Genomic DNA, 57,671 nt, shown 5'->3' with positions numbered 1-57,671 from the left:
GGTTTCCTCAGCCGTCTGAACAGCATATTTAGCGGTGGCGAGCTTGATGAATCATTCTATGAGGAACTTGAAGAGGCTCTGATTGCAGGCGATGTGGGGATTCAAACCACTATCATGCTTGTTGAAAACTTACGAGAAGAGGCTAAATCGCTTAAGATTAATGAACGGTCGAAAGTAAGAGAACTCCTTAAAACCATGCTGGTTAAACTGATGGATTTTGAAGTGATAAAGCCTGAGCAGTTGGCAACTCCCTATGTTATTTTACTGGTCGGGGTTAACGGGTCGGGTAAAACAACATCTGCTGCAAAACTAGCCGCACTATATAAGCGTTCTGATCAGAAAGTGTTACTGGTTGCCGGTGATACTTTCAGGGCAGCTGCTGTGGAACAACTTGAAATATGGGCTGAACTTGCCGGTGTTAATATCATCAAGCAGCAGTCGGGCTCTGATCCTTCAGCTCTTTTTTTTGATGCCATGAATGCAGCCCGGGCGAGAAATATTGATATTGTGATCGGTGACACGGCCGGTCGACTGCATAATAAGAGCAACCTGATGGAAGAATTAAATAAAATCTATCGTGTTATAAGCAGAAACTGTGAGGGAGCTCCGCACGAGATAATGCTGGTTATTGATGCAACAACCGGTAATAATGCACTGGCACAAGCCAGAAGTTTTAACGAAATACTGCCCCTTACAGGTTTAATTCTGACAAAACTGGATGGGACCGCCCGTGGCGGTATTGTAATCGGTATTCAACGCGAGTTAAAGATACCTGTTCGCTATATCGGCACCGGTGAGGCAATAGAGGATATTGTTCCCTTTGATCCCGGAGAATTTATTAATGCGCTTCTCTAGTTTGCATTTGTTATTTTTTTTTGTTATACTTTCCCTGTAAAGGAATATTGCTTTACAGAGGTGCAGATGCTTGAGAAGCTGAACAGAATTAACCTGCTTTATGACATTTATGCCCCCCTTTTAACGGAAAGGCAGAGGGAAATTATCCAGTTATATTTCAGTGAAAATTACTCATTAGCTGAAATAGCAGAAGAAGACGGCATCAGCCGTCAGGCTATTCATGATCTGATCCAGCGTGCGCTTAATACCATTGAAAAGCTTGAGTCGAAACTTGGTTTATATAAATTGTTTAATCACCAACAGGATCTGTTGGCGGAAGCAGAAAAACTTTTAGTGAAAAATGAATTATCTTCCCCGGAAATTCAACTGCTTCGTCAGATTATAAATAGATTGCGTAAGAGCACAGAACAATAGGAGTGAATTGATTGATGTTTGCCAGCCTTGCTGAAAAATTGCAGAGCACGCTTCGACAACTTCGCGGGAAGGGAAAACTCGGTGAAAAAGATGTCGATCTGGCAATGCGTGAAATCAGGCTTGCGCTGCTGGAGGCAGATGTTAATTTTAAAGTGGTTAAGGATTTTGTTGCCGCGGTTAGAGAAAGATCGTTGGGACAGGAAGTTATGAACAGTCTCACTCCAGGTCAGCAGGTAGTGAAAATAGTAAACGAAGAACTGACCAGGCTGATGGGAGAAAAACAAGAAGGGTTGTCTCCGGGCGGCAAGGCTCCGGCAAAAATTATGCTGGTAGGTCTGCAGGGCTCAGGGAAAACTACCACGGCAGTTAAGCTGGCAGCACACCTGAGGCGAAGCGGAAGGCGACCGCTGCTGGTTGCGGCAGACGTATATCGTCCAGGCGCAGTCAAACAGCTTGAAGTATTAACCAAGGCAGCAGGAGAAGGTTTTTTCAGCGTACCCGACAGTGATCCGGTAAAGATCTGCCGCGATGGCCTGAAGCTGGCAGAACGAGATGGTTATGACGCAGTTATTTTTGATACTGCGGGCCGCCTGCACATAGACGAAGAGATGATGGCCGAGATAGGGGCAATCAAAGATAGTGTCCACCCGGATGAAGTATTGCTGATAATTGATGCAATGACCGGGCAGGATGCTGTTAACGCTGCTGCTGCTTTTAACAACGCTGTTGGTCTGAGCGGTGTGATTTTGACCAAGCTTGATGGTGATACCCGTGGGGGCGCAGCGTTGTCTGTAAGGGCTGTAACCGGCTGTCCAATCAAGTTTATCGGAGTCGGTGAAAAAACTGAAGCGCTTGAGCCATTTCACCCAGACCGGATGGCTTCACGAATATTGGGCATGGGCGATGTTTTATCCCTCATTGAAAAGGCAGAATCGGTAATAGATCGGGAAAAAGCAAAAGAAATGGAGCAGAAATTACGTAAACAGCAGTTCACCCTGGATGACTTCAAGGAACAGCTGGGACAGCTGCGTAACATGGGTTCTCTGGAAGATATTCTCGGAATGCTTCCCGGAGCGGCAAATATTCCGAAGGAAGTCAAGCAGCTGTCTCTTAATGAAGACAATTTCAGAAAGGTCGAAGCGATTGTAGATTCGATGACAAAAAAAGAGAAACAGGATCCCTCGATAATTAACAGCAGCAGAAGGCGCAGAATAGCAACGGGCAGCGGAACCAGTGTCCAGGATGTGAACAAACTGCTCAACCAGTTTAGCCAGATGCAGAAGATGTTTAAAAAAATGGGTACGCTTGAGAAAAAAGCCCAATTCAAAAAGTTAAGAAAAGGAAAAGGCGGATTTCCTTTTTAAAAGACAAAAATTCGGGCTCAAGCCCGGTTAATATATAGAATTTATATTTTATTGGAGGTGACATACTTGGCAGTACGCATAAGACTAAAACGGATGGGTGCAAAGAAGAAGCCCTTTTACCGCATTGTGGTGGCTGATTCCCGTTATCCCCGGGATGGCCGCTTTATTGAAGAAATAGGCTACTACAACCCGACAACCACTCCGACAACCTTTAAGGTTGATGAAGAAAAAGTCAGGCAGTGGATCTCAAAAGGTGCAAAACCTTCTGATACGGTCAGGGCTCTGTTAGACAAAGCCGGTGTCAAGTAGTTTGGAGGTCAGTGATGATGAAAGAGCTTCTGGAACATATTGCAAAAGCATTAGTGGATAATCCTGAACAGGTAAGTGTTCACCTGGTTGAAAGCGATCGCCTGGTAGTTCTGGAACTACGAGTAGCTCCGGAAGATATGGGCAAAGTAATCGGAAAGCAGGGCCGCATTGCCAAAGCAATCCGTACGGTTGTTAATGCAGCCGCAATCAGGGAGAGCAAGCGGGTCGTAGTAGAAATCGTACAATGACCAGGGAGAAAGAAAACGCTGCAATCGGAAAAATACTTTCTCCGCACGGGACTGGCGGATTGTTGAAGGTTTACCCTTACAGCGATTTCCCGGAAAGACTGAAGCTTTTAACCGAAGTGACACTGGTGCTCGATGCCAGAACATATCATTTAGTTGTTGAAAAAGGAGCTCTGTACGGGCGATTCTGGTTAATTAAATTCAAAGGGATCGATACAAGGGAAGAGGCACAGACCCTGAACGGCAGTCTGATCATGATCCCCCTTGATCAAAGAATAGCCCTCCCGGAAGGTTCTTTTTACCATGATCAACTTGTTGGTTTGCGTGTATACAACATGGAGGAAGAACTGTTGGGAGTGATAACTGATATTATTGCCACCGGAGGGCACGATGTATACCTGGTCAGCAGAAAAAAACCCGGTAAAAAGGATTTGCTTATTCCGGGGGTCAAGAAAATTATCAGGCAGGTTGATCTGGAAAATCTGAAGATGATTGTTGAACTACCGGAAGGCCTGCTCGAAATCTGAAGGGGTAAGTTACAGCATGAAGGTAGATCTGATCACGATATTTCCTGCAATTTTAAACGGTCCTTTCAGTGAGAGCATGCTGAAAAGAGCCGTTGAACGTGGCTTGATCGAGATTAACCTTATTGACCTGCGGCAGTATACACATGATCGGCATCGTCAGGTAGATGACGCTCCATACGGCGGCGGACATGGAATGATCCTCAAACCTGAGCCGCTGTTTGAGGCGGTGGAGGATCTAAGAAATAAAGAAGGCTCCGTCTCTTCACGGGTGATCCTGATGACTCCGCAGGGCAGGACCTTTAACCAGAAAATTGCTGCTGAACTGGTTGCCGAAGATCATCTAATCTTGATATGCGGCCGCTACGAGGGTATAGATGAAAGGGTGAGGACAGCCCTGGTTGATGATGAAATTTCAATTGGTGATTATGTCCTTACCGGGGGAGAGCTTGCTGCCGCAGTTATTGTTGATGCAGTTGCCAGACTTATTCCCGGTTTTATCACGGATGAAGCCTCCGTGGAAGAATCATTCAGCGGGTTATTGCTGGAATATCCTCAGTATACCCGGCCATCAGAGTACAGGGGTTTGGAAGTGCCCTCGGTTCTCCTTTCCGGAAATCATAAAGATATTGAACTCTGGAGGAAACGTGAATCGATTAGAAGGACCTTTGAATTACGCCCGGACTTGCTTGAAAATGTCGAGCTTTCACCGGAAGATCAGGATTACCTTAACAGGTTAAAGAATAAAAATATTGATAATTAAATTATGTTATAATTATCCAGTGATTGAAGGAGGTTTAAGAATATGGACTTGATTAAAGAAGTTGAAAAGCGCAATTTGAAAGAAGATTTACCTCATTTTAATGCCGGAGACACGGTAAAAGTTCACGTCAGAGTTGTTGAAGGAGGACGGGAACGTATTCAGGTTTTCGAAGGAGTTGTTATCGGCCGCCAGGGTAGTGGGGCAAGAGAAACTTTTACCGTCCGCCGTGTTACATACGGGATCGGTGTAGAAAGAATTTTCCCCGTGCATTCACCGTCGATCAACAAAATTGAAGTTGTCAAGCATGGTAAAGTCCGCAGGGCAAAATTATATTATCTGAGGCAGAGAACAGGAAAAGCGGCAAGAATCAAAGAAAAAAGATAAACTTGGGGATGATCCGGTTGAACAGGTGGAAAGAGGTTTGGGATTGGCTCAAATCTATTTTAATTGCAATTGCTCTGGCAATGCTGATCAGACTTTTTCTTTTCGAAGTTTTTGTTGTTGAGGGTAGGTCGATGTACCCTACTCTCATTGAAACAGAACGCCTGATGGTTAACAAAATTGTATATCATTTTGATGAACCGGAAATCGGTGATATTGTCGTTTTCGAGTATGAGCCCGGTCGGGATTTTATAAAAAGGGTTATCGGCGTAGGCGGAGACCGCGTTGAAATAAAAAACGGCCGGGTTTACATTAACAGCGAGTTGCTTGAAGAACCATACCTGTTGGAAGATATGGATATGTATGACTTTGGGCCGGTGGAAGTACCTCCCGGTTATCTCTTTTTAATGGGAGACTACAGGCAGAACAGTATGGACAGCAGGGATCCGAGGGTTGGATTCGTATCCCTTTCTCACCTTAAAGGTCGGGCATTCTTCATTTTCTGGCCGCCATGGGAAGCACGGGTGATTGGTAACGAGGTGAATTAACCTTGATCGAAGGACAGTGGTATCCGGGGAATATGGCGAGAGCTGTAAACCGTTTGCGCCAGGATCTGAAAATTGTGGACCTGGTTGTTGAATTGATCGATGCCAGGATACCGGGAAGCAGCCGCAACCCGCTTTTCGGCCGTCTCCTGGAAGGTAAAAAACACCTCCTGCTTCTGCATAAGGCAGATCTGGCTGAAGAAACCATAACCAACCGCTGGGTTTCGTACTTCAACAATAGCGGTATTAAATCGCTTAGTTTCAGCGTAAATACCCGACGGTCGATCAATCATTTACTTAATTTCCTGAAACAGCAGGAAAAAAACATAATCTCATCACGTATAAAACGTCCCCTGCGGATGATGATAATCGGCATACCCAATGTCGGCAAGTCAACGCTGATCAACTATTTTGTAAAAAAATCTGTAGTCCGAACCGGTAATCAACCCGGAATAACCCGTGGAAGACAATGGATAAAAGTGATGCCCGGAGTTGAACTGCTGGATACTCCGGGTATTCTGTGGCCGAAACTAACAGACCGAAATACTTTCCCTCTGGCTGCTGTCGGCTCAATACCTGCCGGTAGGATCGATGTTCAGGATATAGCTCTCTGGTTGATCAGGCAGTACCTTGAAAACGACAAAGCCAGCCTTCTGTTGAAACGTTACCGCGAACTGCTACCCGACACTCCGGATAAAACACTGGAGCAGATCGGTCTATCCCAGGGCTGCCTGCGTGCGGAAGGATTGGTTGATTTTGAAAGGGCTTCAGCATTTCTCCTTCGTGATTTTCAGAATGGTTCACTGGGACGAATTTCTCTCGAAAAACCTCCAAGTCAGTGATAAGAGGTTATTAGGTGAGGGTATACTGAAATGTCAATTCATGAGATGACAATTGCCGAAATAAAAGAGATGCTTGCTGATTGCGAAGAACTTTCCTCTGAGGATGAAGCTCTCTTAAAGGCTGATGCACGCCGGGGCGTAGAAATTCTTTTGCATGCCCACTACCGTAAAATAAAGGCCAGGGAAAATGAAAAACTGCGCCTTAAAAAAATGCTTTCTTTCGAAAACAATTTGTATGCACAGGGATATAGAGCTATTGCCGGGGTTGACGAGGCCGGGCGAGGGCCGCTGGCCGGGCCGGTAGTCGCAGCGGCTGTCATATTAAAGAAAGATTCGATATTTCCCGGGTTAAATGATTCCAAGCAGCTTACAGCAGCTGTCAGGGAAAGATTGTTCGAACAGATTGTTGTCGAAGCGGAAGCATACTCTCTTGGCCGGGCAACCCGGGAGGAGATAGATAGGCTTAATATCCATGCTGCTTCAATGCTGGCCATGATCAGGGCGATAAACGGTTTGCGTAAGCAACCGGATTATCTGCTGGTCGACGGGTTCAGGATCCGAAACTGCCCTCTGCGTCAGGAAGCAATCAAAAGCGGCGATACTTTATCATTGTCTATTGCGGCGGCATCAGTTCTGGCTAAAGTTGCCCGGGATAAGATCATGCAGGATCTGCATGATCAATATCCCCAGTATGGTTTCAACCGGAACATGGGTTACGGAACAGAAGCTCACCGCTCTGCTTTATCCGAATATGGCCCCTGTCCCGAACACCGCTGCTCTTTCAAACTTATTTGATTTACGGGGTAAATAATGACCAGGCAACGTCAAATTGTGGGAATGGCCGGTGAAAAAGCTGCCCGGGAGTTCCTTGAAAAAGCAGGATATTCAATTATCGAAGCCAATTATCGCTGTTTCCTGGGTGAAATAGATATAATTGCTTTGAAAGCGGATACACTGATATTTGCTGAAGTGAGGACAAAAACCGGACTGACTTTCGGCAGGCCGGAAGAATCTGTGACTAAAGATAAAGTATATAGATTACGTCGGCTCGCTCATCATTATCTGCAGTCAAAGCACAGGGAAGAAAGGGCAAGCCGTATTGATTTGATTGCTGTAATGCTTGACCGTAGAGAAAATCAAGTTACAGAGATTAATCATATCAAGGGTATTGGCGGATTTTAATCCAAGATTGTGAGGTTACTGTATATGTACTATATTGCGGTTGTCGGTGGCTCGCAATGCTCTGTTGAAGAAGAATCTATCGCCTTTGAAGTGGGCAGGTCGATTGCTCAAAAAGGTGGCACGGTTATTTGTGGCGGCGGGCCGGGTGTTATGGAAGCGGCAGCCAGGGGCGCTGATTCTGCGGGTGGAGTGGCGATCGGTATTCTACCCGGTCCTGACCACCGTGAGGGAAACAGGTATCTTAAATATTCTATTGCTACCGGTCTCGGGGAAGCGCGCAATGCCATTATAACCCGGACAGCCGATGCTGTGATTGCTGTCGGCGGTGAATACGGCACACTTTCTGAAATAGCCCTGGCCATGAAAATGGGGAAGCCGGTAATAACCGTAAAAAGTTGGAGTATTTCTCCACCGGGCAAATTAAAAACTGCACAAATTTCAGTAAATAATGCCGATGATGCGGTTTCAATTGCTATCAATAAGATAAAACAAAATGAGTAATATAGTATATTTCCGGCTGTTGGAAGAAGGATAGATAGCTAAGGTGTCCCTATGCCGACTTGATTATCTTTATAATAGCCTTATATGCAGCACTATGGCCCATGCCGCTGGCCTGATTAATGGTTCCGGTAAAATATAAGTCAGTATCTGGATTATAGAAGGCAAAAGCCCCTGTTTGGCCCCAGAACCCTAAAACTTCTCCAATTGGTCTAAATGGTGAAAATATCCTTGGTGTCCATAACTTTTCTAAGCCCAGCCCAAAATAAAATTGTCCTGGAAAATATATCATGTTCCAGTTTATCTTTAGCTCCTTGAGGGTTTCCTGCGGGAAAAAGGAACCGTTAAAAAAGGCTTTCAGGAACTTCATTGTTTCCTTTGCAGTAGATACAATTCCTCCTTCGGCAGTAACGGATGCCATATACCTGGGTGCATGAATTTTCTTAGATTTATAATATATAGGCACAGGAGTGGTATCGTATATATCCTGATAAGCATAAGTATTTTTTAGATTTAGCGGCTGAAAAATAAATTCCTCAAAAACTTCCCCTATTCGCTTTCCAGTTACCTTTTCAATTATGCCACCCAGTAGTTGATAATTTGTATCGGAATAATGAACTTTACCCCTCTGGCCTGGTTTGAATTTCGGTTTTTTTGCTTTTGCACTCTTCAATGCTTGATCTAAAGGCCAGGGCTGATCGTTCCCCAGTATCAGATCATCGGCGGCTTCCCCCTTGGGCTTATCATAATAGAAGTAATCGGGTATCCCGGAAGTATTGCTTAAAAGGTGTGCAATTGTAATTTCTTTTGTATAATCAACACCTTCAAGAACATGTATCTTATCAATCAGTTCCTCAGAAAAGTATTCATAAATCTTATCTGAAAAAGCCAGACTACCTTGTGCTCTTAGCATCAACATAACAGCTGTTACATAAAGTTTGGTAACACTGGCAATAAAATACCTGCCTTCTGACTTAATATTTCCAACCCCTTTTAACCAGGAGATTGAATTATCTCCATTCTCAACACATAGAACTGCCCCAAAGACATTTTTGTTATTCAGCATCTGTTCGGTTACTTGTAAAAAAAATAAGTCATTCAGTTTTTCATTCATAAATTAAAAGTCACCTCGCAACTTCATTGTATCCTTTTAATAATGATACCTAATATATCATAATACAGGCATTATTAAAATAGCCTGCGGATTAATATAAGATCACCCCTGCCGATCCAAATTTCAGTACTATACAGTTTCGGCGAAACTGATTAAATCAACAGCCCCAGTTGTCGGGTTTCATGTTTAGGGCTCCAGCGTGAACAACCCTTCTTTTATTGCGTAATCAATGAGCTGATAACGACGCTTCAGATTTAATTTTTCCATAATGTGCTCTTTGTGTTTTTCCACAGTCTTGACACTGATTACCAGGATATCGGCAGCTTCCTGGCTGGTATAACCCAAACATATATATTTTAGAACCTCTATTTCGCGAGTTGTCAGGATTCCACCTGTTTTGCTATTGCTATTTTCGTACTCTGAATTTCCGTTAATTGCTTTATTGACAAGAACTTTCATCAAAGACGGGGCTACGGTGATTTCCCCATCCATTACTGCCCGAATAGCCGTGGCAAGTTCGGTTGTTGCCGCTTCTTTCAAAATGTATCCGGTTGCTCCTGCTTTCAGAGCCTCCATAAGATAAGGCTCATCTTTGTGCATAGTTAGTATGATTATTTTAATATTAGGATACTCTTTCTTGATTAATTTTGTTGCTTCCAGCCCGTCCATATCGATGAGGGTGATATCCATTAGAATCAAGTCTATAGCCTCGGTTTTAAGCAGTTCCAGCGCTTCGCTTGCGCTTGCAGCCTCGGCAACCACACTGACTGTATTATCTATTTGCAACAGCTTTTTTAATCCTGATCTGAAGAGTGTATGGTCATCTACAATCATTATTTGCACAAGGTTTGACATTTAACTTTCCTCCTAACCAAGTGATCTGTCTACCGGAGACCTCTGTTAGTTCTATACCGCTGCGGCATATTGGATGCTTTATGTTATTAACCTGTGAGACTCTATTAAACTACAGTCTATAAATATGCCAAGTGGCAGGATCCCGGTATTAGTACAACTATCCATGCCCGAGAGTATCATTTCCCAGTGATACCAGAGGAATAATAATGTAAATGGTGGTTCCCTTGCCGGGAGCGGATTCGATTTCCAGCTTTCCTCCCACCAATGAAATTCTTTCCTGCATAGAAATGAGACCCATACTGCTTTTTGAACCACGCTCTTCTGCCTGTTTTTTCAGATCAAAGCCTACACCGTTATCTTTGATCTGAACCATCAGCTTATTTTCATAGTATTTCATAAAGACACTTATATTATCAGCACAGGCATGACGTGAAATATTGGTTAAGGATTCCTGAATAGCCCTGTAAACAGAGGTCTCTATATCCGAAAGCAGCCGGCGATTTTCCATTCCTTCAATTTGTAAAATAATATCCCAATCAGAAGAATTCCTGTAATATTTAATCATTAATTCTACGGCTGATTTTAATCCCAGATCAATTAAAGGAGCGGGGGTTAACTTCCAGGCTAGCTGGCGGACTTGTTCAACTGAATGCTGCAATAACTGACGAAATTCTGCCGTTTTTTCTTTTAGCTCGTTCAAGTTATCAGCATTCTCCAGAAACTGCAGAGATATCATCAGGGTGCAGAACATCTGCCCCGTTTCGTCATGTAATTCCCGCGATATTCGGCGGCGTTCATCTTCCTGCGAGTGGATGATTTTTTTCATCAATCGGTCCCGTGTTTGTTTTGATTGTTCAAGTTGCCAGGTCATATCGTTAAAAGCTTTGGCCAGTATGCTCAGCTCGTCCCGTGATTTTGTTGTAACCTGTTGGGAATAATTACCTTTTGTCACAGCCTGAACCAGTTTCAAAAGGTTATTAAGCGGTTTGATTGTTGTGAAGGTAGTAATGAAATATATGCCGGAACTCACTAAGACAAAAGTAATGGCTGAAACAAGTAAAAGCCTGCGTATTGATATGGCCAGGGCTTCCTGCAAACTGTAATCTACCAGGCCAACGCGGACTGTTATATCGGGTTCAGGACCGGGGAAAACATAGGCAGCTGCATCTCTGAGGACCCCTTCTTCGGTTTGGAATTTTTTGATACTATTAATACCGTCCTCAGACTCGTGTTCTATAGTTAAAAGATCAGGCGGAAAGTAGTCTTGAAAGGTATGGGCCATAATACTACCATTATTATCCATATAAAATATGTATATTAAATCTTCGTTGCTATCCATGGTTTGATAAGCTAGTTGGTACAGCATATAAAGATTATTTGTAAGAATTGGTTCCATACTGCGGGCGGCAACATCACGAGCTATCGAAACGACTCTTTTATCCAGCTGATCGGCCAGGGTCGTAATTAAAAAGGTATGCATATAGAATATGGCAGATAAAGTTATCAGTATGGTTGCACCAAAAACGATAACAATTAACTTAAAACGAATTCCCGGGGATGACAGTTTATGGATTAATCGGAACGTATTTCTCATATAATTGACATCCGTTTCGGATCAGCAGCATATCTCTGATCAGTTTGTTGAATTCTGTTGCTGCTTGATGGCTAATTCTTCTAAGCTCTGCTGGATTTCGTTCATGATACTCCGGATAATATCATAATCTTCATCCTGTCCAGGCACAAAGGATTCAATTTTCATGTCAGCCAAAACATTTTGTCCCTCTGCATTTCTGTGCATGGAGAAAAACAGGTTTTTTATTTTCTGTTTTAGTTCAGGTTGGGCTTTTGCGCTGATAATCAAAGGAGGATTGCCAATTGGTGGCGAAGTCTCGATGATTCTGATTTTATTTTCTAATTCCGGATTGTCGTTCACCAGGTAATCATAAACCAGGCTGTCCACTGCTGCGCCTTCAACCCACTGTTCTGCTACTGCAATAATGGAACTGTCGTTGCTGTAACTATGAATATATTTGGAAAAGAAAGTGTCAGGGGTTTCTCCCATCTGGGCAAGAAGGTAACTGACGTAAAGTTTCCCTGGAAATGAAAGTGGATCTGTAAATATAAATTTTTGATTCTTCAGGTCTTCAAGTTTGTAATAATTACTGTTGGCCGAGACGATTACATAAGAATAATGGTATGTATTACCATTTACTTGTGGAACAGCCAGCAGTTCAATGTCATCGCTTTCATTTAGAATAACGTAAGACCAGCTTTCTACCAGGGCAGCATCAACAAGATTTTGAATGATCAGTTGGTTAATTTCCGAATTGGTAGATCGAAAAATAAGTTCAACGGGTTGTTCCAGTTTCTCCGGTATGTAAACGGAAAGTTTGCGATAGTTTTGCCGAATTACCGCTGGTGAAACTGTCGGAGCGATTGCAATGCGGACATAAGGTGTGTCCGAATTGAAAGAAACAGGAATATTCGGTCGGTAGTGTGGGGTGGGAACAGTGATCGCTTCGATATCTTCCGGTTGTTTTAGGTTAATTTGTGGATAAACAGGTTGACAGCCTGCTATTAAACCAGTCAGAAACAGCAGGAGGATAATCAGAAAAGGGTGACGTTTTACCTTACCGGTAAGCAAAAGGATCCCCCATGTCGTCTTTACTAAAATCTTATTTTATATACTATAATCTCTATAGATATTATAGTATATCATAATATTATTACAGAACGCAAATATTGTCAACATCCCCGGATAGTATTATTTCCCAATATAAACGAGGTGTAAGGGTGGGTAAACAACTAATATTACGGTATTTTACCTGTATAAAAAAAATCAATATATTCCCTGATAGATTTAATAGGCAGCAGGTTTTAGAATTTAAGTTAGAAAAAGGTGGGGTTACTAGTGGCGGAACTGCAACAGCAAGTAGTTAAAAAAACAAATTGGTTTAAAACAGGCCTGCGCTATGTATTAGTTTTGACTGTGTTAGGAGCGTTGAGTGGCTTAACTTTATCCATTACCAATCAATTAACAGAACCGATTATTGCTGCCAACGAACATGAGCGATTGATGGCGATGCTGGAGAAAATGATGCCGGAAGCAGATGAATACAAGCTGGTAACGATGGAAAATGGCGCAGATATCTATTTTGGAGTTAAAAACCGCGAAGTTCTTGCCGCAGTAGTCTTGAATGAGTCGAAAGGGTTTAACGGAGATGCTATCGAGATTTTAACTTTGGTCGATTTTGTGGGTGAGGTAAAAAATGTGGCTATTCTAAAGCATCAAGAAACACCTGGTATAGGTGATAAAATAGCAGGCGATCTGTTCCTCGGACAATTTCGGGGAATTTCAAATTTCATGCCCAGTGATGTCGAACAGGAACTTGAAGGTATCATCATGGCCGAGATCGATATTATAACCGGGGCAACTGTTTCTTCCGAGGCTGTTGTTAAAGGAGTAGTCCAGGCGATGGACTTTGTCGCAGCTTCTTCAATCTATTAAATATGTTTTCGTTAATATATTTTTTACACGTCCTTGTGAGCGTTATAACTTTCCTAAATGTTATTAAATTGTATAAATTCTGAAATAAACAAAAATGATTCCAGGCACGCAAAAAAGATGAAAGATGATAGTCAAAGATTGGTTGTATAAACAGTTATTAACTGCATCAATAAAAAAATGAAGGAGGTTCAAAGGTAGTGAAACGCAATCTGTTATTTTTCATAATTATCGTATTTGTGGCAGCCATTTCTTTATTAATCGTAGGATGCGGGATCCAGGATACGGCCGACCCCGGAGGTCAGGGTTCGTCACCAGCAGAAACAACGGGGCTTGTTTTACCGGCCGAAGAAAAAGGAATATATCCGGATGGCAGGTACCGGGGCACCTATCATGACAGAAAGGTCCAACAGGTTAGTATAGAATTTTACCTGCAAGACAATGTGATTGAAGAAATCTCGCTTAGAACCCTCTTCTTCGGAGGCAATGATTTCCTGGATCCCGAGAATCCTGAAAACGCATGGCCGCAGATGGATGTTGAAAATTTGTCCGGTCAGTACCAGCAATTAGTCGGATGGCTGGAAGGAAAAAACATCACAGAAATTGGTATTTTGGTTGATTCACCTGAAGTTGCTGCTTCTGATGTGGAAGCAAGCGGTGAAGTTGTTGCAGATGTTGATGTTTGGACCTCAGCCACGATGCGGGGAACCAAGATTACCAGTGCGATCAGAGACGGGCTTAACAGAGGCCGTTACTAAGAGTTCAAAATTGAAAAGGGTAAGAACCGATAGCCCGATCAATCAAAGTAACCGCCCAATTAGGCTAGATAGAAACGGTTCTTACCCTCCGACAGTAAATGCTACTTGCAACAAATGATAATAGTGTCAGCAATGCCTAATGCCTGGAAAAGTTTTAGTGACGAGGTGTGAAAGTGATAAAAAAAACATTCCACGGTGGCTATTATTTCAACTGTGAAGACAAACCCCGGGAGAAAGTGATTGAATCAGTTCTCCCACCCATGGTGGTTATACCGCTGAAACAGGGTTTTGGCCGTGAAGTTAAGCCTCTTGTTACGGTTGGGGATAAAGTTAAAGCAGGACAGATCATCGGCAGGGACGATCATGGTGTTTCCAGTCCGGTCCACGCAAGTATCAATGGAAATGTTGAAAGAATTACTAAGCTGAAATATTCAACAGGCCCGATCAATGCCGTGATTATCACGGCAGACTCTAATCCCGACTGGCAACCTTTAGCCGGAAATAACCGGAACTGGCAGTTGTTGTCCCTGGAAAAGATTGAAACACTGCTTTATTCCTCGGGAGCAACCTCTCTTGACAGTAAAGGCATACCAACCAGGTTCAAGACTTCTTCAAATGTCGGCCGTGATGTAAGCGATTTGATTATTCAGGGCATTGAAGACAGACCTTATAATCTCTCCCTGCCCGCTCTTTTAGCCGGGGAACGATGTACCCACTTTATTGAAGGAATAAAAATATTACAGAAAATAATGCCCCGGGCAAATATTCATTTAGCGATTAACCGTAACCGGCGCGAGATAAAACGGGAATTGATTCAGAAAACAGAAGATTTAAAATGGCTCACCTTCTATTCACTACCTCCCCGCTATCCGCAGGGAAATGATCGGGTGTTGGCTGCGACGATCCTTGGCAAACGTGACAGAAAAACTGTTGACGCTGAAGGTATCGCGGTTTTATCGGTAGGAACTGTTTTAAATGTCCATGATGCAGTGGTCGAAGGGAAGCCTGTGATTGAAACTATCATTGCCCTGTGCGGTCCGGGATGGAAAGAGAATATAAATATCAGAGTTCGGGTAGGGACGCCAATTGAAACAATAACCGGCATTTACCTGGATCAAACAAATTCAAATTGGATGATCATACCCAATAATCCGCTGACATCCGGAGCTCTCGCCGATTTCTCATTGCCTGTAGACAGGACTATAACCAGCCTGACAGCCGTATCGAAAAATATCAAAGTTCAGCGCCCTTGGTCATTACTTTCAGCGATCAGTCCTTTAAAAGGCAGGGGTTGCAGCCCCAATATTTATGATGAAGTAAAACCATGCATATTTTGCGGATATTGCGAAGAGATTTGCCCGGCGGGGATTATTCCTCATCTGATTGATAAATATGCTCGGAGAAACATAATCAGCAATGAGTTAATCAGGTATGGCATTTTTGAATGTGTTGAATGCAACCTCTGTTCCTATATCTGTCCCTCTAAAATTCCTGTGGCCAGGCATATAAAGCTGGGTCAGCAAAGACTTATTGAGTATGGATTTACAGAACCTGAAGCCGGGTTGAAAGAAGATACAGTTGAAAAATACTGCCTGGGGCAGGAAGGGTAATCTTGGCGATGAACAAACCGGAACAAAATCTTAATATAAAAATGCAAAAAGAAACACAGGTAGCATATAAACCTCTGTTGAAATCAATTGGTTCATTTTTTGTCAGCCCCGGAGATGGAACCCGGTTGGTTCCCGGTTTAGTTGATAATTTGAGTACCAAAAGATACATGTTTCTGGTAGTATTGGCCCTTCTACCTATTGCTCTGGCGGCTGTTTACTTTTATGGATGGAGAATCGTGGCGATGATTCTTGTTTCATATTTTTTTGGGGGAATGACCGAAATTTTATTTGCTGTCTTCAGGAAAAAAAGGTTTCAGGCAGATGGTCTATTGGTAACCTGCCTAATCTTTCCGCTGATCTTACCCCCCACATTGCCGCTTTGGATTGTTGCAATTGGCTCTGTATTTGCTGTTTTCTTTGGAAAAGAGGTATTTGGAGGTACGGGGCGCAATATTTTTAATCCTGCTGTTGTCGGACGTGTTTTTATCACAGTCTCATTTCCTTCTTATATGACATCAGTATGGCAGCATCCGATGCCGGGAGGGTTTGGTGGTTTTTTCAACTACGGGGCGGATCTTATCACATCGGCTACACCACTTATTTCATACCGGGCCGGGGAAATCATTACCTACACGTATTATGATCTTATATTTGGACTGGCTCCCGGTTCAATGGGAGAAACATTTCGAATTGGTATAATTTTAAGCGGGTTATTCTTAATAGTCACCGGAGTAAGTAATTGGCGAGTGCCGTTGGCTTACCTTGGCTCCGTGGTTTTGTTTTCCAGTATCGGCCACTACTACTTTCCAAACCAGGTAGCTCTTCCCATGTTTCAACTTCTTACGGGGGGACTGCTTTTTGGTGCGTTTTTTATGGCCACCGATCCGATTACATCTCCTTTTACCGGACCTGGAAAATGGGTTTTTGGCTTATTGCTCGGCATGCTAACGGTACTGTTCAGAAGTTTTTCCGGTTCTGTAGAAGGTGTGGTCTTCAGTATTTTACTGATGAATGCTTTTACTCCTTTAATTGACACTATTGTTTTAAAGATAAGGTTCAGACCACTGGGAAGGGAGGGCTTGTCACACAATGTACCATGACGCGACAGTAGTGAATGACAGGATGTTAAGGATTAAAAAAAATATTCTGGAAAAGATCGGTTGGTTGGTTTACATACTGATTCTCGGTACGCTCTCGTCTGGCCTGTTAATGGGTGTAAGCTACCTGATCCCATTGGAGAATGAAACGCTGGATCTGGAAACCAGGATGCTTATACTCAAGGCACTTGATCTGGAACATAGCCCGGAGCTTGCTGAGCAGGTATACATGGATAATATTACCACTGAAGAGATCGATGAGTTGACATTATATCGAAGCAGTGATGGAAGCATTGCCTTCATGTTTACCGGAAGGGGTCATCAGGGTCTTGTTTCCGGGATTTTAGCCCTGGGGCCGGATCTAAATAGCTTAAAAGGGCTTGTTATACTTAAACAGCAGGAAACGCCGGGATTGGGTGGGCGTATTACTGAAGAGGAATTTCTGGCTCAGTTCCGGGGATTATCTGTCGATCCGCAGCTGGTAATCTTACCGGCGGGAAGGACGGTTTCCGCAGATAATGAAATCGAAGGTATAACGGGAGCTACCATGACCAGTCAGGCTTTGGAGAATATGCTCAGGCGGAATATCAGGGAAATCAAGGAAAAATTGGGGGGGAACTGAGTTGGCTAGCCGTTGGTATCGATTAAGTTACACTAAGCCCTTTGTACTGCTCAAGGATGGCATATGGAGAAAAAACTCGATTACCTCTTCTACTTTAGGGATCTGCTCTGCTCTCGCAGTAACCAATAGGCTGGAAAATGGTATTGCCATGGGTTTGGCTGTTATTTTTGTAGTTATGGTCGCTTCGCTGGCAACTGCCGTGATTAGAGAATATATTCCCATGAGACTTAGAATGATTACCTACATGATAATAATATCAACCTTTGTTATTTCAGTAGATATGTTCTTTAAAGGTTTCTTTCCGGTTATCAGTAATGCCCTGGGCCCTTACGTTTCACTGATAATTACAAACTGCATAATAATGGGCAGGTGTGAGGCTTTTGCCCTGAAAAATCCGGTCGGGTTTTCCCTGACCGATGCCTTCGCGCACGGTTTGGGTTACACGTTTGTTCTTCTAATCCTTTCAGCTGTTAGAGAAGTGTTGGCCTTTGGCACATTATTGAATATTAGTGTGGTAGGGGAGGCATGGACCAACTGGTTGGTAATGGCTATGGCTCCGGGTGGGTTCTTCCTTCTCGCTATAATTGTTTGGGTGGTTCGCAGCTTACAGGGTGCTGTAGAAGAATCAGGTGCAACCCCTGCTGAGGAAACGGTTGTCGAGGTTGCTTAATCCAGATTAAGTTTAAATAAATATGAGGAGAAAATGCCATGAGCCAAACCTTATCTATATTTTTAGCAGCAATTCTAACCCATAATATTGTTCTGGTCTATATTTTGGGAATGTGTCCGACAATCGGGGTATCAAAAAGCATCAGAACAGCGACTGGTATGGGTGCGGCTGTAATTTTTGTTGTTACGATAACATCATTGATCAACTGGTTGATTTATAACCTGATTTTAATCCCTACCGGCAGTGAGATTATCTCTTTAATGGTCTTTATTATAACAATAGCTGCCACAGTACAGCTCCTCGAGATGCTGTTGGAGAAATACATGCGCTTTCTCTATACAGCTTTTGGGGTATTTCTGCCGCTTATAACGGTAAACTGTGCTGTACTTGGCGTTACTCTTTTCATGGTCTTACGTGAATATACTATTGGTCAGGCAATTTTCTTCGCGCTCGGTTCTTCTATCGGCTTTTTCATAGCTATTGTGCTGGTTGCAGGCATCAGGGAAAAGCTCAATTTGATTGGGGATCCCCCGAAGGGACTCCAGGGTCCCGGTCTGGTTATGATTATTCTAGGCATTTTGGCCCTTGGATTTATGGGCTTCGGAGGGATGGTGGAATTATAATGGACTTGCAGTCAGTATTAATCCTGGTTTCCCTGCTGGTAGGCATTACACTTGTCTTGATTATTGCCGATTTTTTGATCGGCAGTAACCAAAAAATACTGCTCAGGATCAATAAAGAAAAGGAGTTCACTATCTCATCCGGCGGCACTCTGCTTGATGCTTTATCGGAGAATAAAATATATATTCCTTCCGCCTGTGGCGGCAAGGGCACCTGTGGCCATTGCAAGGTTAAAGTTGATAGTGGTGGCGGTGAGATACTGCCCACGGAAGAAAACTTCCTCTCCCTCGGGGATAAAAAGGAAGGAGTAAGGCTTGCCTGCCAGGTTAAAATCAGGGAGGATATCATCGATGTCAGTATGTCGGAGGATTTACTGGATGCCCAGGAATATATTGCTGAAGTAGTGGTTTTGGAGGATCTAAATTATGATACTAAGTTTCTTAAGTTAAAATTGCTCTCACCAAATGTCATCGAATTTAAACCCGGCCAGTATGTTCAAATACTGGTGCCCGGTTACGAGGAGTTTCGCGCTTATTCTATCGCTTCACCACCCAGCCAGAAGGATATGCTCGACTTTGTAATCCGATACATACCGAAAGGGCTTTGCACCACCTATATCCATAAAGCTCTTCGAATTGGTGATGTAATCAAGATTACCGGCCCCTATGGCGACTTCTATCTTCAGGAGGATTCCGATAAAGATATTATTTGTCTTGCCAGAAGCACCGGGATTGCCCCAATCAGATCTATTGTTTTACATCTTAAAGAACGGGGCATGACACGCGATGCCCACGGTTATTACAGTGGTCGGACAAAAAAGGATATTCTCCTGGACGATGAGATGAAAGCCTTGGAAGAGAAACATCCTAATTTCAAATATTATATTGTTCTTTCCAGACCTGCTCCGGATGATAACTGGGAAGGCGAAACAGGATATATTACGGACGCTGTGCCAAGATATGAAGAATCACTTGAGAATAAAGAGTTTTACCTCTGCGGACCGCCGGAAATGATTGATGCTGCCATGGAAACATTGAAAAGAAACGGTGTATCGGAAGAACAGATCTTTTTTGATAAATTCTAGTCGCTCAATTGTAATGATACTTCAGAGATTGAAATAAGGAGAATAGTTATATGGAGTTGGGACTTAAGACGGATAACTTAAAAACACTGGCTCAACAATACCCTGTAATTGCAGTTAAAAAAATTGTTGAGAAACATATTAATAGTAAAGGAACAGCGATACCGATTTTGCAGGACCTTCAAAATGTTTTCGGTTATATCTCTCCGGATTTGCTTCGACGGGCAGCTGAATTTTCCGGGATTCCGGTTAACGAGCTATACAGTATAGTTACATTTTATGCTCAGTTCAGGTTGGAACCGATTGGAGAGCATTTGATCCAGATCTGTCACGGTACTGCCTGTCACCTGGCCGGTGCTGACAAAATCACCGAGTCAATTCAGTTCGAGATCAAAGCCAAAACGGGAAAAACCAGTGATGACAACTTATTTACCCTGGAAAAGGTGGCCTGTCTCGGTTGCTGCAGTCTGGCCCCGGTGATGACTGTAGATGAGGAGACTCATGGAAAACTATCCCCGGAAAATGTTCGCAAGATACTTAAAACTGTTCGCCGGAAAAACTCTGAGCAATCTGCTTCAAAGGGGGATTGCGAAGATGCAGGATGATAAATATCGAATAAAAGTTGGTCTTGCAACCTGCGGTATTGCCAGTGGGGCGGCCAAGGTATACCAGGTTATGCAGGAACGTCTAAAAGATAGCAAGTTGAAAGTGGAACGAACGGGCTGCCTGGGCATGTGTTACAATGAACCGCTGGTCGAGGTAATTGAAGCAGGCGGGCAGAGCTATTTATACGGTAACCTGGAACCGAAGGATGGCTTGCGGATCATTGACGAGCATATCGGGCACGGTAAACCGGTCGTTGAATTGCTTGTCCTGGGTCAGGAAGCCGAAACTGACGATCAGAACTTTCTGGAGAAACAGCACCGGATCTTACTAAAAAATTGCGGCCGGATCGATCCGGAAGAAATACAGAGTTATATCGATGCAGACGGATACAAAGGGCTTAAGAAAGCTCTCCAACAGATGACCCCGGAAGAGGTTATCGAAGAAATTAAAAGCTCAGGGTTGAGGGGCAGAGGTGGAGCAGGCTTCCCAACCCACCTTAAATGGAGTTTTACCCGTCAAGCCGGGGGAACACAGAAATATATTATATGCAATGCCGATGAAGGTGATCCGGGTGCTTTTATGGACCGCAGCGTTCTTGAAGGAGATACGCACAGTGTGCTGGAGGGAATGCTTATTGCCGGTTACGCTATTGGCGCATCGGTTGGTTATGTATATATCCGGGCTGAATACCCGCTGGCAATTCACCGCCTGAAGATTGCCATCAGGCAGGCTGAAGCAAGGGGTTTACTCGGCGAAAAAATTCTGGGTTCCGATTTTAATTTTGAAGTTATTATCCGGGAAGGAGCCGGTGCTTTCGTTTGTGGTGAAGAAACGGCTCTTATAATGTCTATTGAAGGGAAGAGGGGCATGCCCCGCTTCCGCCCGCCCTTTCCTGCTCAACAAGGCCTTTTTGATTGTCCGACTTCGATTAATAATGTTGAAACATTTGCCAATGTACCTCGTATTTTAAACCTGGGTGCATCAACCTACAATGTTCTCGGTACTGAGGAAAGTAAAGGAACAAAGGTGTTTGCCCTGGCCGGAAAGATAAAGCGGGGCGGATTGATCGAGATTCCCATGGGCACAACAATCAATGAAATTGTATTTGATATTGGCGGTGGAATCTCCACCGGCAAACCGTTCAAAGCAGTCCAGACCGGCGGGCCTTCAGGTGGATGCATACCGGCTGAACTGGGCGATACACCCATGGACTACGAATCGCTCAAAAAAATCGGAGCAATTATGGGTTCGGGTGGACTGCTCGTTATGGATGAAGATACCTGTATGGTAGACGTTGCCAGGTACTTCCTGTCATTTACCCGGAAAGAATCCTGCGGAAAATGCACATTCTGCCGGGTTGGGACCAACCAGATGCTCAAGATCCTGGAAAGAATTACTGAAGGTGAAGGGCGGGAAGAGGATGTTGATCTGTTGGTTGAACTGGCCGAAAAGGTGAAGGCTGGTTCACTTTGCGGTCTCGGGCAGACAGCGCCAAACCCGGTTTTGACGACAATTAGATATTTCCGAAGCGAGTATGATGCCCATGTTAAAGAAAAATATTGTCCGGCAAAAAAATGTAAGTCCTTGATCACCTATGAAATTGATACGACAGCATGCACAGGTTGCACCCTTTGTGCCAGGAATTGTCCGGTGGATGCCATTACCGGTAAGAAGAAAGAAGTTCACAAAATTGATCCCTTAACATGCATAAGCTGCGGTCTCTGCGTGAACAGCTGTAAATTTGCAGCAGTAACAGTTGATTCAAAACCAAGACAGCTTGTCTAGGAACTCTGTGAACTACCTTACACAATCACCGACTTGGAGGACCATTATAATATGCCGAAAGTAGAGATTAGCATCAACGGAAAAAAGATCAAAGCTGATAAAGGCAGCAATTTGCTGGAAACAGCTCTGCAAAATGGTATTGACATTCCCCACCTTTGTTATGATCCACGGATAAAGCCCTTTGGTTCCTGCCGGCTCTGTTTTGTTGATACCGGTGGGCCGCGGGGACCAGTTGCCGCTTGCGGCACCGTGGTGGAAGAAGGTATGAATGTAATTACAAACAATGAACAGTTAGATGAGATGCGCAGGACTGCCCTGGAGCTTTTACTGTCAGAACATTGTGGCGATTGTATTGCACCCTGTCAGCAGGCTTGTCCCGCCCATATTGATATTCAGGGATATATCGCTCTGCTTGACAGAAAAGAAAATAAAAAAGCGGCTGATTTGATAAAAGAAAAAATGCCCCTGCCTTCAATATGTGGTCGGGTTTGTCCGCGTTTCTGTGAAGCTGAGTGCAGGCGCAACCTGGTTGACGAACCGGTTAATATATGTGATCTAAAAAGGTTTGCAGGAGATTTCGACCTGGAAATGATCGACTCCTACAGACCAAGCGTTGCTGCTGACAGTGGTAAAAAAGTAGCGGTGGTCGGTGGTGGACCGGCCGGTTTGACCGCTGCCTACTACCTGGCTTTGAAAGGTCACCAGGTTACCCTGTTTGAGGGCAGCTCAAGGTTGGGTGGAATGATGCGTTTTGGCATACCCGAATACCGTTTGCCTAAAGCGTTGCTCGACAAAGAGATTAACCTGATCGCCGATCTCTGCCGTGAGGTTCGTCTGGGAGAAGTGCTTGGAAAAGATTTCACCATTGATGAATTGGTCCAACAGTACGATGCGATTTTTCTTGGTCTGGGATGCCAATCAGCACAGGGCATGAACCTGGAAGGTGAAGATAAGCCGGGTATCCTTAAAGGCATTGATTTTCTGCGCAGTGTGGCCGAGGGTAATCCCGCGGCCCTGGGTAAAAAAGTAGCGGTAGTTGGCGGTGGAAATACCGCAATGGATGCTGCCCGGACTGCTCTGCGTCTGGGAGCAGAAGAGGTCCATGTAATTTACCGACGCAGTCGTAATGAAATGCCTGCTGCCCTGGTTGAAATTGAAGAAGCAGAAGAGGAAGGAATTATCTTTGACTTTCTGACAAACCCGGTATCTGTTTTAGGTTCTGACGGTGTCCAGGGTGTGGAATGTGTGCAAATGGAGCTTGGTGAACCTGACGAAAGCGGTCGCTGCCGTCCACTGGTGATTGAAGGCTCTGAATTTACACTGGAGGCCGATAATGTGATTATGGCTATCGGCCAGACCCTGGACAGTGAAAATGCTTGCTTATGCAATCTTGAACTCAAAGGCAAAACCCTGGCAGCTTGCCCCGATACAGGTCAAACAGCAGTCGAAAAAGTATTTGCCGCCGGTGACGCAGTGACCGGTCCGGCAACCGTTGTTGAAGCAGTAGGTGCAGCCAGGAAGTCGGCAGTGGCAATAGATCGTTACCTTAACGGTATTGAAGTTAATTCCGGGCCGGAAAGCTTTAATTGCTCGAGGGGCCGGTTAGACCAACTTGATCCTGCTGATTTTTCCGAGTATCCAAAAGAAGCCCGTTTGCCGGTACACCATCTATCTCCGGAAAAGCGCAGGCAAAACTTTATAGAGTTTAACCAGGGGTTAACCGATGAAGATGTTGTTAAAGAAACAAAACGCTGCCTTTCCTGCGGCTGTCAGGATGTTTTCAAATGCTCCTTGCGTCGGCTGGCTACAGAGCTGGAGATCGATACCGTGCGGTTGGGAGTCGAAAATAAGCGCTACCCGATTAAGCGGGATCATCCTTACATAATCCAGGATCCCAACAAGTGCATACTTTGTGCCAGCTGTGTGCGTATCTGTAATGAAGTTCAGGGAGCCAACGCTCTTTGCCTGGTAAACCGCGGATATGATACCGTGGTCAGCCCGTCTTTGCAGCTGCCATTGAATGAAACAACCTGTGAATCCTGCGGGCAATGTGTATCCGCCTGCCCTACGGGAGCTCTTACGGCAAAAGGTTTATATAGTAAGCCCGGTCCCTGGCTCTCTGAACGGCTTGTTGAGAGCACCTGTACACTTTGCGGGATCGGCTGCAGCATTGAACTTGATGTAGTGGCGGATCAGGTCACGGAAATAAATTCACCTTTGCGTCAGGATATTAACGATGGCAATCTTTGCAGCAGGGGAAGATATGAAGCTCTATTTGCACAGGATTATAAAAGGATCACTAAACCGTTCGTCCGGAATAACGGCCAACTCGCTGAGGCGAGTTGGGCGGAAGCGTTTAAAACTGCAGCTTCCGGGTTGCTTCGGGTAAAAAATCAATACGGTGCAAACAGTCTGGCTGTTGTCTTATCTGCATCCCTATGCAACGAAGAGATGGTTCTTGCGCATAAGCTGGCCGAAGAAATACTGGGAACAGGGAATATTTATGCTACCGGGTTTCCTTCTGAAGTAGCAGAAAAAAATGGCAGACAATTATTCTATAAAGAGATTGCTGAAAGTGATTTCATCTTGGCTATAGATACCGATTTACCTGAAGATTATCCAATTATAGCTCAAAAGATACGTAAAGCGCTGGCGGATGAGGCGAAACTTGCTTTTATCGGCACTGCAGGAAATCGGCTTGTTAATAATTCTGCCTTTTCCGTGCTAGTCAGTCCCGGTAAATTAACTGTTATCTTGAGAGCGTTACTTTCCTACTGCGCCGGAATAGAAGATGAGCTTTCGATCAACAGTTCCGAAATAAATGAAGCGCTTGCGTCCTTACCACAGGCTATCAGTGATAACCCGGCAGTTCTGGTCGAAATAGCCGGGCTGCTGCGTTCTGCAAGAAAGCCGGTTCTGGTTGTTGATGGGGATTTTATCAGTAGTGAAGAATACGGGCTTTTAAACGAGATACTCAGCCTGAGCGGCAAAAAAGAGAGCTCCGGGATTGTTACCCTCTACAGGGGTGGTAATACCAGGGGTTTGATTAAACTTGGTTTTGCAAAGGGCCTTGCCAGTGGGAATACACAATTCGGATATAAAACCTGTGATCAGAAACTCGCTGCAGAGCAGTTGAAGCCTTACAAAGGGTTGCTTTTGATCGGAGACACTTCAGCAGCTGAGCTAAAGCTTGCTGATCCGGAACTTTTTACGGTATCTATTGCAGCGCATAATCATCCAAACTTACAGAATGCCAATGTAGTATTTCCGCTGGCTACGTACCTTGAAACTGCCGGAACAGTGCTTAACTGTGAAGGCAGGATTTGTGAATTAAAACCGGCCTATGCTCCGCTTTCCGGGAAAAACAATTCAGATACACTCATTGAACTTGCTGAAGCTTTGGGCTATCCAATTGATCCGGTGCTGTCTGCTCAGGTTGATTACTCCAGCCACGTGTAATTTGTCAACTGAAAAATACTATTTCCAGACGACCAAACCAGCAGTTCGCGTAAAAAATTGGCGGTGGAATTATGATGGTTCAAGGTAGAAAAGACCCAGAATTAGCGATCAAACGACTTTCGGTTTACTTGAGAGTGCTGGACAGTTTGATTGAAAAAGGCATTGAACTGGTTAATTCGGAAAGTTTAAGTAAAGAAACCGGTTTTACTGCCGAGCTGATCAGAAAAGATCTATCTCATTTTGGCGCATTCGGAACCCGGGGAAGGGGTTACTATACAGATTCGTTAAGACAATGTATCCTGAAAGTTAGCGGTTTGAATAATTTAACCACAGTTATTGTAGTAGGTGCCGGACACCTCGGCACCGCTCTGACCCGCTATACTGTAACAAAGAATCCTTATGTTAAGGTGGTTGCCGTATTTGATGTAGATCCGGCGATTATCGGGCAGCACATCACTGCTGTTGAAATTATGCATATCTCAAAAATGGAAGAAATCGTTGCTAAACATAAAGTTGATGTTGCCATTTTAACTGTTCCGTCGGGACAAGCTCAGTCAGCTTTTGATAGTATCGTGCAAAGTGGTGTTAAAATAATTTCAAACTTTGTGCCGGTAAAACTAACTGTACCCGAAGGTGTTTATGTCCACAATACAGATCTGAGTGTTGACTTACAAAGCCTGAAGTACCACGCATTAAAGTATATTGATATGCACCGCTAAAGGCTGGAATACATACCAAATCACTAATTGCCAGGACGGCCGACTTCATAATCGCCATTGGCGGTGAATACGGTACCCTTTCTGAAATCGCCCTGGCCTTGAAATTATTTTTGATTATTCTTCAAATATTCTTTCACTCTTTCACGATCTTCGTTTTCTTTATCTCCTTTAAAATATAGTTCAATAAATTCAATACGTTGTTTCTGCTCATGATAGGAATAAATAATACGTAAAAAGTCTCCTTTTAAATATCTACAAAACAGCCGAGCTTTTATGATACAAAGACTCTCATTTCGCATAATAATTTTAAAATGTTTGCTATTACCAAGCTGTGTTCTATTCTAAAAAATAATAAAAATCATCTAGATGCAATTAAGATTGTCGGTCCAGGTTGCGATACTGCACCGCTTCGGCAATATGCGGTGCTTCAATCACCTCTGAATCGTCTAAGTCGGCAATGGTCCGGGCTACTTTGATGATCCGATCGTGGGCACGCATAGAGAATTTTAGGTTTTGAAAAGACTGGCGCAGCAGCAGTCTGGCCTCATCAGTAAGCGGACAGTGCTTTTCAAAATGGCTGGAACTGAGTTGGGCATTACAATTTGCTTTAAGCCTTTTATATCTCGTTAACTGTTTCAGACGAGCTTTTTCAACCCTTTTCCGGATATCCGCGGAACTTTCACCGCTTTTCTCTTCCTGCAGCTGTTCATATTTCACCGACGGCACTTCAACCTGGATATCAATCCGGTCTATTAGCGGTCCCGATAACTTGGAGCGGTATTTAAATATCTGGGCCGGGCTGCAGCGGCATTCTTTTTCAGGTTCACCATAGTTGCCGCAGGGGCAGGGGTTCATTGAACCGATAAACATGAAATCTGCAGGGTAGCTGATTGTGGCTGTCGCCCTGGTGATGGTAACCATCCTGTCTTCCAGGGGCTGACGCAGCGCTTCCAGGACTTCTCGCCTGTATTCAGGCAGTTCATCAAAGAAAAGAACGCCCCTGTGAGCCAAACTGACTTCTCCCGGCCTTGGTGATTTGCCACCCCCGATAATTCCTGCTGTTGATGCGCTGTGGTGAGGGCTGCGAAAAGGACGTTTCAGAACTAATGAATTCTGTGCAGTTAGCTGACCGGCCACGCTGTGGATCCTGGTCATTTCAAGAACTTCCTCCCGGGTGGGAAGGGGTAGGATAGAGGGTATTCTTCTGGCCAGCATTGTTTTTCCACTTCCCGGGGGACCATAGAGCAGGACATTATGGGAGCCGGCTGCAGAAATTTCCAGGGCCCGTTTTGCCGATTCCTGACCCCGTACTTCAGAAAAATCCGGTTCTGCATAGTTTTCTTCAGTCGGAGTTACTTCAGGCATTCTGGTCGTCAGGGCATCGATATTTCCATTAAAAAAATCAACTAACTGTCTTAAGTTTCCGGCACCCCTGACATCAATTTCGCCAACAAGGGATGCTTCAGCAAGGTTCTCAAGCGGGAGAAACATACTAGTATCCCTGTAATTATCCAGCTCACTTACTGAGAGAGCCATGGCCAGGGTGCCGTTTATGCCCCGCAGTTTACCGTCAAGTGATAATTCACCGACGAAGAGAGCCCTGGAGAGTAAAGGGCTTATTTCAATCTGATCGGTTGCCGCCAGCAAACCGATGGCGATGGCCAGATCGAATGCCGACCCTTCTTTCTTGATATCAGCCGGTGCGAGATTGACAGTGATTCTGGAATAGGGAAATTTGAATCCGCTGTTGCGGATGGCGGACCTGACTCTTTCTTTTGCCTCTCGAACCGAGGCATCAGGAAGTCCGATCAGATCGAAAGCGGGCAGCCCGTCTGAAATATCAACTTCGATTTCAAGCGGAATGCCCGTTATACCGTTAATTGCACAGGAATGGACTTTGGCGATCATCATTGCTGTCTCCTTTGCGGTGAAGTGGCGGCATACAATTCTGCATAGCCTGGGATCCGGTGATTGTTCTATATCATTTTACTTCTCCGGTTCCATGGTATAATCCTGCAAAAATATTTTTCTATTCCCCGGTTTGAAGTTGGTATGTTATAATGCTGTAAATTATAATATTTCAAAGTCATAGTTAGACCTGAAGTTAATCAGAAAGGAGGGAAATTTTATGGATAAGTATGAATGCCAGGTATGTGGATATGTATACGATCCTGCGGAAGGGGATAGTGATGGAGGGATTGCCCCCGGCACCCCTTTTGAAGATCTTCCTGATGATTGGGTCTGCCCGGTGTGCGGTGTAGGCAAAGATGAGTTTGAGAAGCTATAGAATAAAAATATAAACAACAAGAGCAAACCGTAGGAGGATACAGGGTATCCTCCTACTTTTTTCTAACGTCTTTTTCATAATTTTTAAGTTCCCTAACCAGGTGAACAACCCCGACCACTTTTTTCAGTTCCAGGACGAAAGCAATTCCGGTACCAGGCTTTTCCAGTTTTCCAGCCTTGATTATTGCCTTCAGGACATCATCGGTTTTCTCTTCCTGAATGATCGTGAAGATTATATCCTTCTCTGGTTCAATGGGAATTCCAAGCAGCTTTTTCTGCTCGTGAATTCCGGTTCCCCGGGCCGGAATAATGGTTGCTCCCTCTGCTCCCGCTGTTTTGGTAGCAGTAATTATTTTCTCACAACAACCTTTTTTAACTATTGTTACAATCAGATCATGTTTCAGGTTCGAATCCATCTTCTGTAACCTCCTTGATATCATTGGAATACTTTTCGTTATCGGGATAATCCTTATCAGGTTCTTCATCCGGTTTTAATTCATCCATGCTGTTGTCATTGCCCTGATCGTCGTCCCGATCTTCTTCAGGATAGAGGAAACCAAGCAGCATAACCAGGATTATCGGGGCAAGTGCCACCAGGGCTATTAACCCGAATCCGTCAATCACAGCATCACGCCCTTCAATAACATCTGCAGCTCCGACGGCAAGGGCCATGATAAAGGTTACTGTCATGGGTCCTGTGGCGACACCTCCGGAATCAAAGGCAACAGCTGTAAATGATCGCTTCGAAAAAAACATTAAAATTATTGCCAGCAGATACCCGGGAATGATTATGTAGTAAAATGGTATGCCGTATACAATCCTGACCATGCCGAGAGCGATAAATAGCCCGACAGCGAAGCATAGAGTATAAGTGAGGACCGGTCTCCTGATATAACCGCTGGAGCTTTTCTCTACCTGGCTGCTTAAAATTCTCACCGCCGGTTCAGCCAGGGTAGCTACAAAGCCCAGGATAAAACCTAAAGGAATCAAGATCCAGCGGTAATCAAGCTCACCTAGAATCGATCCCATTTCCATGCCTACCGGCATGAAGCCTACCTTCACTCCCTGCAGGAAAAGGGCCAGGCCGGCGAAAGCAAAGACGACACCCTTGAAAAGAGTAAGCAGCATACGCCTGGGCATTTTAAAGACTAAGATAAAAAGCAAGAAAAGAACAAGAACTGGACTGAGAGCCATCAAAACTTCAATCAGAACATGACTGAAATCCTGAAAAATCAGGCTGAAAATCATCCAAAAAACACCCCCAGCAGCATGACCCCGATAACCGGACCGATCGAGGCAAGCCCGATAAGCCCGAAAGCATCAGACATACCCGATTTACCACCTAGAACTGAGGTTGCTCCAACACCCAGGGCAAGAATGAAAGGAACGGCCATGGGCCCCGTGGTTACCCCACCGGCATCAAACGAGATGGCTACAAAACCCGGCGGGGTAAAAAAAGATATAACCACGACCAGCACGTAGCCTAAACCGAGTAGATAGGCTATGGGAATGCCCAGAAGAATTCTCAGGATAGCCAGAGAAACAAAAAAACCAACCCCGATGGCGACTGCTATGATCATGAGTGTTGAATCGATTGCTCCACCGGATGCAATGCCAACCTGGTGGGCCAGAACCCGTACATCCGGTTCGGCTATGGTAATCACAAAACCGAAAATGAAGGCAGCGATTAACAATATTGACAGTGAACCGCGGGTTACGAGTTCGGAACCGATCATCTCGCCTATAGGCAGTAGACTGACCCGGACACCGATCAGAAATAGAAAGAGACCGGATGTGACTAAAAAAGCCCCGGCAATAAACTGCATCATCAACGCAACAGGGGTGTGAATAATAAATAGCTGGATCAATATGATCACAATGACTATCGGACCGACTGCCTGCAGAACCTCGATCATAATTTCTTTTACATCGTCTAACATAAATTGGCTACCCCCGGCATGAAAGATCTTAATAAAATAATATCTGATGAATCAGGGAGTGTCCAGTTTAAGTAAAGGTTTCCTTTCGTAAACAGGAGGTATCTGGCAGAAAAGGGCAAAGTATGGTATTATTCGCCTGATTATAAATATTATATGGAGGTATATATGCATAAAAAAATAGATAATTGGGATCAGTTTCTGCAGGCAGAACTTAATAGAGCACAGTATGAATTTGCAACAGCCGACGATGATGCGCTGCTTGGTCTGGCCGGACCGGGTTCCGGGAAAACAAGGGCGCTGGTTTACCGGGCTGCCCATCTGATCCAGACCGGTCTGAACCCGGGAAACCTTTTACTTCTAACCTTTACCAACAAGGCGGCCGGAGAAATGAAGGAACGCCTGGAACGTCTACTCGGATTTCTACCATATGAACTTTGGTCTGGTACTTTCCACAGCATCGGTGCAAGAATTCTCAGGAAACACGCTGCACTGATGGGCCGGACTCCCAATTTTTCTATTTTTGACGAAGATGACAGCAGGGCTCTGCTGAAACAGATCCTTGCTTTGCTGGAGGTCAATGAGCAGGACAGGAAATTAATCATGCAGAGAGGATTTCTCGGCCGGATAATCAGCCAGGCCCGTAATTCAGACTTTTCCATCCGCCATGTAATGGAAGAAGATTATCCGTACCGGCTGGAATACTATGCCCTGATCAATGAAGTGGCCGATATTTACAATCGGAAAAAAGAGGAGAGCAATGCCTTCGATTTTGACGATCTTTTACTCTGCTGGCTTGAACTGTTTGAAAATCAACCACAGGTTCGAGAACAGTACCTCCGGAGATTTAAACATGTCCTTGTTGATGAATTTCAAGATACTAATATCATCCAGGCCAGACTTATCGATCTTTTTGCCGGGAATGCTTCACTCTGCGTCGTTGGCGATGATGCCCAGTCGATCTATGCTTTCCGATATGCCAATATCGGTAATATACTTTCATTTCCCGAAAAATATCAAACCTGCCGGCTGGTTAGGATGGAACAGAATTACCGGAGTACACCTGAAATAGTTGAACTGGCTAACTGCTCGATCAGTTTTAACCGTGAACAGCTGCCCAAGAAACTTTATTCGGAAAATCCACCCGGTCCAAAACCGTTAATTGCAAAGGTATATGATGCCAGGCAGGAAGCTTCATTTGTCCTGCAAAATATCTGGGAACTGCAGAACAACGGGATACCTATGCAGGAGATAGCAGTGCTGTACCGGAGTTCATATCTTACCCCTGAACTTGAATTTACCCTTTCCGGGAGAGGGATCAGTTATAGAACGTTTGGCGGCGTTAAATTTTTTCAGAAAGCCCATATCAAAGATCTGCTTGCCTACCTGAAAGTGATCAATAATCCCCAGGATGAACAGGCCTGGCGCAGAATATCGCTGCTGCAGCAGGGCATCGGTCCTGCTGGTTTTGAAAAGCTCTGGTTGAACCTGAAGGATTACAGCAATCCTCTCGAAGCTGCGTTATCCGGAAAGGAATCGCCTTCCAGAGGTAAAAACGGATGGACCCAGCTCTGCGAAACATTGGCTAAAATTAATGAACATAAAGATGGAAAGGTTGCGGATCTGATCAATGGCATCTTGGAAGATAATTATGATCAGCTATTAAAACAGAATTATCCGGATCAGTACGAGGAACGGCTAAGTGGACTGGAACGCCTGGCCATTTATTCTGAACGTTTTGAAACAGTTGAAAAATTTCTTGAATCGCTGACACTCGAAGAGTCTGTGTTTGCCGATCCCGATGCATATAACGATACATATGGCGGTCAACTGACCCTTTCGACAATCCACAGCGCCAAGGGAAAAGAGTGGGATGCAGTATTTATTATCGGGCTTAACCAGGGGCATTTCCCGGGTAGGCATATTAACAACCATGATCTTGATGAAGAAAGACGGTTATTTTATGTGGCCGCAACGCGGGCTCGGCGTTATCTCTACATGACTACCTACTGGGAAGACTATCGCAGTTATGGCGCTACTTCTGAAGGGCCGTCGCTTTTTCTGAAAGAACTTGCTCCTGAATGCTATCAACTGGCAGATTATGCCAACGAGTATTAACAGGAGGAGATGCCGGTTATGAATGAACAGGATAAGCAAACTGATAAACGACAGTTTTCCTGGGTTGGAGGAACCTATTCGGGGCAGCATAAAAACGGTAAACCCCACGGGTGGGGCAAACTACTGCTGCCGGATGGAACAGTCTACGAAGGAAACTGGGTCAATGGTAAACCTCACGGCAAGGGTGTGGTCGGCTATTCAGGTGGCAGCCGGTATGAAGGCGAGTTTATCGATGGCAAACGACATGGTTATGGTCGCTACAGCGGAAGGGATGGAACTATTACTGCAGGAATATGGGATAATGGGCGGTTGGTTAAAGCAGCAAGGAATATGATCAGTATACACTCGCTTACCTTTCAGTACAGCAGCGGTAAAGGGATATTTGATATAAGTTTTGAGGTCGGCGAAGGAGAGGTGTTCGGATTTCTCGGGCCCAATGCTGCCGGTAAAACTACAACAATCAGAAACCTGTTGGGTTTTACAAAACCGGGACAGGGTCAGTGCAGCATAAATGGAATGGATTGCTGGCGTGATGCGGCGAAGATCCAGAATCAACTTGGTTATCTGCCGGGTGAAATGGCTTTTTTCGAAGAAATGACCGGTTTACAGTTTCTGAACTTGATCGGATCGATGAGAGGCCTGAGCCGTAATGGCCGACGGGAAAACTTGATTGATCGGTTTGAACTTGATCCGTCTGGGCGTATACGCAGGATGTCAAAAGGGATGAAACAGAAGCTGGGGATAGTAGCTGCTTTCATGCACGATCCGGCTGTATATGTTCTGGACGAACCGACCAGCGGCCTGGATCCGTTGATGCAAAATATTTTTGTGGAGCTCATCTTGGAGGAAAAAGAGAGAGGGAAGACAGTATTAATGTCATCCCACAACTTCGAAGAAATATACCGGACGAGTGACCGGGCAGGGATCATCCGGGAAGGCAGGATCGTTGCTGTGGAAGATGTTCATTCATTAAAATCGTCACAGCGGAAAACTTTTCTGGTTACCCTTGGTTCGGAAAAAGATCTGGAATTACTGCGCAGCACCGGCCTTGAGTTAGGCCGGATCAGCAAAAATACCGTGGAAGTGATCGTTTTCGGCAATTACGATCAGTTTATATCTGCTCTTGCCGGTTGCAGGGTTCTCGGGTTGGATGTGGTTACACAGAGTCTTGAACAGGTTTTTCTGAGATATTACGGCCGGGAGGTGCTCTCCTGATGAATTTTGCCCTCTTTAAATCTACTGTTAAATCAAACTGGATATTATTTGTTATTTTTTTAGCTGTTTTGTTCATGTACATGTCAATTATCATTTCCATGTATGATCCGGAAAATATTGAAGCAATGGCCCTTTACCTGGAAACGCTTCCCCAGGGGATGGTCGATGCTTTCGGTTACAATGCCACTGCAACAGACCTGGTCAGTTTTATCGGCTTGTATTTCTATGGTTTTATTGTTCTTCTCTTTCCTTTAATCTTCTGTATTGTGTTAACCAACCGCCTGGTGGCAGCCTTAGTGGACCGCGGCTCTATGGCTTACCTGCTGGCTACGCCGAATACAAGGATAAAGATTATCACTACTCAGGCGATTTTTGTCATAATCGCTGTTAGCCTGCTGTTGTTTTTAAATACGCTGGCCGGTATTGCTATGTGCGAGGGGCTTTTCCCCGGCGAACTGGATATTCCGGTATATTTGAAACTCAATTTTGCCACGTTGATGTTAACAACGGCTATCAGTTCAATTTCATTTTTCTTTTCCTGTATTTTTAACGAATCAAAATATGCGCTTGCTTTTGGCGCAGGCCTGCCGATTCTCTTTTTTGTAATCAATATGGTGAGAAATATTGGCAGTAATAGTGAATGGCTGAAATATTTGACTATTTATACCCTCTATGATCCCCAACAGATCCTGTCAGGAGAGCAATCTGTTCTGATGATTAGCCTTGTATTTGGTGTTATAACCCTGGTGCTTTACACAGGGGGGATAGTAATTTTCAGCAGGCGCAACCTCTACCTGTAATTAGAGCATCTTTCTTGCATTTGGAAAAGATGGTATAATACCAATTAAATTATTTTCAGGGTTTTGGGGGCGCACTTATGAATAAGATAGATATCTATGATACAACGCTTCGGGACGGCTCTCAGCGGGAGGGCGTATCCCTTTCGGTTGCCGATAAATTAAAAATAGCCGAGAAACTGGACGATTTCGGGATTAGCTATATTGAAGGCGGATGGCCCGGTTCCAATCCTAAGGATATAGAATTTTTCAAAAGGGCTTCAAAGAAGAAGTACAAGAATGCCAGGATCTGTGCATTTGGAAGCACACGCAGACCAGATATTTCTGCTGAAGAAGATTCAAATATAATAGCCCTGGTGGAAGCGGGAACGGATACGGTAACAATATTCGGTAAGAGTTGGGACTTTCATGTGCGCGATGCATTGAAAACCACCCTTGATGAAAACTTGTTGATGATCGAAGAAAGTGTTGCCTACCTTAAGTCGCTGGGCCGCCAGGTATTTTTTGATGCCGAGCATTTTTTCGACGGATACAAGACTAATTCTGATTATGCTATTGCAACAGTTGAGGCTGCCGCCCGGGGAAAGGCTGACGTTATAGTCTTATGTGATACGAATGGCGGTTTAATGCCCTGGGAACTGCCCGGGATACTGGCAGAGGTCAAAGACAGGGTCAAGATACCCCTGGGTATCCATACCCACGATGATGCAGGGATGGCAACGGCCAACTCACTGCTCGCCGTCCGTCACGGTATTACCCAGGTTCAAGGGACGATCAACGGTTATGGAGAGCGCTGTGGTAATGCAAACCTTTGTACAATAATGCCCAACCTGCAGTTAAAAATGGGTTTTCAGATTGTAACCTCCGAACAACTGCGCGGTTTGACAAAGCTGTCGCGGTTCATAGCTGAGCTGGCCAATATTGCTCCGGCAGAACAGCAGCCCTATGTCGGTTTTAATGCCTTTGCCCACAAGGGGGGCATCCATATAGACGCTGTGAGCAAACAGCCGGCTACTTATGAACATGCATCTCCGGAATCAGTCGGAAATCGGCGGCGCATTCTGGTTTCAGAGTTGGCCGGACGCAGTAGCATAACAATGAAAGCAACAGAAAATAACATCAACCTGGTGAAGGATGGCCCGGAGACGGCAAATGTTTTACAGCGAATTAAGGAGATGGAACATTACGGTTACCAGTTTGAAGGAGCCGAAGGTTCCTTTGAATTACTTGTCCTCAAAATGAAGAAGGCATATCAGCCACTTTTCAAACTGGAAGGGTTCAGGCTTATTATCGAGAAAAGAGAAAACGGTCAGCTCTATTCAGAGGCGACGATCAAGGTCAGGGTCGGCGATATTCAGGTTCATACTGCTGCTGAAGGAAACGGGCCGGTTAACGCACTCGACAATGCTTTGCGGAAAGCGCTGGAAGGAATTTATCCGGCGCTCAAGAAAATAAAGCTGACAGACTTCAAGGTCAGGGTAATTGATGGAGTTGATGGAACCGGAGCCCAGGTCAGGGTGCTTATCGAATCACGGGATGAGCAGAGCACCTGGGGGACTGTCGGGGTATCGCCGAACGTAATCGAAGCGAGCTGGATTGCCCTGGTAGACAGCCTGGAGTACGGTCTGCTCTGCCGGAAGCTGCCTGAGTTTAAGGAAGCGCGAAACGTTTTGAACAAATTGAAAAAAGGGGAAGAAGTAGGTTCCATGGGAGAATAATAACTCGCAATTAAGTTATTCCCTTTAATCTAATAGAATTTAAAGCGAGGAGACTGGCGAGAATTGGACAAAATAGCAATTACCGACATTCTTCTGGAATTACTGTCGGCATCCGGTGTTTCCGGTGATGAAACTGCAGCTGTTGAGATTGCAGAGCGATACCTGAAGCCTTATGCGCCGGAAATAAAAAGAGATCGTTTCGGTAACTTACTGGCATTCAGACCGGGAACGAGAACTTTGAAAAAGGATAAGATCACCCTTGCTATCGTTGCTCATATTGATGAAATTGGAGCGATGGTCACAAAAATTGAGGAGGGTGGTTTTTTACGTTTTACCGGAATCGGCGGATTTGATGCGAGAACACTGCCGGGCCAGACTGTTGAAGTATTTGGAAAAAGAAAGAGAAGAGGGGTAATCGGAGCTTCACCGCCGCATATACTTACTGAAAAAGAAAAGCGCAGCACCATCCCCATGAATAAACTATTTATCGATCTGGGGCTTGATGAGAAAACGGTTAAAAGAGAGATCAATGTAGGGGATCGGATCACCCTGGAACAGGAGCCGGTATTAATGTCAGACAGCCGAATGATAACCGGTAAAGCGCTTGATGATCGAGCCGGTGTGGCAACTCTCATAGCCTGTGCTTCGGAACTCTCCGGACTACAGCATTCTGCTGATATCTGTTTTATCGCTTCCATGCAGGAAGAAGTAGGTCTGAGGGGTGCGATTACTGCCGCTTACGGGCTTAATCCCGATCTGGCAGTTGCCGTCGATGTTACTCATGGCGATATGCCAAAACTGGAAGCAGGCAGTTTTTACAAATTAGGCGGCGGGCCTGCCCTGGCTGTGGGACCCAACCTGCATCCTCTGCTCAGCCGCCACCTGCAGGAACTGGCAGCTGCGCATTTCCTGCCCTACCAGATTGAAGCGATTCCGGGAAGAAGCGGTACGGATGCCTGGGCTTTCCAGGTATCACGGGAAGGGATCCCCACCGCTCTTTTAAGTTTACCCCTACGCTACATGCATACAGCAGTTGAGATGATTAACCTTGACGATCTGAAAGTAAGCGCCAGATTGCTGAGTTACTTTGCCCGCAGCGTTGACAGCTCTCTACTGGAGGAATTAAAGAAATGTTAGCTGAACTGAGTAATCTATACGGTGTTTCCGGTAATGAAACAGCGGTGAGAAAATACCTGGAAGAGAAAACCTCCGGGAAAGGGCTTGATTGTTATTCAGATACAATGGGTAATTTTTTTGTTCGGAAAGGTCAGGCCAACAGCACACGGAAGGTTATGCTTTCGGCTCATATTGATGAAATCGGTTTAATGGTCACAGCAGTTGAAAAGGGGGGGCTCTTGAAGTTTAAACCCGTGGGCGGCATTGACAGCAGGATTCTTGTTGCCAAGAGAGTCGTAATCGGCTCACAGACCCTGCCGGGAGTGATCGGAGCCAAACCGATCCACCTCCAGAAAGAGGGAGAACAGAAAAAGCCTTTTGAAGAAGATTCTTTATTTATTGATGCAGGCTTTAAAAGCAGGGATGAAGCCGAAAAATTTGTATCACCCGGTGATTTTGTGGCCTTCGACTCCCGTTTTACGGTGTTGGGGAAAGGCTATTGTCGGGGTAAAGCTTTTGATAATCGGGCCGGTTGTTCTATTCTTCTTGAACTGCTGCTCGAGGATAACGGCTTAGCTTTCGATGCTGCTTTTACCGTGCAGGAAGAGGTGGGCACAAGAGGCGCCTTCGTCGCTGCCTTCAGGTTGAAGCCGCAGGTAGCTCTGGTCATTGAAACCACTACTGCGGCCGATACTCCTGAAACTGAAATAGAGGCAACAGTGACTGCCCTTGGTTCTGGTCCGGCAATCAGTTTTATGGATCGGTCAATAATGGTCAGTAAGGGCTTGCGTGAACAGCTGGTGGAAGCGGCAAAAGCTGCTGGAGTTCCTTACCAGTTTCGCCGTTTTACCGGAGCGGCGACAGACGGGGGAGTTATCTCTCTAACGCGTGAGGGCGTTAAAACCGGCATTGTTGCAGTGCCATGCCGTTATATTCATTCGCCTCACTCTGTTTTAAGGGAATCTGATCTTGAAGCTACGAAGACACTGGTTCGATCCTGGCTTCGACTTCAAGGAAAGAAAGGAAAGGAATAAACTATGGAAGATACGCTGAGAAAGCTTACCGAAGTTTTCGGACCTTCGGGAGAAGAAGAGAGCATCCGGGATACGATCAGGAAAATGGTTGAGAAAAAAGTGGATCAGGTTTACGAAGACACCCTGGGTAATCTCTTTGTTATCAAAAAGGGTGGGCAGCCGAAAATTATGATCTCGGCTCACATGGATGAAATCGGCGTTATTGTTACTCATATTGATGAAAACGGATTTTTACGGATTGCACCGGTCGGAGGCATCTCACCAGGGATACTTATCGGGAAGCGACTGAGATTCGCCGGGGGGCACGTGGGTACGGTCAACCATGAAGAGATTAAAGATTGCCGGGATCTTGACTGGAGCAAAATATATCTCGACATGGGGCAGAAAGATTCGAAAGCAGCAGAAAAAATGGCCAGTATCGGTGATCTTGCCGTTCCTGATTTCAATTTTCAGAAGCTTTCAGGCGGACGCTATATATCGAAGGCGATGGATAACCGGGCCGGTTGTGCTGTCCTGGTGGAGGCGATTAAAAGACTGCCGGACAACCTGCCGCAGGAAGTTTGCTTTTTATTCTCTGTACAGGAAGAGGTCGGTTTAAGGGGTGCAAAAACTGCAGCTTACAGCTATGATCCCGATTATGCCCTTGCCGTTGATGTCACCGATATCGGTGATACACCAAAATCGCCTACGATGGCCGTATCACTGGGGAAAGGACCGGCTGTAAAAGTCAAGGACTCCTCAGTGCTATGCCACCCCTTGATCAGGAAGTTCATGATCGAGACCGCTATTAAAAATAAGATTCCTTATCAGCTTGAAGTTCTCGAACGGGGCGGAACCGATGCGGGAGCAATCCACATTTCCCGGGAAGGTGTGCCGTCAGGGGCGCTTTCCGTACCATGCCGTTATATTCACAGCCCCTCCGAGATGGTTGACGGTTCTGACCTGGATCAGTCAATCAACCTGTTAACTAAACTGTTGTCAGTATCCTGGCCTTTAACGGAGGATTTTAATGTACGTTGATTTGGATAAGGAACTAATATATCTTAATGCGTTGAATAATCTATCAGCGGTCGGGACGAGAAGGATCACAGCCCTGGTCGAATTCTTTGGCTCTGCCGAAACCGCCTGGAGAGCGCCAGAAAAAGAAATTGAAATGGTTAGCGGGATCGAGGGACTGGCCGAGAAAATATATAAAGAGAAGAAAAATATTGATCCGGAACAGAAGTGGCAAGAACTCTGTGTTAGCGGAATAAGCTGTATTTCAACTGCTTCCCCGGCTTATCCAACCCTTCTTAAACAGGTGGTAAATCCCCCTGCCATTCTCTATTACATAGGAAGCCTTAAGCAAATTACTCAACCGGCTGTTGCCATTGTGGGGAGCCGGCGCTGTACATTTTACGGTAAGGAAGTTGCCCACAAACTGGCTGCTGAGCTTGCTGCCAGCAATATTACAGTGGTAAGCGGAATGGCGCTGGGCATTGACACGGCAGCTCACAAAGGTGCCCTGGAAAACAGCGGTTATACAGCTGCAGTCCTCGGGTGCGGGCTGGACCAATGTTATCCCAGGAGCAACCAGGATCTAATGCAGGAGATTGCTACCCATGGAGTGGTTTTCAGTGAATTTCCCTATGGAGCTAAACCTTTACCGGGTAATTTCCCCCAACGAAACAGGATAATAAGCGGTCTTACCCTGGGTACAGTGGTAGTCGAGGCTACCGCTAAGAGTGGATCATTGATTACAGCTAATTTTGCGGTTGAACAAAATCGCGAGGTTTTCGCTGTACCGGGAAATGTGGGCAGCCCATATAGCCGAGGTTCGCACCATTTAATAAAAGAGGGGGCTAAACTGGTTGAAACGGTCGATGACATTTTAAGTGAACTCTATCTGAACAGGGAAGTAGATGAACAGTTGTCGATTGAACCAATTCGTCCTAAACTTGGCGATGTGGAAAAGAAACTGCTGGCAATAATACCTTATCAACCGATCCATATCGACGATCTGGTCAGGATCAGTTTAGCAAGCCCAGCCGAGGTCAGTACACTGCTTTTATCCCTGGAACTGAAAAAATATATCAGACAGACACCGGGCAAATATTTTTGCAGGATTTGACAGGTATGATAGAATACCTTCCGGAGGCTTTTTACACTCACCCAGGAGGATCAATAAATGAATCTCGTTATTGTTGAATCACCGGCCAAGGCTCGAACTATTAATAAATTTCTCAGCAATAAGTACAAAGTAATAGCATCGCAAGGGCATCTGATTGACCTCCCGCGCAGCAAGCTTGGTGTTGATGTTCAGAATAGTTTTGCTCCCACCTACATTACAATACGGGGGAAAGGAAAAATTCTAAAAGAGCTGCGTAGTGCTGCCAAAAAAGCAGATAAGGTCTTTCTGGCGGCCGACCCCGACCGTGAAGGTGAAGCCATCTGCTGGCATATCGGGCGGGCGTTGAATATAGAACTCGATCAGCCCTGCCGGGTTGAATTTAACGAGATTACCAAAACAGCTGTAAAAGAAGCTTTTAAATCTCCACGGATTATTGATCAAAACCGGGTTGATGCCCAACAGGCCAGACGTATATTGGACAGGCTGGTAGGTTATGAAATAAGCCCTCTGCTCTGGAGGAAAGTCCGCGGCGGTTTAAGCGCAGGACGGGTGCAGTCTGTAGCTGTTAGATTGATCTGCGAGCGAGAAGAAGAGATAAAGAATTTTGTAGAGGAAGAATACTGGAGTCTGGATGCACTGCTGGAAGATGATAAAACGAAGGATAAATTTAAATCGGCTCTTGACAGGCACAAGAATAGTAAAATCGGGTTGAAAACCGGTGAAGGAGCCCGGGATGTAATTGAAGCTGTTAAAAATGAGAGATTCATTGTTGATAAAATTGTCCGCAGTACCCGTAATAGAAAGCCCTGGGCGCCCTTTACCACGAGCACACTCCAGCAGGAAGCTTCATCAAAACTGGGATTTACAGCCCGTAAAACAATGAACATTGCCCAGCAGCTCTACGAAGGAATCAATGTCGGTTCCGGAGAAACGGTTGGTTTAATAACCTATATCCGTACTGACTCTACAAGGGTTTCTGCCCAGGCCCGGGAAGAAGCAAGAACTTTAATCAGCAGTAAATTTGGCGCTGATTTTCTTCCCGATAAACCACCTTTCTATAAATCACGCAAGGGTGCACAGGATGCCCATGAAGCAATCAGGCCGACTGCAGTCCATAGAGAGCCTTCAATAATAAAACAGTACCTGAGCAGAGATCAGAACCGCCTGTATAAACTTATCTGGGATCGCTATCTTGCCAGCGAAATGAATCCGGCTGTTTATGACCAGATCAGAGTTAAAATATCTGCCGGTGATTATACATTTAAAGCAACCGGATCGACACTGCGTTTCCCCGGCTTTCTATTGCTTTACCAGGTTGATGAACCGGAGAAAGAGACCAGGCTTCCTGCACTTGAAGAAGGGCAGGAACTAAATCTGCTCGATCTACTGCCTGAACAGCACTTTACCCAGCCTCCACCACGTTATAACGAAGCTTCGCTGATCAAAGTTTTGGAAGAGAAAGGGATTGGCCGACCGAGTACATACAGCCCGATCATTGAAACAATCCAAAGCCGCGGCTATGTTGTAAAAGAGAATAAGGCTTTTGTGCCTACCGAGCTTGGATTCGTTGTGGTCGAACTTATGATTACCTACTTCCCAGAGGTAATTGATGTCGATTTTACTGCCAGGCTGGAGTTACAACTTGATGAAATTGAAGAGGGCGAGCTTAACTGGTTAAATGTTTTAAATGACTTCTACGAAGGTTATTTTAAAAAGAGGCTGGCTAACGCCGAAAAGAAAATAGAAAAAGTGGAGATCGCTCCGGAAGTCAGTGATGAAAATTGTCCACAGTGTGGAAGACAGCTTGTTTACAAACATGGCCGTTTCGGGCGTTTTCTGGCTTGCCCCAGCTACCCGGAATGCAAGTTTACCAAAAAAATTGTTAAGGAGACCGGCGTAGAATGCCCCTTGGACGGAGGAATGATCGTTGAACGACGCTCCAAAAAGGGAAGGGTTTTTTATGGGTGCAGCAATTATCCAAAATGTAACTATTCTGTTTGGAATAAACCGCTGAATGAAAAATGTCCCCAGTGCAGCGCGATGATGACTGAGAATTGGAAAGGGAAGAAAAGAATTGCCCACTGTACTAATAAAGATTGTGGATATGAAAAGCAGATAATATCCCCAAAAGTTGCTGTGCAGAAACAATCCTGATAATCTTCTTCCCCGTCTATTGACGATAAAAGCATATACGCTTTGTTTACTGTTGACTCCGAATAGAGGGAATTTTTTAAAAAAATCTGCTATTTACTTGCATGTGAATTATAGTTATGTTAGGATAATATGGGTGTTGCGTGATGAACATAAATAACTGGGTTGATCGTTTTACGGCATATCTTGTTGCCGAAAAAAACGCATCACCTTTAACTCTCCAGGCATATAGAAACGACATATTGCAGTTGATATCCCTGGAGGGAAAAAGCGAAGTCGATCGGCTGGAAATAGACCATCTCACCCTTCGCCGCTTCTTGGCCTGGCTAAAAGAAAAAGGATATAGCCGGCGGACAATTGCGCGTAAACTGTCAGCAACGCGTTCTTTTTTATTTTATATGCAAAAAGAGGGAGAGATAAGCAGCGGTCGCTGGTCGGCTGTTGCTCGTCCGAAACAGGAGAAGCTTCTGCCAAATTTTTTATATTACCATGAAGTAATTGCCCTATTGGAAGCGCCGGACAGCAGTACTCCGCTGGGATTCAGAGACCGAACTATTCTTGAACTGATCTATTCATCGGGGTTAAGGGTAAGTGAACTGGTTGGCCTCAAGAGCAGTTCACTGCAGCTTGATGAAAGGTTAATAAAAGTTTTCGGTAAAGGTAGTAAAGAACGGATCATTCCCGTTGGCAGGGTTGCCGCTGAATTGCTAAAGGAGTATATTGAAAGGGTAAGACCATTTCTGGAATCTGCTAACAAGGAAGGGAAGATATTCGACCAGATATTTCTAAATAGGCAGGGAAGCCCGTTGAGCGACCGGGGAGTCCGCTATATTTTTCGCAAGTACATCCAAAAGGTCTCCAATAAGGTCGGGATCAGTCCTCACTCCCTAAGGCATTCATTTGCTACCCATTTACTTGAAGGTGGAGCGGATCTAAGAGTTGTTCAGGAACTGCTGGGTCATGTCAGCATCTCGACTACGCAAATTTATACTCACATAACCAAAGAGAGACTCAGCGAAGTATACAGACAGGCTTTTCCCAGAAAATAAGCAGAGAGGCGACAGATATGTTTGAAGGGACAACCATTCTTGCCGTAAAAATAGGAGATAAAGTAGCCGTTGCCGGTGACGGCCAGGTTACATTCGGCAATAATACAATTATCAAGCATGGAGCAAAAAAGGTTCGCAGGCTTTATGATGGAAAGGTTATAGCCGGTTTTGCCGGAGCTGTTGCCGATTCACTAACTCTTTGTGAAAAATTTGAAGGAAAGCTGGAGAGTTACCAGGGGAATCTACAGAGAGCGGCAGTGGAACTGGCCAAGGAATGGCGCACAGACAGAATTCTCCGCAGGCTGGAAGCGCTACTAATCGCTGCAAACAGCGAAGCCATATTAATGATTTCAGGAACCGGTGAAGTTATTGAACCTGACGATGGAATTGCTGCGGTAGGATCGGGTGCACCCTACGCTCTGGCGGCAGCAAAAGCCCTGAAGCGAAATACTGACCTTGAGCCCGGAAAGATCGTCAGTGAGGCATTGAAAATAGCCTCTGAAATATGTATCTATACCAATGAGTCAATAATTATCGAAGAACTATAGAAGGGTTGATTTATTTACCATGCCGACTGAAGAATATACGCCTCATGAGATTGTAGCAGAACTTGATCGCTATATTATCGGACAGGAAGATGCAAAACGCTCTGTGGCAGTTGCGCTGCGAAACCGATATCGTCGAAAACTACTTCCTGAAGACCTTCAGGAAGAGATTATACCGAAGAATATTATAATGATCGGTCCCACTGGTGTGGGAAAAACTGAAATTGCCCGGCGCCTTTCCCGGTTGGTAAATGCACCGTTTGTAAAGGTTGAAGCAACGAAGTTTACCGAAGTGGGATATGTTGGACGCGATGTTGAATCCATGGTCCGCGACCTGGTCGAAACAGCTATTAGGATCGTAAAGAATGAAAAGATGTCCGAAGTTCAGGAGAAAGCGGAGGTCAACGCAAGTGAGAACTTGATTGAGGCTTTAGCACCGCTACCGAAGAAGAGGAGAAGATCAACGAATCCACTGGGCTTTCTTTTCCAGGCTGCCCCTATTCAGGAGGAGAGTTCTGCAGATGACGCAGCCTTCTTCGATAGGCTGGAAAAAGCAAAGGAAGAGCAAAAAAGATTAAAAGAGCGTTTGCTAAACGGCGAATTAGAAGACTACCCTGTGGAGATAGAGGTTGAAGAAAGAAAACCTCCCATGGTTGAACTCTTTACCGGACAGGGTATGGAAGAAATGGGTATTAACCTGCAGGATCTGCTCGGTAATATTGTACCGCCTAAAAAGAAAAAAAGGAAAGTGCCTGTCTCTGAAGCAAGAAAAATACTGGAGCAGGAAGAGGCTCACCGACTGGTTGATATGGATGCCGTAACTATTGAAGCTTTGAAAAGAGCAGAACAGTTGGGAATTATATTTCTTGACGAAATTGACAAAATTGCGGGTAAAGATTATCATGGATCTGGTCCGGATATTTCAAGAGAAGGTGTCCAACGCGATATCCTGCCAATTGTGGAAGGTTCTACCGTTGTGACTAAATACGGTCCGGTAAAAACTGATCATATTCTGTTTATTGCAGCAGGAGCGTTTCATGCAACAAAACCCTCCGATTTAATCCCCGAGTTGCAGGGCAGATTTCCGATCAGGGTTGAACTGAACAGCCTGACCGAAGATGATTTTAAACGGATCCTTACAGAACCGAATAATGCTTTGATCAAGCAATACAAAGCACTTTTGGAGACGGAAGGGGTGAAGTTGAATTTTACTCAGGAGTCGATCGAAGAGATCGCTCGCACAGCTTGTTACCTGAACCAGGAAATGGAAAATATTGGAGCACGCAGGTTACATACAATTATGGAAAAATTACTTGAAGACCTGGCATTTGATCTTCCTGAATCAGGAGGAAATGAAGAGATAACAGTTAATCTGGAATACGTTCAGGGCAAGCTGCAAAAGGTTGTCAAGGATAAAGATTTAAGTAAATATATTTTATAAATGAAAAGTAATGAAATGAAAGGTGGGTGAATGACGTGATTTCTTCTCCTTTACTTGAGAAGACTCGTCGAATCAACAAGATACTTCAGAAATCAGCAGGGCGCCACGTAGATTTTAAGGAGGTAGCTGAAGTCCTTAAAAATGTTATCCATGCCAATGTCTACATCGCAGACAAGCACGGTGTTATTTTAGGATGGTCGTTGGTTGACGAGTTTGAATGTGAATTGATGGTAAACAATGTTTTAGAAGATGGTTATTTCCCGGAAAGCTATAATGATTTTCTGCTTCGTGAAGATGAATCCCGGGTTAATTTGCGTCAGAAAACAAATGACTGTGTCTTTTTGGATGCAGAAAGATGTCTTTTTGCAAATAAAATTACCACTATAATCCCAATCCTCGGTGGTGGCGACCGCATTGGAACCCTTCTGCTGGCCCGTTTTAACGAGCTTTTTGATGCAGAGGATCTGATCCTTGCCGAGACTGGAGCAACAGTTGTCGGTATGGAAATTCTCCGTGCCAAATCAGAAAAGATTGAAGAAGATGCCCGGAATAAAGCAGTGGTACAGCTTGCTGTAGCAACCCTGTCGTATTCTGAGCTTGAAGCAGTAGAACACATCTTTGAAGAGTTGGGTGGTTCCGAAGGTTTGCTTGTTGCCAGTAAAATTGCAGATCAACTGGGAATAACCCGTTCAGTTATCGTCAACGCCCTGCGCAAGTTTGAAAGCGCAGGAGTTATTGAATCCCGTTCTCTCGGCATGAAAGGAACCTATATCAAGGTTTTGAATCCCTTCCTGCTGGACTATCTGGCTAAAAAGAATAAGCCTTACTAAGACGGGGATTGAAAAACAAGCAGGCAGCCGGGGCGGCTCTTTTTAAAAGAGGCGCCCCGTTTAGTTAGCACCCTGTTTCTTTAATATTTTTGTTTCAAATAATTAACATGAACAGTGATTAAAGCAGGGTTTTCTCTTACAAATGGTAAATATATATTTTTTATGATTATATCCAATTAAAATGCAGTGCCCTGATCTAAATAAAAATAATAGTTAGGAAGTGCTGCCTTGAGCAATAACCCGGAAATTAAGGTTGTCCAAAACCGGTCTGACAGGAGGTGTTTCATCGAGCTTCCCTGGATGATCTACCAGAATGATCCTAACTGGATACCCCCACTGCTGTTTGATATGCACAATACCATGAACCCGGCTAAAAATGCTTTGCTTCGCCTGGGACCCAGCCGTTTTTTTCTCGCCCTGCAAGATGGGAAACCGGTTGGTCGGCTTGGAGTAGGCATTGATTGCCGGTTAAATGAAGCAAAGAAAGAAAATCTAAGCTACTTTACCCTATTTGAATCAATCGATTCTTACCCGGTTGCAGAGACGCTATTTGATGCAGGTGTCAGTTGGCTTCGGGAACAGGGCGCTGATTTGGTTACCGGGCCTCAGTCGCCAAGCAATGGCGACGATTACCGCGGTCTGCTTATCGAAGGTTTTGATAAGCCGCCGGTTTTATTGAACTCATATAATCCTCCATATTTTGTCCGGTTGATCGAAAAGTATGGATTTGCCAAGCAGTTTGACCGTTATGCTTACTACTATGATATTGACGGCGAACCCCAGGAGAGGTTAAAGCGGGGTGTCGAGATTGTTCAGAAGAGATATGGTTTTAAAGTCCGCAAACTTGATCTGAAAAACCTTGATCGCGAGATGGTAGTAATCAAGGATGTAATCGATCTATCCATGCCCGACTGGCCGGATATGATCCCGCCCAGTGATGAAGAAATTGAAGCTGAAGCAATTAAACTAAAACAGTTTGCCATTCCCGATCTGGTTCTTTTCATTGAAAACAGTGAAGGTGAATGCCTCGGATTTTCTGTAACCCTTCCTGATTATAACGAAGTGTTGGCCCGTTTGAATGGACGGCTTTTCCCTATAGGGTTTATAAAATACTTATGGTATAAACGGAAGATAAAAGGAGTTCGAATGTTTGTCCTTTTTGTCACTCCCCAAGGGCGCCGACGGGGTGTTTCAGCTGCTTTGTACTACCACACTATGCAGAATGCCCGCAAGCTTGGGTTCAGGTATGGTGAAGGGTCTACAATCCATGAATTTAACAAGAGGATGAATTTGGATGCATCAAAGGCCGGTGGAGAGCTATATAAAAAATACCGGATATATCAACTTAAATTATGAATATAGCAGGAGGTTAAAAATGCTGATAAATAATTCCGAATTAACAAACCATGAGCCGGTGATCATAAGCAGTTCAGACGAAGGATTGATTTTTGAACCACTTCTGGATAAAATCCGCAAAGTGGCCGGGGGAACTAATACCATAACATTTGTCGGTTCAGCTGCAGGTAATTCTGATAAAGAATCGGTAACGATAGGCTGGGGAGAACTGCACAGGAATGCCCTGGCAATGGCGGCAATTCTTCAAAATAAAGGAATACAGGCCGGCGATCACATTGCCCTTCTCGGTCCGACAACCAGGAACCTGGTTACCGCTATCCAGGCAGTATGGCTGGCCGGAGGCAGCGTCAGCATGCTGCCCATCCCGATGCGGTTTAGTTCAGTTGAAGAATTTGCCAACCAGACCAGGGCTTTAATGCTCCATGGAGATATAAGCCTTTTACTGCTTGATCCCGATCTTGCAGCATTTCATGAAGTTAAACCCGGCGATCCACCAGTTTTACTCTTGGATGAACTCCTGCCCGGTGAAGGGCGGCCAAATGCTGAAGATTACAGAGAAGTTCCTTGTGATCCGGAAAGATTAGCTGTATTGCAGTTTACATCAGGTTCTACTTCCAATCCCAAGGGAGTAATGCTGCCCTACAGGGTTCTCGAAGCCAATACAACAGGGATGATTGCATCTGCAGAAGTGGTTCCCGATGATATATTTGTATCATGGCTCCCCCTTTATCATGATATGGGTTTGATCGGCCTGCTAACAGTTCCCATGACGGTTGGATGTTCCCTGGTACTGGCCTCCCCCCAGGATTTTCTGAGCAGACCGGCTGACTGGATGCGCTGGATGCATAACTTTAAAGGAACGGTTACTTCAGGTCCGAATTTCTCCTGGGTTCTGGCAGCACGCGCTTTCAAACGGATGACAGATACGGGAGAAATGCTTGATCTTTCGGGTATCCGACTAGCCCTGAACGGTGCCGAGCCTGTCGATCCCGATGTGGTTGAGACTTTAATCGAAACGTCGGCACCGCATGGATTCCGGGCTGAAGCAGTTTTCTGTGCATTTGGAATGGCGGAGTTATCACTGGGTGGTACTTTTCCGCCACCCCTGAGGGGAATGGCTACCGATGCGGTTGATCGTAAAGCTCTGGAAGAGGAAAAAATAGCCAGGCCCGCTGATCCAAAAGATGAAAAAACCCGGCGATTTCCCTTATTGGGTAGTCCCATTCCCGGTCTGGAAATGCGCATATGCAGTCTCGAAACAGGCGAGCTGCGGGGGTTAAGAGAAGTTGGTGAACTTCAGATCAGGGGCACTTCGGTTATGACCGGTTACTACAATCAGCCTGATTTAAATGAAACCCTGTTCACAGATGGATGGCTGCGTACCGGTGATCTGGCATATTTTGTAGAAGGACCAGGTGGTGCTGAGCCGGAATTAGTCATCTGCGGCAGGATTAAAGATGTGATTATAATTTCTGGCAGGAATATTTTCCCTGAAGATATCGAGCGGGCTGTTGGTAGTGTGGAAGGTGTCAGGGCTGGTAATGTCATTGCCTTTGGTGTTGAGGGCAGTAAAAGAAAAGAGACAATTGTCGTTGTTGCTGAAATTAGAGCCGATGACCATGCAGCTGTCAGAAGGGCTATTCGAGAACAGGTCGTAGGGGTGGTCGGTTTTCCACCGCGTGATATCATGCTTGTTCAGCCTGGAACACTGCCGAAAACAAGCTCCGGAAAACTGCAGCGCAATCTTTGCCGCCAACAGTACCTGAACAAGGAATTAAAAACGGTTGAATAATTTTTGTCCATAAAGAGGAAAGTGGGATGCATATTCCCGCTTTCTTTTTTATTCAGTGAAAGCCGAATAGAAGCGTTATCAGAAAGCCGGTTAACATAACCACTGCCAGCAGTGGAAGGGTAAGTAAAACTATTTTCTTGATATCGCCCTTGCAATACTCCTTGGTTAATGAAAAACAGGGATGAGCAGGTGACACGATATGTCCCGAAGTTGAGCTGGCATATAGGTAGGCCAGGTATGCTGCATAGGCGGCTGCGCCGGTTGGAATGAGCGGCATAAACATGGGGAAGAGGATAGCCACGCTGGCCGAATTGTCTCCGGTCAGCATGCCAACCAGAAAAGGTATGAAGGTGAGCAATATTATAACCGGCACTCCTTTATCGAGAACCAGGTTTGTCAGATCGATAATAACTGCGGTACTTTCAAGCATTTCCTTGTAGACCATGATTCCAATGATCACAAAAGCCACCGGAATTTTTATGCCCGGTATGATCATGGTCTTAACCCGGGATAAGAATACATTAAAGCGTTTTTGGGATGGCAGATAATTTGCCAGAGCCAGAATTATACCGGCGGTTAAAGCCAGTGGAAAATATATATTAAAGAAAACTACCAGCACCATGACAAAAAGAAGAGGCATAATACTCCTGATAAGCTGCCACGTTTTTTCCCATGATATCGAGAGACCCCTGGTTCCGGTTGAATAATTCCTGAATAGAAAAAAGAAGCCAAAAACTACTCCAACGGTAGTTAAAGGAAGGTTATGCAGCACATATCGGCCTATGTTTATCTCTGAAAGCTGGGAGGCAAGGATTAAGCTGGGGAAAATGGGGAGTATGAAATAAAAGACATGTCTGAACCAGATATTGATCACTGCCTGTCGCTCTGCAGGCATCTTTAACTGGGTGCCCGCTTCGACGCATAATGGAGCAGACAGCACTGCCCCGCCGGGAACGGTGAGCATACCGATCAGGGCCGGCATGGCTACGGCAATTACCCTTATATCAGCAACGAGAGAATGCAAATTATTGATGATTTCTTCAAGCGTGCCGGTTTCTTTCAGGATATGTCCCAAGACACCCAGTAGCAGGATGCTGATTACCAGCATTATAGTGATATCATTCCACAAGCCGTTAATAAATACTCTAAAGAAATCCTCAGCAGTGAGAGAGGATAGCAGGCCAAGTGATACAGCCCCGATTAACATGGTTAACCCGATATTTAATTTCTTGTAGATTCCCAGAATAATTATAATGATTGAACCGGTTAGAGCAATATACCAGGGCATTTTTTCACCTGCCGTATTTAAATAATCATAAGTTATCAGAATCGAGATAATACAAGATACATTTTAACATAAAAAAGAAGCACATATTACGCAGTGCTTCTTTTTTATGGTGCCGAAGGTGGGAGTTGAACCCACATGCCCGGAGGGCGCACGATTTTGAGTCGTGTGCGTCTGCCAATTCCGCCACTTCGGCCTGATAGAGAAATATTAGCACATTAGCCCGGGTAAATCAAGATTTGCACTGCCATTATAGTATGAGCAGAATATTTCCTGAATTAATTAAGATTTACTGATAATTGAAGTAAGTTAATAAATTCACAAAGCAGGGATAGAAATTTGCCCATCGAAAATATTAACTGATAAAAGTATTTTTTATTTTGATTATTTTAAAAGGGGTGACAGGTAGATGAGCGAGTTAATTAAAGGCGGAGCGTTCTTACTGGGTCCGGTAGATGAAAACACTGTTTTTACACCCGAAGATTTTGATGATTTTCACATGATGATTAAAAAGACCAGCTATGATTTTATGAAGAACCAAGTTGAACCGAAAATTGATGAACTTGAAGTAATGGCCGAGGGTGTAATGCTTGGATTACTGCGCCAGGCAGGTGAATTAGGCTTGATTGGCAGTGATATACCGGAGGAATTTGGTGGTGAAGAAGCCGATAAAATAACCACGATGATAATAACCGAAAATGCTTCAATCTGCGGTGGTTCATTCGCAACAGCTTTTGGAGCCCATACCGGTATAGGAACCCTTCCGATCGTTTACTTTGGAAATGAAGAGCAGAAGAAAAAATACCTTCCCGGATTGGCTACCGGTGAAAAAATTGCAGCATACGCACTAACCGAGCCGGAAGCAGGTTCCGATGCTTTGAATATCAAGACCAAAGCTGTTTTGTCCGATGATGGTAAACACTATATATTAAATGGTGCAAAGCAGTATATAACAAATGCATCCTGGGCGGATGTAATAGTGACATATGCCAAGATTGACGGAGAAAGATTTACGGCTTTTATAGTTGATGCTGACACCGAAGGAGTCTCCATTGATCCAGAAGAGAAAAAAATGGGGATAAAGGGATCTTCAACATGCAGTGTTATTTTTGAAAATGCCAGGGTGCCGGTAGAAAATATGCTATGGGAAGAAGGAAAGGGGCACCAGGTAGCTTTCAATATCCTCAATATCGGTCGGTTTAAGCTGGGCGCCGGCTGTGTCGGCGGTGCAAAAAGGGTGATTGAGTTCGCAACAGAATATGCTCTGCAGAGAGTGCAGTTTAAACAGCCAATCGCCCAATTCAACATTATTAAAAATAAAATTGCCAATATGGCAATCCTGGAATATCTGATGGAGAGCCTGGTCTACCGTATAGGTGGTCTGATTGATGAAAAGCTTGAAGAAGTAAAGTCGGGTGGAGCGGCTATGTCCGATATAGTTCAGGCAATCCATGAATACGCAATCGAATGCTCAATATCAAAGGTCTTTTGCTCCGAAGGCATGGATTATATTGCTGATGAAGGTGTGCAGATTTTCGGAGGTTACGGATACGGACAGGAATACCCGGCAGAGCGCTCATATCGTGATAGCCGGATCAACCGTATATTTGAAGGGACCAACGAGATAAACCGGATGCTAATTCCAGGCACCTTGCTGCGTAAAGCTATGAAAGGTGAAGTACCCTTCATGGAAGCGGTAATGGGGTTGGGTGGTGAGCTTGCCAAACTGAAAGAAGCCCAAATACCCGAAAGCAGTCCGGAAAGAGAAGAGTTCTATCTGGATAATATGAAAAAGCTATTCCTGTTGGCTGCAGGTAACGCTGCCAGGGAATTTGGCGAGAACCTGACCAACGAACAGGAAATTCTCTGTCGGTTGGCCGATATGGCCATGGAAATTTTCGCAGCTGAAAGCGGTCTGCTCAGGGCGAAGAAGATGATGGCTAAAGGTGAGAGTGAAGAATCCAGGCTGGCAATGTCTATGACCCGCTGTTTTATCAATGACATGGTTCCAAAGATGGATACATGGGCTAAAGAAATAATTGCGGGGACCCTGACAGATGAGGCTGCCGGAAAGGCTTATTCCGGAGCCCGTCTGCTGACCAGATTTGAACCGATTAATACATATACCCTGAAGCGTGAAATTGCCGATGCAGTATATGATCATAAAAAATATTTCCTTGACCGGCTCTAAACCTAGATAGCGATTAGAAAAAAGAACAAGATAAAGGGAGTAGCTAGTTTATAGCTACTCCCTTGGTATCAGCAGACATAAAAAAATTAGATTGCTCTCTCGATTTTTCCGCCTTTTATGCAGCGGGTGCAGACGTTCACCCGTTTTGGAGAACCATTTAACATAATTTTAATTCTTTGCATGTTTGGACGCCATCTTCTTTTAGTTTTAATATTCGAGTGGCTGACCTTGTGTCCGGTTGTTTTGCTTTTATTGCAAACCACGCATATTTTCGCCATATTTTTTACCTCCCGTGCCTTAAGTGTCACGCGTTCTATTGTAGCACATCAATTAATATCAAACAAGAATTTTTTAATTATGCAGGTTATTATGATAAAGTAGCGAAAATAAACGAGGATTGTTTAATATTAAACCTGCCAAAGGGGGAAATATTTTGACCAGAGCAATTTATCCGGGAAGCTTCGATCCGGTAACAAAGGGGCATCTCGATATTATCATCAGAACCAGCAGAATTATGGACCATCTTACAGTAGCAGTCTTGGATAACCCGCGAAAAATAGCTACCTATGAGATTGAAAAGCGATTGGAAATGCTAAAAATGGTAACTTCACATTTACCTAATGTTGAAGTTGAATATTATAAAGGTTTGCTCATAGATTATGCCAAGCAGAAAAATATTAATATAATTATTAAAGGCCTGAGAGCAATATCTGATTTTGAATTTGAGTTTCAGATGGCTTTGGTTAATCAAAAACTGGATCCTTCAATTGAAACTCTTTTCATGATGACAAACAGTAAATACTCCTTTCTCAGTTCAAGTATTGTTAAGGAAATCGCCTTACTTGGCGGCGATATAAGCAACCTGGTTCCACCAGAGGTTCATGATATAGTTAAGTCGAAATTTAATTACACAGATTAAACTGAATCAGTGAGGATGTTGAAATCATGCGGTATTTTTCGGGTTTGTTGGCAGTTTTACCACCAACCGGTGGACTCATATTTTTTGGTATTTTTACAATTATTATTGGTTTAACATCAATTATTTATCCACGCCTTTTCTGGTATCTAAGAATCGGGCGCAAGATTGGTCAGGTGCCACCCCAGAATCTTTATCTTCTGGTTCTCAGGTTTGGCGGTTTACTGGTTGTAATACTGGGTATAGTGATGATCAGCTATGCCAGGCAGTTTGGAATGCAATAATTAATAAAGCAAAGGCTTAATCCAGATGAACCACTACTACAAAAATAAAATCAGACCTGTTTTGAAGAACAGCAGGCTTGTCCAATGCATACTGGCGATTATGGTCCTATTTGTTTTGGGATTATTTATCAGGATCGATTATTATATCATGAGGCCGAGCAGGGCAGTGGAACTTCGCCCCATAATCACCGTGGAGAATGCCGATCCCGATGACCATGGAATATTTTACCTGGTAACCGTTAACCAGCAGAGAGCAACTGTAACGACCGCTCTCTTTGCTTACTTCCATCCTTACATGGATTTAAGGCCGGCGGAAAGAGTAATCCCAACCGGGATGGATGAAGAAGAATACCGGGAACTGCTTGAAGAGTATATGATCGAGAGCCAGATGCTTGCCCAGGTTGTCGCCCTGCGCAGATCCGGCTACCAGGTTGAAATTGTCAGTGACGGTGTGGAAGTTGTCGGTTTTCTGGAAAATGCTCCTGCCGAAGATTATCTGATGATCGGAGATCGTATCCTTGAGGTTGACGGAGATGAGGTTTTCCTGGCCTCCGAAGTTTCACTGCTTGTCCAAAATAGAGAAGCGGGAGAAGAGGTTACCCTGGCGATCAGCCGTAACGGGACAGTCTTCAATATAACTGCGCCAACAGGAGCACGTCCTGATGATGAAACAATACCACAGTTGGGTATCTATATTCGTACTTTGCCATGGGAGCCAATTATCCCGCTGGATATTGATATGGAAACGGGCAATATTGGCGGCCCCTCAGCCGGCTTAATGTTTGTATTGGAGATTATCAACCAAATTGTACCTGAAGATATTTCTGCAGGAAAAATGATTGCCGGAACAGGATCTATAGATCTCCAGGAAAGGGTGGGGACGATAGGAGGGGTTGTTCAAAAAGTTGTCGCCGCGGAAAGAGCAGGCGCTGAATATTTCATATTACCCAGAGATAACTATGAAGAAGCTAAAACAGCGGCAAGAAATATTGCATTAATCCCGGTTGACAACCTGGACGAGGTATTGGAATTTTTGTCTTCCTTGTAAGTTGGTGAAGGTCTTTGACACCATATTTTGACGGTGTTATACTTTAAATGTAAGGTTTTCGGGGATCGAGTAAGTAAGGCAGTCGCGGAAAGAAGACCGCAAGGTGCTTTTCGAGGAAAGTCCGAGCTCCGCAGGGCAGGATGCTGGGTAACGCCCAGTGAGGGTGACCTTAAGGCCAGTGCCACAGAAAAAATACCGCCCGTCCTCTTAAAGAGAACGGGTAAGGGTGCAACGGTGCGGTAAGAGCGCACCAGAGATCGGGAGATCGATCTGCTAGGTAAACCCCATTCGGAGCAAGACCAAATAGGAGGAGGATGAAGTTGCCCGCTGACTTCTCGGGTTAGGTCGCTGGAGGTGCCAGGTAACTGGTATCCAAGATAGATGGCTGCTGCTTCCCTTACTCATCCGTTGAGCGGGAGGAACAGAACTCGGCTTATCAGCTTGCTCGGTCCCTTAATTATTGATTTACAGTCGCGAAAGCGATTCTTTTTTTTGGGACTTAAAGTAATCCCTGTTATTTATGATTGAATCAACCATGTAACGCCGCCCCCAATTGGATTGGGAAAAATAATAAAAAAGTATTTCCCTGCCAAAAACTTCATTCAATATATATCTTCTGGTTTTGCCCTGTTCATATAATCCGATAACCCGGTAGCAGATTTCGAGCCAAGAATGATATTTTCGGATGAGCCTTTCTGTGGCATTTTCAAGATATCCCTTCAGGCCGCAGAAAAGAATATCCGGTTTCAGGTTGATAGTTTTCAACAGGCTTTTAAGGTGGTCAACGATATCTTCGCCTTCCATAAACCCGGTCAGGTTTTCACCAAGATAGAGGTCACCGCAGAAAAGCCATCTATTATCGGGCTCAAAAAAGCAGGTATGATCAAGAGAGTGTCCCGGAGTATTGACAGTATTTAACAGGTATTTATCTGTTCTGAACTCTTTTTCCAGCGGTCGGGCTGTAGCGCGTGGAAGATTGCCCCACATAACCTTCCTGTAGATCTGAATAGGTGGAGGATCATTAAGCACCTTGATTGTTTCAGGATGAGCATATATCGGTACACCCAACTCTTGATGGAGTAAAGCACAATTACCGGTATGATCTTCATGCTGGTGAGTAATGATTACCTTGTTTAATTTAAGGTTTTTTAATGCTTTCAAGACTTCCCGGGCTACATGAGACGGTCCGGTATCGATCAGTATTCCGTCGATGTAATAAAAATAACTGAAATAAACTGGTTTGCCCATTATGGTTCTGGCAGCTTTGAATTCAACAATATCGCCGTATTCTTTAATAATCAGCATCAGTAGCTTCACCAATAGAAGTTATTTACTTACCGCTAATTCTATCACAGAGGTCGTGTGGCAGGAAAGTTAATACAGAATTGCGAATAACGATTAAATTAAATTTCGTGGAGAACGAAGATGAAATATAAGATAACCGCACCGGGCAGGGTTAACCTGATAGGCGAACATACAGATTACAACGGCGGATTTGTTTTGCCTATGGCGATTGATCTATCCCTGACCATGTTCGGATCGAAAAAAGAAGGTCGTTTAATTCATGTAACTGCCGATGATTGCGGAGAAAATGAAGTATTTTCACTGGACAGGATCGAGCGGAAAGGAGTAAACCCCTCATGGGTTGATTATATCAAGGGTGTATGCCGGGTTCTGGAACAGAATAATTATCGTTTGACAGGGGCCGAGTTAGCTTTTAGCGGCTCTATACCCATCGGGGCAGGGCTCAGTTCCTCAGCGGCGCTTGAACTTGCCACAGCATCTATTCTGTCCAGGTTAAGCGGATATAATATCTCCTTGGTTAAGCTCGCCATGATGTGCCAGGAAGCGGAGAATGATTTTGTCGGTGTTCAGTGTGGCATTATGGATCAGTTTTCTGTTGCCCTAAGCCGAAAGGGGCATGCCCTTTTTTTGGATTGTCAAACTCTGGATTATGAGTATGTTCCCCTCGAACTTGGAGAACATGTGATCATGATTATCGACAGTCGGGTTAAGCGAGCCCTGGCG

The 57,671-nt window shown here is 44.7% G+C and carries 58 protein-coding genes, 1 tRNA gene, 1 other RNA gene and 1 pseudogene (1 of these 61 cut by a window edge); 49 read left to right on the top strand and 12 right to left on the bottom strand.

Features of this window, described 5'->3' with window-relative positions; all coding sequences use genetic code 11:
- The 13 genes from ftsY to SCJ97_07535 all read left to right on the top strand — a co-directional run.
- Window positions 1-855, top strand: the 3' portion of a protein-coding gene (ftsY, locus tag SCJ97_07595; GenBank protein ID MDW7739902.1) for a signal recognition particle-docking protein FtsY. Its footprint begins 48 nt before the window's first position; only the last 855 of its 903 coding nucleotides appear in the window; its start codon lies beyond the left edge, outside the window; it ends in the stop codon at window positions 853-855.
- 66 nt (window positions 856-921) lie between these two features.
- The gene (locus SCJ97_07590; protein ID MDW7739901.1) at window positions 922-1,269 is read left to right on the top strand and encodes a YlxM family DNA-binding protein; all 348 of its coding nucleotides are present in this window, start codon (window positions 922-924) and stop codon (window positions 1,267-1,269) included.
- Between the two features lie 11 nt (window positions 1,270-1,280).
- Entirely contained in the window at window positions 1,281-2,633 is a 1,353-nt protein-coding gene (gene ffh, locus SCJ97_07585; protein MDW7739900.1) for a signal recognition particle protein, read from the top strand.
- A 66-nt stretch (window positions 2,634-2,699) separates the two neighbouring features.
- Window positions 2,700-2,942: a 30S ribosomal protein S16 gene (gene rpsP / locus SCJ97_07580; protein MDW7739899.1), complete on the top strand. Its 243-nt coding sequence runs from the start codon at window positions 2,700-2,702 to the stop codon at window positions 2,940-2,942.
- A gap of 17 nt (window positions 2,943-2,959) precedes the next feature.
- On the top strand, window positions 2,960-3,190 hold the full coding sequence (locus tag SCJ97_07575) for a KH domain-containing protein (GenBank protein ID MDW7739898.1): 231 nt from the start codon (window positions 2,960-2,962) through the stop codon (window positions 3,188-3,190).
- Window positions 3,187-3,714 (top strand): ribosome maturation factor RimM, encoded by a 528-nt coding sequence (gene rimM, locus SCJ97_07570; protein MDW7739897.1) that lies wholly within the window; start codon window positions 3,187-3,189, stop codon window positions 3,712-3,714. Before SCJ97_07575 ends, rimM begins: the two co-directional genes overlap by 4 nt.
- 16 nt (window positions 3,715-3,730) lie before the next feature.
- Window positions 3,731-4,474, top strand: a complete 744-nt coding sequence (trmD, locus tag SCJ97_07565; protein MDW7739896.1) for a tRNA (guanosine(37)-N1)-methyltransferase TrmD — start codon at window positions 3,731-3,733, stop codon at window positions 4,472-4,474.
- A gap of 42 nt (window positions 4,475-4,516) precedes the next feature.
- A complete protein-coding gene (gene rplS, locus SCJ97_07560; GenBank protein MDW7739895.1) occupies window positions 4,517-4,858 on the top strand; it encodes a 50S ribosomal protein L19 in 342 nt (113 codons plus the stop codon).
- An 8-nt stretch (window positions 4,859-4,866) separates the two neighbouring features.
- Complete coding sequence (gene lepB, locus SCJ97_07555; GenBank protein ID MDW7739894.1) at window positions 4,867-5,403, top strand: signal peptidase I; 537 nt, start codon at window positions 4,867-4,869, stop codon at window positions 5,401-5,403.
- A gap of 2 nt (window positions 5,404-5,405) precedes the next feature.
- A complete protein-coding gene (gene ylqF, locus SCJ97_07550; GenBank protein MDW7739893.1) occupies window positions 5,406-6,242 on the top strand; it encodes a ribosome biogenesis GTPase YlqF in 837 nt (278 codons plus the stop codon).
- A gap of 30 nt (window positions 6,243-6,272) precedes the next feature.
- The gene (locus tag SCJ97_07545) at window positions 6,273-7,037 is read left to right on the top strand and encodes a ribonuclease HII (protein MDW7739892.1); all 765 of its coding nucleotides are present in this window, start codon (window positions 6,273-6,275) and stop codon (window positions 7,035-7,037) included.
- 15 nt (window positions 7,038-7,052) lie between these two features.
- A complete protein-coding gene (locus SCJ97_07540; protein ID MDW7739891.1) occupies window positions 7,053-7,424 on the top strand; it encodes a YraN family protein in 372 nt (123 codons plus the stop codon).
- A gap of 24 nt (window positions 7,425-7,448) precedes the next feature.
- Window positions 7,449-7,925, top strand: a complete 477-nt coding sequence (locus tag SCJ97_07535) for a TIGR00725 family protein (protein MDW7739890.1) — start codon at window positions 7,449-7,451, stop codon at window positions 7,923-7,925.
- Window positions 7,926-7,974: 49 nt separating this feature from the next.
- Here the strand turns inward: SCJ97_07535 and SCJ97_07530 are convergent, their stop codons facing one another.
- From SCJ97_07530 to phnD, 4 genes are all read right to left on the bottom strand, one after another.
- Entirely contained in the window at window positions 7,975-9,036 is a 1,062-nt protein-coding gene (locus tag SCJ97_07530; protein MDW7739889.1) for a serine hydrolase, read from the bottom strand.
- Between the two features lie 186 nt (window positions 9,037-9,222).
- Window positions 9,223-9,891 carry a response regulator transcription factor gene (locus SCJ97_07525; GenBank protein ID MDW7739888.1) on the bottom strand — a complete coding sequence of 223 codons (669 nt, stop codon included), beginning with the start codon at window positions 9,889-9,891 and terminating at the stop codon, window positions 9,223-9,225.
- 157 nt (window positions 9,892-10,048) lie between these two features.
- Window positions 10,049-11,485: a histidine kinase gene (locus tag SCJ97_07520; GenBank protein ID MDW7739887.1), complete on the bottom strand. Its 1,437-nt coding sequence runs from the start codon at window positions 11,483-11,485 to the stop codon at window positions 10,049-10,051.
- A 39-nt stretch (window positions 11,486-11,524) separates the two neighbouring features.
- Window positions 11,525-12,535, bottom strand: a complete 1,011-nt coding sequence (phnD, locus tag SCJ97_07515) for a phosphate/phosphite/phosphonate ABC transporter substrate-binding protein (protein ID MDW7739886.1) — start codon at window positions 12,533-12,535, stop codon at window positions 11,525-11,527.
- Between the two features lie 267 nt (window positions 12,536-12,802).
- On the opposite strand from phnD, the gene SCJ97_07510 reads away from it, so the two are divergent.
- From SCJ97_07510 to SCJ97_07450, 13 genes are all read left to right on the top strand, one after another.
- Window positions 12,803-13,399 carry an FMN-binding protein gene (locus SCJ97_07510; protein ID MDW7739885.1) on the top strand — a complete coding sequence of 199 codons (597 nt, stop codon included), beginning with the start codon at window positions 12,803-12,805 and terminating at the stop codon, window positions 13,397-13,399.
- A gap of 197 nt (window positions 13,400-13,596) precedes the next feature.
- On the top strand, window positions 13,597-14,154 hold the full coding sequence (locus SCJ97_07505) for a hypothetical protein (protein ID MDW7739884.1): 558 nt from the start codon (window positions 13,597-13,599) through the stop codon (window positions 14,152-14,154).
- Between the two features lie 173 nt (window positions 14,155-14,327).
- Entirely contained in the window at window positions 14,328-15,764 is a 1,437-nt protein-coding gene (locus SCJ97_07500; protein MDW7739883.1) for a 4Fe-4S dicluster domain-containing protein, read from the top strand.
- An 8-nt stretch (window positions 15,765-15,772) separates the two neighbouring features.
- Window positions 15,773-16,864 carry an RnfABCDGE type electron transport complex subunit D gene (locus SCJ97_07495; GenBank protein MDW7739882.1) on the top strand — a complete coding sequence of 364 codons (1,092 nt, stop codon included), beginning with the start codon at window positions 15,773-15,775 and terminating at the stop codon, window positions 16,862-16,864.
- Complete coding sequence (locus SCJ97_07490; protein MDW7739881.1) at window positions 16,854-17,483, top strand: FMN-binding protein; 630 nt, start codon at window positions 16,854-16,856, stop codon at window positions 17,481-17,483. The genes SCJ97_07495 and SCJ97_07490 overlap by 11 nt, the downstream gene beginning before the upstream one ends.
- Window position 17,484: 1 nt before the next feature.
- Window positions 17,485-18,153 carry an Rnf-Nqr domain containing protein gene (locus tag SCJ97_07485; protein MDW7739880.1) on the top strand — a complete coding sequence of 223 codons (669 nt, stop codon included), beginning with the start codon at window positions 17,485-17,487 and terminating at the stop codon, window positions 18,151-18,153.
- A 38-nt stretch (window positions 18,154-18,191) separates the two neighbouring features.
- On the top strand, window positions 18,192-18,776 hold the full coding sequence (locus tag SCJ97_07480) for an Rnf-Nqr domain containing protein (GenBank protein ID MDW7739879.1): 585 nt from the start codon (window positions 18,192-18,194) through the stop codon (window positions 18,774-18,776).
- Window positions 18,776-19,858: a 2Fe-2S iron-sulfur cluster binding domain-containing protein gene (locus tag SCJ97_07475; GenBank protein ID MDW7739878.1), complete on the top strand. Its 1,083-nt coding sequence runs from the start codon at window positions 18,776-18,778 to the stop codon at window positions 19,856-19,858. The genes SCJ97_07480 and SCJ97_07475 overlap by 1 nt, the downstream gene beginning before the upstream one ends.
- A 50-nt stretch (window positions 19,859-19,908) precedes the next feature.
- Complete coding sequence (gene nuoE, locus SCJ97_07470) at window positions 19,909-20,460, top strand: NADH-quinone oxidoreductase subunit NuoE (protein MDW7739877.1); 552 nt, start codon at window positions 19,909-19,911, stop codon at window positions 20,458-20,460.
- Window positions 20,450-22,246, top strand: a complete 1,797-nt coding sequence (nuoF, locus tag SCJ97_07465) for an NADH-quinone oxidoreductase subunit NuoF (GenBank protein ID MDW7739876.1) — start codon at window positions 20,450-20,452, stop codon at window positions 22,244-22,246. The genes nuoE and nuoF overlap by 11 nt, the downstream gene beginning before the upstream one ends.
- Window positions 22,247-22,297: 51 nt before the next feature.
- Window positions 22,298-25,705: an FAD-dependent oxidoreductase gene (locus SCJ97_07460; GenBank protein ID MDW7739875.1), complete on the top strand. Its 3,408-nt coding sequence runs from the start codon at window positions 22,298-22,300 to the stop codon at window positions 25,703-25,705.
- A gap of 74 nt (window positions 25,706-25,779) precedes the next feature.
- Entirely contained in the window at window positions 25,780-26,424 is a 645-nt protein-coding gene (locus SCJ97_07455; GenBank protein ID MDW7739874.1) for a redox-sensing transcriptional repressor Rex, read from the top strand.
- Window positions 26,425-26,432: 8 nt separating this feature from the next.
- Window positions 26,433-26,603: a hypothetical protein gene (locus tag SCJ97_07450; protein ID MDW7739873.1), complete on the top strand. Its 171-nt coding sequence runs from the start codon at window positions 26,433-26,435 to the stop codon at window positions 26,601-26,603.
- Window positions 26,604-26,796: 193 nt separating this feature from the next.
- Here SCJ97_07450 and SCJ97_07445 read toward each other — a convergent pair whose 3' ends face one another.
- Window positions 26,797-28,332 carry a YifB family Mg chelatase-like AAA ATPase gene (locus tag SCJ97_07445; GenBank protein MDW7739872.1) on the bottom strand — a complete coding sequence of 512 codons (1,536 nt, stop codon included), beginning with the start codon at window positions 28,330-28,332 and terminating at the stop codon, window positions 26,797-26,799.
- 220 nt (window positions 28,333-28,552) lie between these two features.
- Here SCJ97_07445 and SCJ97_07440 point away from each other — a divergent pair, with 220 nt between their 5' ends.
- A complete protein-coding gene (locus SCJ97_07440; protein ID MDW7739871.1) occupies window positions 28,553-28,711 on the top strand; it encodes a rubredoxin in 159 nt (52 codons plus the stop codon).
- Window positions 28,712-28,763: 52 nt separating this feature from the next.
- Here SCJ97_07440 and SCJ97_07435 read toward each other — a convergent pair whose 3' ends face one another.
- From SCJ97_07435 to SCJ97_07425, 3 genes are read right to left on the bottom strand one after another with little or no spacing between them, the layout of a single operon-like run.
- Window positions 28,764-29,126 carry a P-II family nitrogen regulator gene (locus SCJ97_07435; GenBank protein MDW7739870.1) on the bottom strand — a complete coding sequence of 121 codons (363 nt, stop codon included), beginning with the start codon at window positions 29,124-29,126 and terminating at the stop codon, window positions 28,764-28,766.
- Entirely contained in the window at window positions 29,104-29,958 is an 855-nt protein-coding gene (locus SCJ97_07430; protein ID MDW7739869.1) for a DUF1538 domain-containing protein, read from the bottom strand. The genes SCJ97_07435 and SCJ97_07430 overlap by 23 nt, the downstream gene beginning before the upstream one ends.
- The gene (locus tag SCJ97_07425; GenBank protein MDW7739868.1) at window positions 29,955-30,650 is read right to left on the bottom strand and encodes a DUF1538 domain-containing protein; all 696 of its coding nucleotides are present in this window, start codon (window positions 30,648-30,650) and stop codon (window positions 29,955-29,957) included. The genes SCJ97_07430 and SCJ97_07425 overlap by 4 nt, the downstream gene beginning before the upstream one ends.
- Before the next feature lie 165 nt (window positions 30,651-30,815).
- On the opposite strand from SCJ97_07425, the gene SCJ97_07420 reads away from it, so the two are divergent.
- The 16 genes and pseudogenes from SCJ97_07420 (at window position 30,816) to SCJ97_07345 (ending at window position 49,919) form a co-directional block, all read left to right on the top strand.
- The gene (locus tag SCJ97_07420; GenBank protein MDW7739867.1) at window positions 30,816-32,765 is read left to right on the top strand and encodes an ATP-dependent helicase; all 1,950 of its coding nucleotides are present in this window, start codon (window positions 30,816-30,818) and stop codon (window positions 32,763-32,765) included.
- Between the two features lie 9 nt (window positions 32,766-32,774).
- Window positions 32,775-33,038 (top strand): annotated as a pseudogene (locus SCJ97_07415) (hypothetical protein).
- 57 nt (window positions 33,039-33,095) lie between these two features.
- Window positions 33,096-33,980 carry an ABC transporter ATP-binding protein gene (locus SCJ97_07410; protein ID MDW7739866.1) on the top strand — a complete coding sequence of 295 codons (885 nt, stop codon included), beginning with the start codon at window positions 33,096-33,098 and terminating at the stop codon, window positions 33,978-33,980.
- Window positions 33,980-34,780, top strand: a complete 801-nt coding sequence (locus SCJ97_07405; protein MDW7739865.1) for an ABC transporter permease subunit — start codon at window positions 33,980-33,982, stop codon at window positions 34,778-34,780. The genes SCJ97_07410 and SCJ97_07405 overlap by 1 nt, the downstream gene beginning before the upstream one ends.
- Before the next feature lie 77 nt (window positions 34,781-34,857).
- Entirely contained in the window at window positions 34,858-36,495 is a 1,638-nt protein-coding gene (gene cimA, locus SCJ97_07400) for a citramalate synthase (GenBank protein ID MDW7739864.1), read from the top strand.
- Window positions 36,496-36,558: 63 nt separating this feature from the next.
- Window positions 36,559-37,632: a M42 family metallopeptidase gene (locus tag SCJ97_07395; protein ID MDW7739863.1), complete on the top strand. Its 1,074-nt coding sequence runs from the start codon at window positions 36,559-36,561 to the stop codon at window positions 37,630-37,632.
- Window positions 37,626-38,645 carry a M42 family metallopeptidase gene (locus SCJ97_07390; protein ID MDW7739862.1) on the top strand — a complete coding sequence of 340 codons (1,020 nt, stop codon included), beginning with the start codon at window positions 37,626-37,628 and terminating at the stop codon, window positions 38,643-38,645. Before SCJ97_07395 ends, SCJ97_07390 begins: the two co-directional genes overlap by 7 nt.
- 3 nt (window positions 38,646-38,648) lie before the next feature.
- Complete coding sequence (locus SCJ97_07385; GenBank protein ID MDW7739861.1) at window positions 38,649-39,665, top strand: M42 family metallopeptidase; 1,017 nt, start codon at window positions 38,649-38,651, stop codon at window positions 39,663-39,665.
- Window positions 39,655-40,755: a DNA-processing protein DprA gene (gene dprA, locus SCJ97_07380; protein MDW7739860.1), complete on the top strand. Its 1,101-nt coding sequence runs from the start codon at window positions 39,655-39,657 to the stop codon at window positions 40,753-40,755. Before SCJ97_07385 ends, dprA begins: the two co-directional genes overlap by 11 nt.
- A 57-nt stretch (window positions 40,756-40,812) precedes the next feature.
- Window positions 40,813-42,909, top strand: a complete 2,097-nt coding sequence (gene topA, locus SCJ97_07375) for a type I DNA topoisomerase (protein MDW7739859.1) — start codon at window positions 40,813-40,815, stop codon at window positions 42,907-42,909.
- 143 nt (window positions 42,910-43,052) lie between these two features.
- Window positions 43,053-43,955, top strand: coding sequence for a tyrosine recombinase (locus SCJ97_07370; GenBank protein ID MDW7739858.1), 903 nt, complete (start codon window positions 43,053-43,055; stop codon window positions 43,953-43,955).
- A 17-nt stretch (window positions 43,956-43,972) separates the two neighbouring features.
- Window positions 43,973-44,503 (top strand): ATP-dependent protease subunit HslV, encoded by a 531-nt coding sequence (gene hslV, locus SCJ97_07365; protein ID MDW7739857.1) that lies wholly within the window; start codon window positions 43,973-43,975, stop codon window positions 44,501-44,503.
- Between the two features lie 19 nt (window positions 44,504-44,522).
- Window positions 44,523-45,941, top strand: coding sequence for an ATP-dependent protease ATPase subunit HslU (gene hslU, locus SCJ97_07360; protein ID MDW7739856.1), 1,419 nt, complete (start codon window positions 44,523-44,525; stop codon window positions 45,939-45,941).
- A gap of 35 nt (window positions 45,942-45,976) precedes the next feature.
- Complete coding sequence (gene codY, locus SCJ97_07355; protein MDW7739855.1) at window positions 45,977-46,771, top strand: GTP-sensing pleiotropic transcriptional regulator CodY; 795 nt, start codon at window positions 45,977-45,979, stop codon at window positions 46,769-46,771.
- Window positions 46,772-46,999: 228 nt separating this feature from the next.
- Entirely contained in the window at window positions 47,000-48,127 is a 1,128-nt protein-coding gene (locus tag SCJ97_07350; protein MDW7739854.1) for a GNAT family N-acetyltransferase, read from the top strand.
- Between the two features lie 19 nt (window positions 48,128-48,146).
- A complete protein-coding gene (locus SCJ97_07345) occupies window positions 48,147-49,919 on the top strand; it encodes an AMP-binding protein (GenBank protein MDW7739853.1) in 1,773 nt (590 codons plus the stop codon).
- A 52-nt stretch (window positions 49,920-49,971) separates the two neighbouring features.
- On the opposite strand, the gene SCJ97_07340 is transcribed toward SCJ97_07345, so the two are convergent.
- Both SCJ97_07340 and SCJ97_07335 read right to left on the bottom strand, forming a co-directional pair.
- Window positions 49,972-51,207: a DUF401 family protein gene (locus SCJ97_07340; protein MDW7739852.1), complete on the bottom strand. Its 1,236-nt coding sequence runs from the start codon at window positions 51,205-51,207 to the stop codon at window positions 49,972-49,974.
- Window positions 51,208-51,314: 107 nt separating this feature from the next.
- Window positions 51,315-51,400, bottom strand: a tRNA-Leu gene (locus SCJ97_07335).
- 213 nt (window positions 51,401-51,613) lie between these two features.
- On the opposite strand from SCJ97_07335, the gene SCJ97_07330 reads away from it, so the two are divergent.
- The gene (locus SCJ97_07330) at window positions 51,614-53,395 is read left to right on the top strand and encodes an acyl-CoA dehydrogenase family protein (protein ID MDW7739851.1); all 1,782 of its coding nucleotides are present in this window, start codon (window positions 51,614-51,616) and stop codon (window positions 53,393-53,395) included.
- Between the two features lie 86 nt (window positions 53,396-53,481).
- On the opposite strand, the gene rpmB is transcribed toward SCJ97_07330, so the two are convergent.
- Complete coding sequence (gene rpmB, locus SCJ97_07325) at window positions 53,482-53,673, bottom strand: 50S ribosomal protein L28 (GenBank protein MDW7739850.1); 192 nt, start codon at window positions 53,671-53,673, stop codon at window positions 53,482-53,484.
- A gap of 155 nt (window positions 53,674-53,828) precedes the next feature.
- On the opposite strand from rpmB, the gene coaD reads away from it, so the two are divergent.
- The 4 genes from coaD (at window position 53,829) to rnpB (ending at window position 56,095) form a co-directional block, all read left to right on the top strand.
- The gene (coaD, locus tag SCJ97_07320; GenBank protein MDW7739849.1) at window positions 53,829-54,314 is read left to right on the top strand and encodes a pantetheine-phosphate adenylyltransferase; all 486 of its coding nucleotides are present in this window, start codon (window positions 53,829-53,831) and stop codon (window positions 54,312-54,314) included.
- Window positions 54,315-54,340: 26 nt separating this feature from the next.
- A complete protein-coding gene (locus SCJ97_07315; GenBank protein ID MDW7739848.1) occupies window positions 54,341-54,595 on the top strand; it encodes a hypothetical protein in 255 nt (84 codons plus the stop codon).
- 25 nt (window positions 54,596-54,620) lie between these two features.
- Entirely contained in the window at window positions 54,621-55,643 is a 1,023-nt protein-coding gene (locus tag SCJ97_07310; protein MDW7739847.1) for a S16 family serine protease, read from the top strand.
- Between the two features lie 66 nt (window positions 55,644-55,709).
- Window positions 55,710-56,095, top strand: an RNA gene (rnpB, locus tag SCJ97_07305) — RNase P RNA component class A.
- Window positions 56,096-56,108: 13 nt separating this feature from the next.
- Here the strand turns inward: rnpB and SCJ97_07300 are convergent.
- Window positions 56,109-56,960 carry an MBL fold metallo-hydrolase gene (locus SCJ97_07300; GenBank protein ID MDW7739846.1) on the bottom strand — a complete coding sequence of 284 codons (852 nt, stop codon included), beginning with the start codon at window positions 56,958-56,960 and terminating at the stop codon, window positions 56,109-56,111.
- 108 nt (window positions 56,961-57,068) lie between these two features.
- Between SCJ97_07300 and SCJ97_07295 the strand changes: the two genes are divergently transcribed.
- Window positions 57,069-57,671, top strand: a 603-nt coding sequence (locus tag SCJ97_07295; protein MDW7739845.1) for a galactokinase family protein, incomplete at its 3' end; no start/stop codon positions are given.

It is taken from the genome of Bacillota bacterium (assembly GCA_033549065.1).
In the GTDB taxonomy this organism is placed as follows: Bacteria; Bacillota; Dethiobacteria; order DTU022; family DTU022; genus JAWSUE01.
The sequence above is the reverse complement of the archived record's forward strand: the minus strand, read 5'-3'. Positions and strand labels throughout refer to the sequence as shown.

Bases quoted from the DNA above. Each gene is read 5' to 3' on its own strand.
- SCJ97_07590 (MDW7739901.1), top strand. From the start codon at position 922: ATGCTTGAGAAGCTGAACAGAATTAACCTGCTTTATGACATTTATGCC.
- SCJ97_07575 (MDW7739898.1), top strand. From the start codon at position 2,960: ATGAAAGAGCTTCTGGAACATATTGCAAAAGCATTAGTGGATAATCCT.
- rimM (MDW7739897.1), top strand. From the start codon at position 3,187: ATGACCAGGGAGAAAGAAAACGCTGCAATCGGAAAAATACTTTCTCCG.
- trmD (MDW7739896.1), top strand. From the start codon at position 3,731: ATGAAGGTAGATCTGATCACGATATTTCCTGCAATTTTAAACGGTCCT.
- rplS (MDW7739895.1), top strand. From the start codon at position 4,517: ATGGACTTGATTAAAGAAGTTGAAAAGCGCAATTTGAAAGAAGATTTA.
- lepB (MDW7739894.1), top strand. From the start codon at position 4,867: ATGATCCGGTTGAACAGGTGGAAAGAGGTTTGGGATTGGCTCAAATCT.
- SCJ97_07545 (MDW7739892.1), top strand. From the start codon at position 6,273: ATGTCAATTCATGAGATGACAATTGCCGAAATAAAAGAGATGCTTGCT.
- SCJ97_07540 (MDW7739891.1), top strand. From the start codon at position 7,053: ATGACCAGGCAACGTCAAATTGTGGGAATGGCCGGTGAAAAAGCTGCC.
- SCJ97_07535 (MDW7739890.1), top strand. From the start codon at position 7,449: ATGTACTATATTGCGGTTGTCGGTGGCTCGCAATGCTCTGTTGAAGAA.
- SCJ97_07530 (MDW7739889.1), bottom strand. From the start codon at position 9,036: ATGAATGAAAAACTGAATGACTTATTTTTTTTACAAGTAACCGAACAG.
- SCJ97_07525 (MDW7739888.1), bottom strand. From the start codon at position 9,891: ATGTCAAACCTTGTGCAAATAATGATTGTAGATGACCATACACTCTTC.
- SCJ97_07520 (MDW7739887.1), bottom strand. From the start codon at position 11,485: ATGAGAAATACGTTCCGATTAATCCATAAACTGTCATCCCCGGGAATT.
- SCJ97_07495 (MDW7739882.1), top strand. From the start codon at position 15,773: ATGAACAAACCGGAACAAAATCTTAATATAAAAATGCAAAAAGAAACA.
- SCJ97_07490 (MDW7739881.1), top strand. From the start codon at position 16,854: ATGTACCATGACGCGACAGTAGTGAATGACAGGATGTTAAGGATTAAA.
- SCJ97_07480 (MDW7739879.1), top strand. From the start codon at position 18,192: ATGAGCCAAACCTTATCTATATTTTTAGCAGCAATTCTAACCCATAAT.
- SCJ97_07475 (MDW7739878.1), top strand. From the start codon at position 18,776: ATGGACTTGCAGTCAGTATTAATCCTGGTTTCCCTGCTGGTAGGCATT.
- nuoE (MDW7739877.1), top strand. From the start codon at position 19,909: ATGGAGTTGGGACTTAAGACGGATAACTTAAAAACACTGGCTCAACAA.
- nuoF (MDW7739876.1), top strand. From the start codon at position 20,450: ATGCAGGATGATAAATATCGAATAAAAGTTGGTCTTGCAACCTGCGGT.
- SCJ97_07460 (MDW7739875.1), top strand. From the start codon at position 22,298: ATGCCGAAAGTAGAGATTAGCATCAACGGAAAAAAGATCAAAGCTGAT.
- SCJ97_07455 (MDW7739874.1), top strand. From the start codon at position 25,780: ATGGTTCAAGGTAGAAAAGACCCAGAATTAGCGATCAAACGACTTTCG.
- SCJ97_07445 (MDW7739872.1), bottom strand. From the start codon at position 28,332: ATGATCGCCAAAGTCCATTCCTGTGCAATTAACGGTATAACGGGCATT.
- SCJ97_07440 (MDW7739871.1), top strand. From the start codon at position 28,553: ATGGATAAGTATGAATGCCAGGTATGTGGATATGTATACGATCCTGCG.
- SCJ97_07435 (MDW7739870.1), bottom strand. From the start codon at position 29,126: ATGGATTCGAACCTGAAACATGATCTGATTGTAACAATAGTTAAAAAA.
- SCJ97_07430 (MDW7739869.1), bottom strand. From the start codon at position 29,958: ATGATTTTCAGCCTGATTTTTCAGGATTTCAGTCATGTTCTGATTGAA.
- SCJ97_07425 (MDW7739868.1), bottom strand. From the start codon at position 30,650: ATGTTAGACGATGTAAAAGAAATTATGATCGAGGTTCTGCAGGCAGTC.
- SCJ97_07420 (MDW7739867.1), top strand. From the start codon at position 30,816: ATGCATAAAAAAATAGATAATTGGGATCAGTTTCTGCAGGCAGAACTT.
- SCJ97_07410 (MDW7739866.1), top strand. From the start codon at position 33,096: ATGATCAGTATACACTCGCTTACCTTTCAGTACAGCAGCGGTAAAGGG.
- SCJ97_07405 (MDW7739865.1), top strand. From the start codon at position 33,980: ATGAATTTTGCCCTCTTTAAATCTACTGTTAAATCAAACTGGATATTA.
- cimA (MDW7739864.1), top strand. From the start codon at position 34,858: ATGAATAAGATAGATATCTATGATACAACGCTTCGGGACGGCTCTCAG.
- SCJ97_07390 (MDW7739862.1), top strand. From the start codon at position 37,626: ATGTTAGCTGAACTGAGTAATCTATACGGTGTTTCCGGTAATGAAACA.
- SCJ97_07385 (MDW7739861.1), top strand. From the start codon at position 38,649: ATGGAAGATACGCTGAGAAAGCTTACCGAAGTTTTCGGACCTTCGGGA.
- dprA (MDW7739860.1), top strand. From the start codon at position 39,655: ATGTACGTTGATTTGGATAAGGAACTAATATATCTTAATGCGTTGAAT.
- topA (MDW7739859.1), top strand. From the start codon at position 40,813: ATGAATCTCGTTATTGTTGAATCACCGGCCAAGGCTCGAACTATTAAT.
- SCJ97_07370 (MDW7739858.1), top strand. From the start codon at position 43,053: ATGAACATAAATAACTGGGTTGATCGTTTTACGGCATATCTTGTTGCC.
- hslV (MDW7739857.1), top strand. From the start codon at position 43,973: ATGTTTGAAGGGACAACCATTCTTGCCGTAAAAATAGGAGATAAAGTA.
- hslU (MDW7739856.1), top strand. From the start codon at position 44,523: ATGCCGACTGAAGAATATACGCCTCATGAGATTGTAGCAGAACTTGAT.
- SCJ97_07345 (MDW7739853.1), top strand. From the start codon at position 48,147: ATGCTGATAAATAATTCCGAATTAACAAACCATGAGCCGGTGATCATA.
- SCJ97_07340 (MDW7739852.1), bottom strand. From the start codon at position 51,207: ATGCCCTGGTATATTGCTCTAACCGGTTCAATCATTATAATTATTCTG.
- SCJ97_07330 (MDW7739851.1), top strand. From the start codon at position 51,614: ATGAGCGAGTTAATTAAAGGCGGAGCGTTCTTACTGGGTCCGGTAGAT.
- rpmB (MDW7739850.1), bottom strand. From the start codon at position 53,673: ATGGCGAAAATATGCGTGGTTTGCAATAAAAGCAAAACAACCGGACAC.
- SCJ97_07315 (MDW7739848.1), top strand. From the start codon at position 54,341: ATGCGGTATTTTTCGGGTTTGTTGGCAGTTTTACCACCAACCGGTGGA.
- SCJ97_07310 (MDW7739847.1), top strand. From the start codon at position 54,621: ATGAACCACTACTACAAAAATAAAATCAGACCTGTTTTGAAGAACAGC.